The following is a 57,242-nucleotide window of genomic DNA, read 5'->3' on the forward strand; positions in this document are numbered from 1 at the left end:
TTGTTAAAGCAATTTTATATTGATGATTTTCTTTCGGTCCGGAATAAAATTCATACTGGTCCGGATAAAATTTTTCCAATATATGAATAATTGCTTCATTACCCAACCCGTGATAATTGGATTCAACCGGATGAATGCTATTTTTCCCTACAGAATTTATAATTTCAAAATACAGTTCAGAGCGCTCAATATGACAGAATAATTTTATAAAACCATGATCATCTTCTCCTATTGCCGAATGTTTTAAAGCATTTTCAAATAAAGTAAGCAATATCGCAGACGGAATTTCAGCAATATCAAACTCTTCCTGATCTTCAATATCCATGACAATATCGAGCTGATTATTGTATTTAAGCTGATACAAAGCGGCAAGCGCTTTCAGTGAAGAAAATTCCTGAGAAACTGTTACTTTTTCTTTTCCGCTGTCATAGATAATATACTTCAGAAGTTTACTCAGCTGCAAGATAGAATCCGATGTCTTCTCCGAATGGGTAACACTGTTGGCATAGATATTATTAAGCGTATTCAGCAAAAAATGAGGGTTCAGTTTAGACTTCAGCAAATCGAGATAAAGCTGGTCTTTCTCTTCTCCAAGGCTGATCACATCCTGTTCTATTAAAAATTTGTCTTTGGTAATTCCCAAAAAAGCACCCACAAGAATGATGATTCCCTGCGAAATGTACACATTATAAAGAAAACCAACATGGTAGCCCTTTTCTCCGAAGTCTATCTTAAAAACTGCAGGCTCCCACAAAATTCTGAAAAGACTGGACACCAAAAAGAGGATTAAAGCATAGAGGATAAACTCCGGATATTTATTAGACAAATAGAATCTGGGAACCAAATAATAGTACACCAGATAATAAATTCCAATATTGAAAATGGTATTCAAAATAATGCTTATCACCAACTGCGTTGAGTCCAGGAAGTAGTTTTCGGTGAAATAAGTCATCAAAATGAAGATAAAAAGGAAAAAAATATGCTGAAACCTCAATAAAAATTTCCAACGGTATTCCATAAGGCTTTCCAGAATCTTACCACTAAATAAAATTCTGATAATCAATAATATAATAATAAAATTAATGATTAAAAACATAGTCCATACCTTATTTTGAAACGCATCAAATATAAATATCTTTTTGTCTCAAAATGCAGTTCGTTGAGAAAAACTGTCATTGATTGAAAAAATCCAGGCCCGCTCTTTCGAATAAATATATTTGAGAAACCGCAATATTAATCAAATATTACATGAAACTTAATATACAATTAACGCTTATTTTATCATTTTGCATGCTCAGTGGCCTTTTGCACAGCCAGAGTAAAGATAACTACAATATGTGGTTTCAGTACCTGATGTCGGCAAAGCTAACCGACAAGAGTACATTAACTGCGCTTACTCAATACCGTTCCTTCGATCTGGCCTATGACACAAGACTTTTCCTAGTGAATGCCTATGTAGATTATGAAGTGGCAGAAAATATAAGACCTGCCGCAGGAGCCATGTTTCTGATCCTCGAATCCTATAATGCCGACGATTCTAAAAAAATACGGTATGAAAAAAGACCTTTCCAACAGGTAACTGCTGATTATTATATCGGGAGAACCTCCATCTCCAACCGCCTTAGAGTGGAAGAGCGTTTTATCAGCAATCCTGATGAATTTGAGGTAAGAATCCGGTATCTGATCTCTGTCCGCATTCCTTTCAATAAAAAAGGGGAAAAGGAAAAACTCTACGGTATTCTTAAAAATGAAATAAGAATGAATGTTGATAAGCTAGAACCCTTCGACAGCAATCGTATTACCGCAGGCCTTGGAATAAAATTAGGGAAAAATTCTGCTTTGGAACTTGCCTTTATCAATCAGCTGGAAACCCAAAAAACGAGTAATTACGGGTTTATAGGCTTCAGAAATAATTTTGACTGGAGAAAGAAGAAACAACAATAACCTCACTAATATTTATACAAAACAATGCTTACATTTCTTGGTTTTTTAATGATTTTCATCTTCATGATTCTCATCATGAACAAAAAGATGACTCCGCTTACCGCTTTAGTTCTAGTACCCGTTCTTATAGCCGTAGTGGCAGGATTCGGGCCTGAGCTTGGAGATATGATAAAAAATGGTGTCAAAGAAATAGCACTTACGGGGGTTATGCTGATTTTTGCCATCCTTTACTTCAGTCTGATGATTGATACCGGTCTTTTTGAGCCGCTCGTGAATGCAATATTAAAAGCTGTAGGAGATAATCCTGTAAAAACAACCGTAGGAACCGCCCTTCTCACCACTTTAGTTTCTTTGGATGGCGACGGCTCTTCCACTTACATTATTGTAGTGGCGGCACTGCTTCCGCTTTACAAAAAACAGGGAATGAACCCTTTGGTTCTGACCTGTATTATCATGCTGGCAGGCGGAATTATGAATATTTTGCCATGGGGAGGCCCTACTGCGAGAGTAATGAGTTCTCTAAAACTGGGACATACTGAAATATTTGTTCCTATGATTCCGGTTATGCTGATCGGGTTGGTATGGGTATTTTTTGTTGCCTATATTTTAGGAGTAAGGGAGAAAAAAAGAATCAGCAAACATGGAAAATATACAAAATACAGCGGGCAGGATATTGCTGGTGAAAATGATCCTGCACTAAGACGTCCGAAACTTATTGTTATCAATCTGATCCTGACTATTGTTCTGCTTTGTGTAATGATTCTTGATATTATTCCTTTGGGAATTGCCTTTATGATCGCCTTCTGTATCGCTTCATTGATCAATTATCCGAAACTGAAAGACCAGCAGAAAATCATTTCAAAACATGCAGGGAATGCATTATCTGTAGCGGGAATGATCTTCGGAGCAGGAATTTTTACAGGAATTATGAATGGTACAGGAATTATGAATGCTATGGGAAACAGTATTATCAGTATTGTTCCTAAAACATGGGGTGGCTATCTGAATGTTATTACTGCTATATTCAGTGTTCCGCTTACCTTTTTCCTTACCAATGATGCCTATTATTTTGGAATATTACCCGTAATCACAGCAACGGGCAGCCAGCTGAACATTCCTCCGGATATTTTGGGACGCGCAAGCCTTGTGGGACAGGCATCTCATTTATTAAGTCCTTTGGTTCCCTCTACTTATCTGCTGGTTTCTCTGGCGGGTGTTGAATTCTCTGACCACCTGAAATTCACCTTAAAATGGGCTATCGGATCATCCATTGTAATGTTGCTGAGTGCTTTGATTCTTGGTATTATATAAGGTTATATCTTTGAATATCGTAATCTTATCATCTATAAAATATGAATGATGAAAACTGTCAAGCAAAAAACATTTACCGATTCTTATCTAAGAAACCTTACGCTTTATGTGTTCACAGCCATTATCTGTGGAGCATTAACCGGTTATTATTTTCCGGAAGTCAGTAAACAGCTGGAAAAGGTAAGCAGTTACTTTTTTATGCTTCTTGAAGTTTTGATTATTCCTGTTATCTTCATTGCAGTAACGTATGGGGTAAGCTATATTTTCAGCACTAAAAATGCTTTTAAAATTGTAATCCAGATGGTTCTGTATTTTGTAATCATCACATCCATAAGTATTCTATTGGGAATCGGGTCAGGTCTTCTTTTAAAGCCGGGAGCCGATACGGGGATTATTATTTCTTCCCATAAAGCGCTTCCGGAAAGGTTTACAAATCCTTTACGTATTAGCAACTATATCCTTTTTCTTTTAATCTCAATAACTGCAGGTATCCTGATTGGTATTTCAAAGAAAAGAAATAATATCTTTAAGGCTTTAGACGCCGGAAGAAATCTGTTTTTCAGGCTCATCAAATATGTGTATCTGTTTCTTCCGGTCGTCATTTTCTCTAATATCGCCTACGGAATTTCCGTCTATGGAATTAATACCCTGCTGCCATTAAGTAAAATTGTCGCCACAGTATATCTTACCAGTGTATTTTTTATTTTCGGGATATTAGGGGTTATAACGGCTTACTTTAAAATTAATCTTTGGGATTTTTTAATCAGCATCAAAGAAGAAATTATTCTTGTGGTCGCCACTTCTTCTTCAAAAACGGCCTTCCCAATGATCTTTGACAAAATGGAATCACAAGGCTATGACCGGAAGGTTCTTCGTCTTATTATTCCTCTCGGATACAATTTTAATCTGGCAGGCGCCTGTATTTATCTTTCTATTTCATGTATTTTTCTCGTTCAGCTATATAATATTCCTCTTGTGCCAATGGATTATTTCTGGCTTTTTATCACCATTTCCATTGCTTCCAAAACAGCTTCCGGAGTACCAGGATCAGGCTTCCTTGCACTGATGTTTACCCTAAGCAGGTTTGGAAAAATTCCTACCACAGATCTTGCACTGTTGTACAGTATAGACCGTTTTATGAACGAAGCAAGATCGGTTACTAATTTCATAGGTATTTCAGTTTCTGCAGCCATTATTTCAAAACTAAATCAAAATTCTATTTCTTTAAAAAATGATGTTTCCTGATTTCACCTACCTTTTCAATGACCTATTAGAAAACCCGGCAAAATCCATCGCTATTATCGGCAATCTTATCCTGATCGAAAGCCTGCTATCCGTAGACAACGCTGCAGTACTGGCAACCATCGTCATGGATCTGCCCGAACATCAAAGAAAAAAAGCCCTGAAATACGGAATCCTTGGAGCTTATGTATTTCGTGGGCTGGCTCTTATTTTTGCATCTGTACTGATTTCCGTATGGTGGCTGAAACCATTGGGAGGATTGTACCTGATCTATATTTCTGCTGACTGGTTTATCAAAAAAATAAAAAACACAAATGATGAAGAAAATACAGAGGAAAATCCTGATAAAGAATCCAGCTGGCTGTATAAAAATTCGACCGGGCTGCTGGGACAATTCTGGGCAACGGTTGCCATTGTGGAAGTAATGGATCTTGCTTTTTCAATAGATAATGTTTTTGCGGCAGTCGCTTTTTCAGATAACTTACTTTTGATTACATTAGGAGTTTTTATAGGAATTTTAGCGATGAGATTTATCGCGCAGTGGTTTGTTCGTCTCATGCAGGTTTTTCCTTTCCTGGAAACGGCCGCTTTTATTGTGATTGCTATTTTAGGAATTAAACTAAGTTTGTCTTTATATGAGCACTTCTACCCTGCTACGGTATTTGCTCATTTTTTAGCCAGCCATACTATGGAAATTTTAGTTTCCGCTATTACCGTTCTTTTGTTTATAGTGCCCGTAGCAACGAGTTATTTTTTCGGATTCCCAGCCCGCAAGAAATAATTTTTCTGCCAAATTTTCACATTCACAAATAAAAATCTGCCATTTCAGCCAGCAGTGTCTTATGGCATACATTTAGACAATTAGAAGACAGAATAATTAAAAAATAAATAATATTATGTCAGTAAACTTTAAACCATTGGCAGACAGAGTTCTGGTAGAGCCAATCGCAGCAGAAACTAAAACAGCTTCAGGTATTATCATCCCGGATACTGCAAAGGAAAAGCCGCAAGAAGGTACTGTAGTGGCAGTAGGTCCCGGTAAAAAAGATGAGCCTACAACAGTTCAGGTAGGTGACAAAGTTCTTTATGGAAAATATTCAGGTTCCGAATTAAAATTGGAAGGGAAAGATTACTTAATTGTAAAGGAAGGAGATTTATTGGGAATCATTGGGTAAAATGCAGTAAGCATTAAGCTATAAGCAGTAGGCAATGAGAGACTACAAAAAATATGATACCTGGAAAATTTCTCATGAACTGGTAAAAGAAATTTATATTATTTCTGAAAATTTTCCTAAATCTGAGCTTTTGGGTCTTACTTCTCAAATAAGAAGAGCAGCAGTTTCTATTCCTACCAATATCGCAGAAGGTTGTGGAAGATCCACAGACAAAGAATTCGCAAGATTTTTAGAAATAAGTATAGGTTCCACAAATGAAACGGAATACCTTCTTTTACTTTCTTGTGATTTAGGATTCACTTCTGAAGATAAAATAGCAAATCTTAATGCAACACTGAATTTAATCAGACAAAAACTTATACAACTCAGAAAAAAATTATTAAATAATAATTAATTGCTAAAGGTAAAAAAGCTTATTGCTTAAAGCCTATAGCCTAAAGCTTAAAATTATGGCAAAAGAAATAAAATTCGATATTGAATCAAGAGACGCTCTAAAAAGAGGAGTTGATGCATTGGCTAATGCAGTAAAAGTAACTTTAGGTCCTAAGGGAAGAAACGTAGTAATCGAAAAATCTTTCGGTGCTCCACACGTAACTAAGGATGGTGTGTCTGTTGCAAAAGAAATCGAACTTGAAGACAGAGTAGAAAATATGGGAGCGCAGATGGTAAAAGAAGTGGCTTCCAAAACTAATGATATTGCAGGAGACGGTACTACTACCGCTACTGTATTGGCACAGGCTATCGTAAGAGAAGGTCTTAAGAACGTAGCTGCGGGTGCTAACCCAATGGATCTTAAAAGAGGAATCGACAAAGCAGTAACTGCTGTTGTTGAAAACCTTAAAACACAGTCTCAGGCTGTGGGAGATTCTACAGATAAAGTAAAGCAGGTAGCTTCCGTATCTGCTAACAATGACGAAACAATCGGTGCTTTAATCGCTGAAGCTTTCGGAAAAGTTGGAAAAGAAGGTGTAATCACTGTAGAAGAAGCTAAAGGTATCGATACAACAGTAGATGTTGTAGAAGGTATGCAGTTCGACAGAGGATACCAGTCACCTTACTTCGTGACGAACCCTGAGAAAATGTTAGCTGAACTGGAAAACCCATATATCCTTTTAGTAGAGAAGAAAATTTCTTCAATGAAAGAATTGTTACCGGTTCTTGAACCAATTGCACAAGGTGGTAAGTCTCTATTAATCATTTCTGAAGAAGTGGAAGGAGAAGCTTTAGCTACTTTGGTGGTCAACAAACTAAGAGGATCTCTTAAAATTGCTGCTGTAAAAGCTCCGGGATTCGGAGACAGAAGAAAAGCAATGTTGGAAGATATCGCAATCCTTACAGGCGGACAGGTGATTTCTGAAGAGCAAGGTTTCACAATGGAAAACATCTCTTTGGATATGCTTGGAACTGCTGAGAAAGTAACGATTGACAAAGACAACACTACAGTTGTAAACGGTGGTGGTGACGAAGCGAAAATCAAAGGAAGAGTAGCTCAGATCAAAGCTCAGATGGAAACTACAACTTCTGACTACGACAGAGAGAAACTTCAGGAAAGATTAGCTAAGTTAGCTGGTGGTGTTGCCGTACTTTACGTAGGTGCTGCTTCTGAAGTGGAAATGAAAGAGAAAAAAGACAGAGTAGATGATGCCCTACACGCTACAAGAGCAGCTGTAGAAGAAGGTATTGTTGCAGGTGGTGGTGTTGCTTTAGTAAGAGCAATTAAATCTCTGGAAAGCCTTTCTGGTGCTAACTCTGACGAAAATACAGGGATCAAAATCGTGAAAAGAGCGATTGAAGAGCCATTAAGACAAATCGTTGCCAATGCAGGTGGTGAAGGTTCTGTAATCGTTGCTAAAGTAGCAGAAGGTTCAGGAGACTTCGGATACAATGCAAAAACTGACGAGTATGTAAACATGCTTGAAGCAGGAATCATTGACCCAACTAAAGTAACAAGAGTTGCCCTTGAAAACGCAGCTTCTGTTTCCGGAATGCTTTTAACTACTGAATGTGTGATCACTGAAGTGAAAAAAGACGAACCAGCTATGCCAATGGGTGGTGGAATGCCAGGAATGATGTAACGGTCAGCTACTGAGGCAATTTAATATACTAACCGTTCTGCTTTTGTAGGACGGTTTTTTTATCTGTAAATTTTAAGGCAAAGGTACCTGGATTGGCATCCTTGTCAAGGCTTAAAACCTTGACAAGGATCTGCTGAAATATATTTGAAAACGCAGCTTCTGTATCTGGAATGCTTCTTACCACTGAATGTGTAATCACTGAAGTGAAGCGCGCTGAACCAGCTATGCCAATGGGTGAAATGCCAGGAATCATGTAACAGCGTGTCGCTGAGACAAATTAATATACTAACCGCTCTGCTTTTATAGGGCGGTTTTTTATGGTTTTCCGTAAGGAAGTGATTTTAAAATATTTTAATTTAGTAAAATGTAATTAAAACAGTAAATAATATATATAAACTAAAAATTAAATTTAAATTATTCAAATTTGAAAACACAACTTAAGTACCCTAGGTAAATTAAGATAATAGCCTCTCTGTTTTTTAGAGTGTTTTTTTGTTTGAATAAATTTAAATAATAAAAAACTCTATAAAGTTTGAAATTTAGGATATTTTAATTCTTAATTATGCATTTAACTCCTTATATTTTAATAATTTTAGTCCATAAAAAAACAGAGATCTTTTTAAAATCAAATTAAGGTCTATTTTTAAAGATCCTAGTAGAATGATTTATATATCATCTTATAAAAATTAAGAAACTATAATAGCTTATATTAAACATGAATAAAATTTCTTTTGAAAACTGGAAAAATAGTATGTCTTTTATGATAGATAATAATTTTGACAATAATTTTCTCCTATCTATTGAGCCTTTAACAAGATTTATTAATCAGAATTCGACACAATTTTCTAATGCAGACCAACTCACAGATTTTTTAACTACTAATACAGAATTTACCGCCTTAATAAAATTAAAAGCTTTAGTCTCGTTAATAGGCTTATCAGAAGAGCGACTAAAAAGAGTTGTTTCTTTAATAAGATATAGGTATTATAATGAAGAATTTAGATCCGAATGGGATATCAAAAAAATTAGTAGAAATATCATCTTAGACGCTACATTTAGAAATTTATTAATTGATTTTTTTATAAATGGGAGAAATTCAAGAGTTGGCCAAGAAATTCCATTATATTACATGAGGAATTTCAAGCTTTTAATCCCTGAATTTATCTTAGATTTAGGAGAATTTAGTTATGTAGAGCGTATTTTAAACGATAATGAGATACAAGGTAAATATTCGAATGAAGTCGGAGCTCATGTAGAAAGTATAATCAAGAATAAACTTGACAACTATAAGACTAATATTAATAACAGGCTCACATATGATATACAAAAAGAATTTCCTTTATTAAATAAAAACATTGACTTCCTTATTCCCTCTGTAGATTCACCAATTATACTCATTGAGTCTTCTTACAATATAACAACTGGTAGTGGCCAATCAAAACGTGCCGATCAGCTAGTCGAATTTTATAGCCAATTAATGAGACATAATGCCAATCATCGTAACAATAAAATTTTAATGCTAAATTATTGTGATGGTTTTGGTTGGGTAGGAAGACAAAATGATCTGCATAGAATTTATGATGCAAGTAACTTTGTATTTAATCAAAAAAATCTTAATGTTCTTGATGAAGTATTAAATCATTATTACCCTCAACTGTAAGGTAATTTAAATAAGGGTGAACCATTTGGCTTGCCACAAAGTCAACTACTGGAACAGCAACCGTGTTTCCTAATAAATCAAATGCATCATATTCTTTAGTAGGAATTTCATACCATTCAGGATAACCAAATAATCTCAAACCTTCACGAATTGTCAATCTACGTAAACCATTCCCATCAGGAACGGCTAATCTAGAAACATCTGTAGCTACCAAAGTTGGAGCAATATCATTTGGATCTAACACTTTATTTACTTCAAAGCTTAATTTCCCAGTTACAATATTATATCCTTTAGGCTTTGACGTATCATATTCACGATGAGTTGTAACCCCATTGGGAGCAACTGTCTTTACAAGTTTTTTGGGATGTTCTATTTTCAAATACCCTTTATTACTTAAATCATCTAATAAAGATTTTAATTCAGCAGCAGGTAATTTTATAAATGTATTTATTTGATTTAAAGTTAGTGGCATCCCATCCATCCAATCAATTCCGATCTCTTCAGCCCATTGTTTTTTCCTTCTTTGCTTGAATAGCTGATTAAGTATTTCAGCTTGTTCTTTAGACACAGATCCTTTGATTTCAATGTCCCAGCTATGAATATTATTATCTCCTCCTCTTTTATCTTTTATTGATTTCCCATATAAATCTTCAATTGAAAAATGGGATAATAATTTATCTATAAAATCAGATTTTAAGGTTGGCAACCCTGTTTCTAAAATATCCTTTAACAATTGAAATTTAGGCTCATTTCCTCTTAAATCAATCACTTCATCTTTAGTCCCAACAATAAAAATACGTTTTCTAGATTGAGGTAATCCAAACTCTAAACTATCAAAAACTTTCCAACTTGTTTTATATCCTAATTCTTTTTCTAAAGTATATAAGATTGTCTTTAAAGTTCGGCCTATTTTATCTGTCTTATCCTCTAAATCATGTTTTACTAAACCTTCAACATTTTCTAATATAAAACCATATGGTTTTTTTTCTCTCAATATTCGTTCGATTTCAAAGAATAAAGTCCCCCTTGTGTCCATAAATCCCTGACGTTTGCCTCCTGAGCTAAAAGGCTGACAAGGAAACCCACCCAATAAAAAATCAAAATCTGGAATAGAACTATTCTCGATATCAAAAATATCACCAGCAAAAAAATCGTGATTAAAATTATTTTTTAGAGTTTTAATAGCATAAGGTTTTATTTCAGAAGTCATCACACATTCTGTTTCAATACCATTCTTTTTAAATGCATTTTCAAACCCTAATCTTATACCTCCAAGGCCTGCAAACAAATCAATAAATTTTACTGTATTATTTTTCATTTTTGAGAATTTTATAGGGTTCACTAGGTTCGGCTATCATTAATAATTGACTTTCAAAATCATTAATTTCTATTTTATAACAACCAATAACGGTTAGACACTGCAAAAGAAAGCAAGCACTAAAAGTTCCTCTGCTTATTTTACTATCAATACTAGCTTTAGTTTCATCAATTCCAACCTCATTTAGCATTAAAGCCAAATCATTATTTGAAATACCACGCTTTACTAATTCCGACTTTAATAATCTCTTTGCTATGTCATTCCAATTTGTCATAAATACAAATTTTGATTTTGCAATATTCAACAAAAATTATCATATATGCAAATAATTGTTTAAAAATAATAAAAATACAATTCTAATAAAATTAATTATGTATAAATTAAAGGTTTTCAATTCTTTAATCTTCTCTAACTCCGCAAAGCCCCCTCATCTTTCCATAAAACAAGCTCCGAAGTCTTCATACTTCGGAGCTTGTTTTATTTATCTAATTCAGAATAATATTCTTCAAAATCAAAAACGATATCAAATAATTCCTTTGGATGTATTCTTAATCCGGTTGCAATTTCAATGAAAGTACTGAGTTGACAATCGATCTTGTTATTAGCAACATCACTGATTCTTGCAGCAGTAACATTACATCTTTCAGAAACCTTAGAATAAGGAGTTTCTCCTTTTATTTCTTTTATTTTTTCTGAGACCATTCTTTTGATTTCATCAGTCTTAAACTCGTTCATAATCGCACTGTTTAGTGCAAATTGTAATTATTGGCATAAATTACCATTACCGAATTCGGTAATATTTAAATATTTTTATTATATTTGTCTAAACATTACATCCGAAGATGTAATTTTGCGATACTTCAAAGAAATATAGAAGCTATTGCTTAGAATCTCAACTTGAAAACTGGTAATTTAAAAGTACACGAGAGGATAAGTAAACAGCTCACGACCTAGGCGTGGGCTCTCTTATCCGTGTACAGGTATACCAGTACCTCAAGTTGGATATTGTAGAGTCTCATGCCGTTTTTATTTTCATGCTGTTCTGCTTTTCTACAATCATCTTTTTCTAAGCCCGCTTTACCACATAAAGTATCATGATACGGTACAATGGAGTGTACAATCCATTGCGGCTTTCGGGCTTTCAGAAAAACACAAATTCTATCATATTACCCTTGGTTCGTATGGGCAGGAAGTTCAGGCATTGCCGGGGCTTCCTCCTTTACAACCAGTAAAAAAACACAAAAACATGACAAAAGCCAAAGCAGATATTCAACCTCAACCCCACCCCGGGAAAAGCCGAAAAAAGCATGGCGGCTTACAGCGGATGGAGACCTTCTTCCAGTTCAATGATCTGGAAACCTCCAAAAAGAAACTCAACAGCATTATGAATCATGCCATAAAAAGAAATAGCCGGATCAACGAAGATCCGTCCGTTATCTATCACTTTCACCAGTGTATGCAATCGTTTGTACAGGCAGGCTATCTCATGGCACTGAAAGAAAAGAAACAGACCTTCAATATTCATGTTGAAGAGGTCTATCCTCCATTTCTTGGCTTGCTGTCTGAGAAAGAATACCAAAATCCTCTGCTGGTCTTTAAAAAAGCATTCAGAGAATACAGCGTACAGGAATTTAATTATTTTTTGTCCGGGATGGTTTATTTCTCCCTCAGGGTTTACCACAACCTGCCGGAAAGGAATATCATCAGTCCGTACCTCCATCTGACCAAAATGCTGGATGCAGCATACCTTATTCTTGAAAGAAGAGGAAAACAGTAAAGCTTTAAAAATTAAATTGAAAATGGTTTTGACGGTATTCGGATCAGATCTGATTTAAACTCAACTTCTTAAGATATGCAGATTCTGTATGCGGAATACTTTTAACAACAGATGGGTAATCACTGAAGTGAAAAAGGACGAGCCAGCCATACCAATGGATGGCGGAATACAAGGAATGATGTAACGGTCAGCGACCGAGGCAAATTAATATACTACCCGTTCTACTTTGTAGGGCGGTTTTTTTGTTTTATGGTTACCGCACGATAATATCGTGCAGCTTTTTTTATATTAATAGAATCTTTAATGTATACTATTATAAACTATACGAAAGGAGTCATGCGGAAGCAGGATTTAAATTTTCGTAAAAGTAATCCGCAAAGAACCATTTTTGTTTTTGATTTTTTTATTAATTTCACCAAAAGAAAATGTTTTTTTGCTACGCCGTTTTTAATATAAAAATCTGGTTTTCAAAGCTCTAAAACTGCAAAGCCATTTTTATTTGTCTGTAATTTTACACAAAATTAGAAAATTGAAACAAAATTCATACAAAGAATATTTTGACACTTTAAAATATTATCTAACAATTCTTAATATTGATAAAGGTAAAGGACTTCTTGGTTGTACAGAGGAAGAAATAGAGAGTATAAAATCTAAAAAAGAGAACTTTCCACTTGCATATGAAGAATTTTTGCGAAGTATTGGCAAAAAATTTTTATTTGAATTTATGGATGCTGAAAATATGGCATTTGAAGATTTAGATTATATTAATGAATTTGCAAGTGAAGTATTTAGCAATAATTCTTTGAAATTAGAAAATGAATTTTTAGTAATTTCAGAAAGAAGAAATGATTATATATCTATAATTTTTACGGAAAATGAAAACCCTCCGGTTTGGATTATGAGTGAGTATTGGAACGAAAAAGATGGAGAGAATTTATCAATCAGAACAAAATCATTTACAGACTTAATGAATGTGTTTTTTAGACAGACATTACAAAATCACACAGCGTCTTTTCATTTTGTTTCAAGTAAAATAAAAGATACTGAAAAATACATTCGGAATAAATATATTTCCTGGGCCAAAGGTCTAAATCAAATAAAAGAAAAAATTGATGATAATAAAACTGAAAATTGTTTAGTTAATCAGCTAAACCAATATTTTCTTGATTATTATTTACCTAATAAAAATGCTTTTGCCGAAATATTGAATGATAATAAATCTAAACAAAGTAATAAACAAGAAGGAAAAACTATTATTGAAGGTAGTAAAGCAAAAGAGTACAATTCTGAAAAAAAACAAACACTGTTAGAGAAATTTTTTAATCTCTTTAAATAAAAACTACAGACAACATAGCATTGCCAAAAGCAGGGCTGGAGGAATTCTATTTAAGTTTTGTGCTAAAAATCCTCCACATCGCCAAACTGTGAACCGTTTGGCAATAATTTATACAAAATCTGTAAAAATTGAAAGCCTTTCTGTAATATTGAAAATCTATTGAAAACGGAAACATATAATTTTGCATTAAAAAAATTTTGAACAAAACGTATAACATAACAGAATTTCTTTCCTACTTGAATTTGGAACCACCCAAAAACAAGCATATCCACTTTACCCAATATGGAGCTGAACAGAAAATGCGTCAGCAGTCAAAACCAATCAATATCGATTTTTATTTGTTGGCAATAAAATGTGGTTACGACAAAAGCAAGAATGTAGGACAATCCAAATATGATAAAGCCGATTCGTATGTATACTTCGACCAACCGCAAAACACTCTGGAATGGAATATTGAAAGTCAAATAAACGGCTATCATATTTTACTGGATACAAAACTCTTTAAGCGTTTCGCTAAAGAATATTCCTTTCTAAATTATACAAATCACGAAGCACTTTTTCTTACAAAAGACGAGGAAAAAGAACTTTTAGACTTGTTCGCAAAGGCCTATAAAATCTATTCACAAGATTCATTTTCCCAAGACATCTTATTGTCCTATGCTTCGTTGATTCTATCTTACATCCATACCTTTTACAAACGGCAGTTTGAAACTCGTGGCAATATTTACAATAAAGTAGTTGCGGATTTTTACGAAAATCTGGAAAACTACTTTGAAAATGAGAATGAAATCAAATTGCCATCGGTTCAATATTTTGCTAATAAGGCCAATCTTTCTACCAATTATTTTGGCGACCTGATAAAACAGTTTACGAGCAATTCGCCACAGGAACACCTTAATCAACACATCCTTCAACTTGCGAAAAACCAACTGCGACAAACAACCAAATCTGTAAGCGAAATTGGTTATGAACTTGGTTTTGATTCGGCATCTTACTTTACCCGGTTTTTCAAAAAAGAAACAGGTATTACACCTTCAGTTTTCCGCAATCAGTAAAAAGTGAAACTGATTCCGTAAAACCTGAAAATACAATTGACTAAGCACCCCATATTTTTGTACTGTAATTTAAAAAGTTATATAATGAAAAAAGTAACATTTAAAAACAAAAATTGGAATGTAGCAGCAGTATTGCAATTCCCAAAAGATTTTGACGAAAACAAGAAATATCCAACGATTGTTTGCGCTCATCCAATAAGCAGTTGTAAAGAACAGACCGCCGGAAATATTTATGGAAAAGCTTTCGCAGAAGCTGGATTTGTAACTTTGGCTTTTGATGCTTCCAACCAAGGCGAAAGCGGAGGAAATTTACAATATATTGAAGACCCTGCTTTACGCTTTGAAGATTTCCGATGTGCAGCCGATTATTTGACTACTCTTGATTATGTTGATGAAAACAAAATTGGAGTGATGGGAGTTTGCGGAGGTGGAGCCTATTCTGCCAATGCAGCAATGACCGAACGTAGATTTAAAGCTGTTGGAACAGTTGTGGCAGCCAATTATGGCAGAGTAATGAGAGAAGGAGACTATACAGCAGATTCGGCGATAAAAACCCTGGAAGCGGTTGCCGCTCAGAGAACAGCCCAAGCTCGTGGAGGAGCAGACTTGATTACACAATATATTCCAAACTCTGAAGAAGAAAGAAAGCAGGCAGGAATGGAAGATATTGACATCATTGAAGCGGTTGATTATTATAAAACCCCAAGAGGACAGCAACCAGGTTCGCCAAACAAATTACGTTTTGACAGTTTTGATAAAATTATTGCATGGGATGCCTTTCATCTAGCGGATCATTTATTGACCCAACCATTGCAAATAATCGTAGGCGATAAAGTGGGGGCATTTGGTTCTTACAAAGACGGATTTGAACTTTTTGGAAAGGCAGCTTCTAAAAATAAGAACATCCACGTTGTTCAAGGTGCAAGTCATTATGATTTGTACGACCAACCCAAAGCAACAAGTGAAGCATTGGAAAAACTGATTCCGTTCTTCAAAGAAAACTTATAATAACGTTTAACGAATTTTAAATGCTGAAGCGATTTTAAGAATGGTATCAATCCTCGCTAGCACGACTGTATTATGCAATTTTAACTTTTAGATGTTATTAAAATGTTTAAACCATACGAAGGATTCGTACGGTTGCAGAGCATTAGTAAGACAATTTAATACTAACCGTTCTACTTTTTGTGGAGCGGTTTTTTATTTGGATTATAGTTTTCTGTAAGGAAATAGTATATTTAAATTTTAATTTAATGATTACCCAATCAAAACAACATTAGCGCAATTATATATATTGTATATTGGCAATGTGCAAATTTGGATGTTGTATGCAAGCTTAAACCGAAAAATCCTTAAATATCAAAACTATGAAACAAATATTATTTATTTTACTGACAATTTCAATTTTCTTAACTTCTTGTGATGAGAAGAAACAATCTAAAATGGAGAAGCAAATATTAAATAAAACAGAATTAAAAGACATAATTGGCAAAACATACGAATTCAATTATTCAGACAAATATGTGTATCATATAAAATTTGAATCGGATTCGACAGTTAACTGGAAATTAGTAAAAGGAGAATTTCCGGGAGCAAGAGAAGAAACTGACAAGTATATTTCTACTCAAATAAGTGAAAAAGTGCTTTTTGTTTCCTGGGTTGAAAAAAGTGGATTGGGATATTGTAATATAATGGACTTTAACACAAATAATTTGACAACTCACGCAAGACAAGATAATTCTGTTTTTGTTAATCCCGGTAAATTTAAGGAAGTCAAATAAAGCCTGCATACAACAAAGGTTTTGTGTCAGACGGACTGAAATGCAAAACTCAACGGCAGTTTTTCAATTGAACTTTAGTAATCATATCAGCTATTGTGCTTTGATTTCCCACCCGAACGCAAAGCCCAAACCGTTAGGCCAGTCAGGAAAGCAACCTGCCAACTCAATGTAACGAAAAATAAATTTAACTGAAAATTATAAAAAATAACAATCACAAATTTACATTCTCCACAAAATGATCTCAAATAAAAATTTAGCTAGAATTGCAGGCTTTTGTTACTTAATTGTAATAGCTACAGGGCTATTTTCAGAAGTTTTCGTAAGACAGGCATTAAGAGTGTCAAACGATGCATTAACAACGGCTCACAATATTCAGACTAATGAAATGCTTTTTCGTTGGGGTTTTGTGGCTGACCTAATCAATTTTGTAGTGGGCATACCCACAATATTGATAATCTATCATTTTTTTAAAAAGTCAAATAAAATTATACTGCAAATCGCTTTAGCATTGGTTATTATTCAAACGGCAATTATTGCAGTCAATCTATTAAATCAAATCACACCATTATTGCTATTAAGCAATGACACTTACTTGAATACTTTTCAGCAAAACCAACTCGCAACACTTGCTCTTTTGTCCTTAAATATTCAGGCACAAGGTTATGGAATTGGTTTAGTGTTTTTTGGATTTTACTGTATATTAATTGGATATGTGATTTTTAAAACAAATGCCATCCCAAAAATTATTGGATTAGCTTATGCAATAGCAGGAATATGCTACTTGATCAATAATTTTACAATGTTTCTGTCAAAAGGATTTGTAAATCCTTTGTTCATTTACCTTGCAATTCCGATTTTTTTTGGAGAACTATCTCTTTGTTTGTGGTTACTCATAAAAGGTATCGACATATCAAAACTAGAAAACAAAAGATGAAAATCAATACACTTGAAAATGCCCGAACCATTATACCAAAAATGAGAAGGGCTTGAAACCCGAAACAATACTTTTGAAGACATTTTGTAAGTTTCCCCACTTTCCACAATAAAATAAGTAATACGAAGTCTCCTGACTTCGTATTTTTATAATCTTCCCATCTAAAATACCTCACTCTCGCATTTTCTATCCCCCAACTTTTACCTATATTTGTTTCTATAACGTACACAAATATGCAAAACAAAAAAATACATCAGGGGAGAAATATCAAGCGCTTTCGGGAGATGCTGGGCATCAAGCAGGAGGTTTTGGCTTTTGATCTTGGTGAAGACTGGAATCAGAAGAAAATTTCTCTTTTGGAGCAGAAGGAAACTATTGAAGATCCTTTGTTGAAAAAGATTTCTGAGGTATTGAAAATTCCGGTGGAAGCTTTTCAGAATTTTGATGAAGAAGAGGCTGTAAATGTCATTGCAAATACTTTTGGGGATAACAGTATTGGATATCAGAAAAATGATAATCCTATTTTCAATCCTATTGAGCAGGTACTAAAATTACACGAAGAAAAAATTGCGCTGTACGAAAGAATGCTGAAAGAAAAAGATGAGATGATGGCCAGGCTGGAGCAGCTGATACAGAAATAAAAAACAAAACTAATAACCACCCGTTTATGAAACTCTATACTTTCATAGCAGTACTATTCTTGCTATCTTTCAGCTGTGCAAAAAAAGACAAATACAGTGTCGGCCAGGAATGGAATTACAAAACGCGTCCCACAGAAAAAAGCTCCACCCTTAAAATTTTAAAGATTGAAGAATATCCTGAAACCGGAAAAGTGATTCATATTTCCATCAGTGGTTTGAAGATGAAAAATCCTGCCAGCCCTACAGGGTATGCAGAAAACCTCAGCCATCTTCCCATATCGGAAGAAGCTTTGAACAAAAGTGTCACCAGTCTGAAAAAGGAGACTTACAAAAACCCTGACTCCCTTGAAATGGATGGATATTCTTACTGGAAAAAAGAGTTTGATAATGGAAATGCCGGGATATTTACCATTCAAGTTTCTGAGATTATAAGTACCATGGAAAAATCTATTGTTGCAGGGGATTATACTAAATAAAATTCGATACTTCAATACCTTTTTTCACCTATATAATCGCAACAACATATTAATGAAATCAAGAATTCTCTTTCTTCTTATGATTCTAATTTCTTATAGCTGCTCACTAAATAAATATGGCAATGTTCCTGTTAGAAATGAAATTAATCTTTCCTTTAAAAGCTTTAATGAAATTAAAAATGAAGAAGTTGATAAAGAATCAAAAGATATTACTCTTGGATATTTTTGGGGAATTGGAGAAGATATTTATCCCGCTTTTCAAAAATATAAGTTTGAAATCCCCAGATCATATCAACGAAACGAAAACAACTTCATTCTTAAAGTAGATTATTTTTTCACCAAAGATAAGCAAGTCAAATTCAAGTCTTATGAATGGAATGAAAATGAAAAAATTGAAACTTCGAATGAAATGTTTAACGAAAAATTCCACGAAATAAAAAAATATATAACTGAAAATCTTGGAAAACCATCCCTTGAAATATATGAAGATTTAGAAAAATCTAAAGAAGAAACGGTAAGAGATGATGTAAAATGGCAAAGTAAAAATTTGAACGCCTACTTATTTCGTTTCAGAGGAAAAGGTGGATTTGATCAAATACGTTTGGCAATTTATTGTGATTAAGAATATTGTTATGAACAGAAAAACATTAATAAAATAAAGCTATACATGAAAAAAAAATTACTATTAGGAATATTGTTCTCTGTTTCAATTTCTTTTCACATTAAAGCTCAGGATTTTCCACAAAAATTTGAAAAGGAATTTTGCACTTGTTTATCTGGTAAAACAAATTATACTGATGAAACATTTAAAACTTGTTCCTATGAAGTAATGTCAAAACTTCAGAAAGATTTTGAAAACTTCCATAACAGCACAGCTAACAAAAACAGAAATGATTTCATGAAAGACCTTATGATCAGATTAATAAATAATTGTGATCCTTTCTATATTCATATGGCTGATTTAAAGAAAACAGGAATGGACAAGTTTAGAAATGATTACAAAGAAATAAGTATCGATTCTCTAAAAAATAAATTTACTGAAACAAAGCTCTTAGCTGATTATTGGGAAATAGCCAACTGGTATTTTGCCCATAATGAAAATGAACAGGCTGAAAGGATGTATAAAGAAATTTTAAAAAATGAACCTGATCAAGTAGAAGCTGCTTATATGTTAGGTGCTCTTTATGATGAATTGGGAAAATACAAAGAGGCAAAGGTATTATATGACAAAGTGTATGAAAGTACAGGAAATATACAGTATAGATTATATTCGGAAATGGACTTGAAAAAGGTAAATAATAATTAAATTCATCAGAAATAAAACGCAGACCTTTTCATTTTTCTTATAAATTCGGATAGAATCATAATATATTACTGGATAATTTAAATGCTCTACAAGAATTTATATTAAATTCTTTTTTGATATTTTCGTAGCAATCAATACAATCACATCATATATGGGAATAACAATTCATTTTGAAGGACGACTTAAAAATGAAGAAAGCTACAATACATTAGTAAAAAAAGTAATTGAGTTTTCATCATTTCAAGAATGGGATCATTTTCAATTTGAAAATGAATCTGTAACTCTGAAAAGAGTAAAAGACGAAGAAAATGTAAACTATGAAGGTCCTACCAAAGGTGTTCATATACAACCTCACGAAAATTCAGAACCCTTAATTTTCGAGTTTGATAAAGATTTGTACATTCAGGAATTCTGCAAAACACAATTTGCATCCACTGAAATACACATAAAAATAATTGAATTACTTAAGATTTTAAAAGAATATTTCGAATGTCTCAATGTTGTTGATGAAGGAGAGTATTGGGAAACAAAAAATTATGATCAACTAGAAGAACATTGGGAAAACTTCTATATAGCCATGGATAGAACAATTCAGGAAAATAGCAGTTTGCAGGGGCCATTCAAACTTAAAAGTGGCAGAATCATTGATCTGATGTAACCCAATATTATAACCACACGAAAGAATTCTTGCAGCAACGGGGAACATTCAACAGTCTCTAAAAAAATAAGAAACCCGAAGTCCGGACTTCGGGTTTCTTATACCTATGCAATTTTCAATTACTCTGAATTTGGAAAATTTAAGGAACTCAGTATAACTGATCATTTAAAGTGAATACTGATCCATTTAATACTGCTGTAATAAATACTTTAAAATATCTGTAGTAGTCACAATACCTTTTAGGTCGCCATTTTCTACCACAGGAACAGAATGAAAACTATGTTCGGATAAAATCTCTGCTACCTCTTTTATGGTAGTATCAGGATTTACAGTGAGAGGAGCTTTTGTCATCACCTGCGAAATAGTAAATACGTCGTATACCACTGCTGACACAGGAACATCTTCCGCATCATCCGATTGTTCTACATCCGCATAGCTGATTTTTAATAGATCACTATAACTTAATACTCCTAATAACTTTTGATTTTCGACAACCGGAATATGCCTGATTTTATTTTTTTTAAATAAACTTTCAGCCTCATACAATGATTGTGTAAGATTAAGTGTAATCAGTTCTTTGGTCATAATTTGGGAAATCGGAACTCTTTGTTTCATACCATTTTTGTTTAAATTATTGTGAAAATTTACAATGAAAAACGAACCCTAAATCCCTTTTTCATACTCAAAGTTAGCGAAGAAACACCCGCCTTATCATACAATTACGGCTGATATTTATCAATTTTTTCCGTTGTATGATATGTTATATATCATGGTTGCATTTTTGTGATTTTTTAAAGGATTTTCTAACTTTAATGAATCATTTTCAATACCTTACCAAAAATCAACCAATTTTTTGCATGCAGGCAAAGCAGATCTTGATGCTGCAGGAAAATATCTCTGACTGACCAAAAGCATTTGGTAATTCTCTTCAACTTTTTCCTATCTTTAAACCACAAATATTCGCTTAAAACCGGTATTAAAAATAAACCTGAATCACTGAAAGAAAGTCAAACAGAACCCAACACTGAAACGCATGCCATTGAAAACAAAATTATTATTCCTGTTATTTTTAAGTTCACTGCTCGCCCATGCACAAACGCTTAACTTTAAAAGTCTCGCCAATATGTCTGTGGGCAGAGGTGCTGCAACCAGTGTTATTGTGGATGATAATATCTATGTGATCAATGGATATCAGGAAAGCGGAGGTACTGCCAATTATATTGAAAAGTATAATATTACCGATAATAAATGGAGTGTTCTCACTTCTACTCTCAGTCCCAAAAAATTTGCTAATTCGGAGACTTACAATAATAAAATTTATATTTTTAACGGTTGGGGAAACAGCCACCTGGAAATTGTAGACCTTGCCACGCATAAGGTAACGAAAGGAGCTGTTAACCGTTCCTATACAGGAAATGCAGGTTCTGCCATTCATAATGGCAAAATATATGTGTTCGGCGGAAGCGGACTCAACGGCGCTGCAACTACTGTATTTTCTGACAGATTCCAATATTACGATATTGCTTCCAATACATGGCATCCATTACCGGATATGCCCACCGCCAGAGAAGCAAAAGGCAAAATAGTGAACGATAAGCTTTATGTCATTGGTGGTTTCAACGGTACTTCATCCCGCCTGATCAATGTTTATGATCTCAACACCAATCTGTGGACCGATCAATTTACGATGCCTGCCGGGATATCCGGACATTCATTAGCGGTATCCGGTGATAAGATTTTTATTGCCGGGGGTTACAATAATCAAACTTTTCTGGCCTATTTCGATACGGCAACCAACAAATTCCATCAGTTGTCATCCAATATGGTTCCCCGAAGACATGCTGCAGCGGAAGTATATAACAATAAATTATACATCATCGGCGGAAGTACAACGTCTATAACGAAATCAGCTATTAAAAGTATACAAGCAGCCGATATTACTGAGAATGCCCTCTCTTCAAATACAGCCAGTGAAGATCATGAGACTAAAACAAGAGTGTATACCAATGCACAAAGAGACGGCTTTATCATCAGCAATAAAAATAACAGCAATCAATTTGAATTTACCGTTTACTCCTTAGATGGAGACGTGATCAGCAGGGGCTTTGCCTATTATAACAAAAATATAGATTTATCTAAAGTACAGAGAGGAACTTATATTTTTAGTTTTAAAGATGAGAAAGGGGTTTTGCAGAAGATTAAAATTTACAGATAATAATCAATATTTTTAAAGATGATCGGAAGTCTGAAGGTTTGGGACATCATCATAGATAGATTACATAAATAGATTAAATAAAAAAACAGACAATCAAATTATGATCGACACACAAATAGTAAAAGAAATTATTGAAAAAGAAATTAGCACTGATTTCGAAATGTCAAATTATTACGACACTGAGAAGTATATTATCATTTTTTGGAAGCATAAAAAGTACGATGCAGATGACGAACGAGGGATAATTGTTGGGCCTGGTCCTATACTTTTTGATAAACAAAGTAAAGAATACAGATTATTAGGATCTGCAGAATGGTTTTATGGAGATTATGTAGATGCTATCCCAAGGACTGAAGAAAGTGAAGAACATTGGAAAGATTATAACTATATCATGGGGCTGTTGGATGACGAGGAAGACAATGCTGGTTATACAGAATTATTAATTGAAAATATAAAACAAAAAATTGTAAAACGAAAGTTTGCAAACTATGAAGAAATTGATTTTCTTTCTATCCTAACAGGAGCAAGAAGATATAAAAGTCCTTTTGACCCACAAAATTTTGGTGAAAATTATCATGATGCAGTTATTCTGACTTTTGACAATACGATAGCTCAAAAAAAACTTGTTGAAATCTGGAAAAGTATTGATTTTAAATATGAAATCATTTCCCCAACAGAATTATTGTTATGGAAAATAAAAGCAGCTTAAAATGATTGAAAACATTAAAGATTTAATCCCAAAAGATAAAAATGATTTATCTACAGCTGAAAAATACAAAATATAAACAATGAGAAAATATATTATTTCAGGTATTTTAATTTTATTTTTTCAGGCATTCTCTGCACAGATAAACACTGAGCTTATTAAAAAGAATGTCACTGAAAATCCACAGGAAAATTTTTATAAACTTTTAGATGTATTCAAATTAAATCCTTCTGAATTGACGCAGGAGCAGTTGAATCAATTGTATTATGGAAGTAAATTCATAAAAATTGATTACACCATTGGAAATTATAACAGTGAATCCGGTACATTCTGGAAACCTGCTCAAAAAAGACTATCAAAAAGTAAAGCGGAAAAAATGCTTGCTGAGGCAGAATCAAAATACGCCATCAATCCTCTTAATAAAAATTTACTGGATGATATGATGAATATTTACCGCGCACTTGATGATCATAAAAAAAGAGAATTATGTGCTAAGCAAAAAGATGTAATCATTCAAACGATAGAAAAAAGTGGTGACGGGAAAAGTGAAGAGACTGCAATTTGTGTTTTAACCCCTGGTGAAGTTTTACAACAGCTTGAAAACCTTGCTACCTCAGGACCAAGAGCTGAATTCAGTCAGAAAATGAGACAACTTTCAGACGGAAGCATTCTAACCATTTATAAAATTGGAGACAGAGAAATATTTGTAAAATTAGTGGGCGGATATTTTTTTTAAATGGCATTCTACTAATAGTATAAAAACAATAACTTGCAACCGTAAAAAACACTATGATTAAAATGAATTTAAATTTTAGTCTTGCTAAAATTGATGAAGCTATCAGAAAAAACTCAAAAAGAAGTTCTATGATATTAGATTTAGCTAACACTTCTTCATACACGAGTGATGGAAAATTATTTTATGGAAGAGAGTTTAAAAATCGAATTGAGGTTACAAGAATAAAAACTCTTTTTTCAAAAGTTCTTCCCACCCTAATTATTGTTTTTAAAAAGAACGATTTTCAAAATCCTAATTTAAGATTAAGTTTTTTCGGATATATATGGTTTTCAATTCTCTTGTTTATATTTTTGTTTGCTTTTATCAAAAAAATTATCGATCCGGACTTTCAAGGAGATCTTGTATTAGTTGCACTTTTAACAGCCTTTTTTTACTCATTATTTGGGATAGAATTCTATCTCACTAAAAAAGTTTTTAATAGACTCAAATTAAGAATCCGAGACTAAAATATGATGTATATTATCAATAGAATAGTTAACAGCTGAGTTTATTTCTATCATTCAAATCCCAGAGTTTATAAATTACATTACAATAAACCAGAAGACTTTCAGAAATATTCAGGAGTAAAACATCCATACAACAACATGAAAAAAGCATTTGAATTTCTCACCCATTTAAAAGAAAACAACAACCGGGAATGGTTTGCCCAACATAAATCAGAGTACGATGTCATTGTAAAAGAAAACAAAGCTTTTTTTACTCAGATCTATCATGAACTTCAGGAGCATGACCAGCTTAAGGGAATTCATATTTTCAGGATTTACAATGATGTTCGTTTTTCCAAAGACAAGACACCCTATAAAACCAACTTCGGAGTGGGATATTCCCGTTCAAAACCTATGCTGAGAGGCGGATATTATATTCAGCTGGAACAGGGCAACAGTTTTGTAGGAGGCGGTTTTTGGGGTCCGGAAGCCAAAGATTTACTTCGTATCCGTAAAGAATTTGAAATCAGCAGTTCAGAAATTGAAAAAATTATCTCTGATAAGACTTTTATACAATATTTTGGAGAACTCAAAGGTGATGCTGTAAAAACAGCACCTCGTGGTTTTGATAAAAATCATCCGGCTATAGATTTAATCCGAAAAAAGCAATTCGTTGTGATGCGGAAATTTACAGACAAGGAGGTTTTATCAGACAATTTTCAAAAAGAAGCACTGCAAACCTTACTTGCCATGAGGCCTTTTTTTGATTATATGAGTGAAATTCTGACCACGGATTTGAACGGAGAACCTTTATTTTAAAATTTATTTATAATAGACTTTATAAAGCAAAACCGTGAAATTTCTCCTTTTAATATTTTTTTTTCTATCAATTACAGAATGTCATTCACCCCAGAAGGTTGAAGCTGTCAATCCGAAACATACATTTGAAATTGTTAAAGCAACAGATTCAACCTCCTTCATACATTGGACTGATGGAAGAAATACGTTCAGTTCTTCCATGCCGATAAACAACTATTATCTTGATCATAAAACATCTTTACAATGGAGCAATGATCAATACATGTGCCTTAGACATTCCAACGGAAGTGATACATGGACAGATTTACTTTTACCCTTTAACAGCAATAGAGTTCAATGGTATGAAAACGCTCTGGCTTATGACAAAGTGAACGGTATTGTTATTTACGAAACAGATTCTCTTCCTTACAAATTAGTTGCAGAAAATATTACAGGAAATAGAAAAGAGTTCCTGGGAGAAAACTGGGAAAACTGCTCCAGTATCTTCCCTCATTATTGTATTGACAGTATTCATATTGAAAACAAAGAACTTTATGTAAATTGGACTTTACCCAACAAAATAGATAAGCCCAACAAAGCTGAAGTACAAAAAATTAAGCTAAAACTTTAAAACCAGTCTATGAAAATAAAAATTCTTCTCATTTTTTTATTCTTCGCCAATGTTTTCAAAGCACAAATCACGGAGAAAATAACCATTCCCAATGGCGTAGTTTATCATTATACAGATGATAAAATCAACGAAAAAGTAAAAAAATTGCTCACCAAAAGCCTTACCAATACCAACAGTTATGATATTCTGGGGAATAATTTAATTATAGGACCAACTCTGTGGAAGAGATTTAAAAATATAGAAAACTTAAAAAGTATCCCTGATAGTTTGATTTTCTATATAGATGATGTGGAAATTGAGGGGAAAATGGCCAAGAAACCGGATGACTCAAAAAAGATATGGAATGAATTTAAGAAAGATGTTTCTGGAAATTATCAGATTAGAAAAGCCAATGAAGATGAATTAAAATATTATTGGTCTACCATTTCATTTGACATCGAAGAGCCTTTATTCATTCTGCAAACCGAAAACCAGCGTTATATTTTAAACTTTCTAAAAAAAAATCAGACATTATTCTGGCTTGATGAGTTCCCGTATAAAAACTCTTACAATAATCCTATTGATAACGGAACCTATACAACGGAAGGAACAATTAAAACCTATAAAAATGGTAATGAAGTGTATGTTACCGATAAAGGAAACAGAGAAACTAAACTGGAAAAGGTCATATTTTTGACCGGTGATTCTGAATTAAAAGCGAATTCTTCCATTGAGGATATTAAGTCTGTTATTGACAAAACCAACAAGATATTTGAGAATTTGTTTAAAAATTCCAAAAGTGAAGGAAAAATAATGGTACAATTTGAATTAGGAAAAAAGCAAAATGACATTCAGTTTGCAGTTAAAGATGATCTGGATCTGGAAATTATGAAAGAATTCGAAAAACAGGTAAATAAAGAAAAGTATCCCAATTCGAAAAAAGATACCATCAAGTTCCAGCTGCTTTATAAGGTTAATTCTTACAACGAAACCGAATAAACTTTCTTTTTATTCTATTTTCGCTATCTACTTATTTGTAATTTAGCCGCTGAGAAAAAACAAAACCCATGAAACTGTATATTTTATTTGCCTTTCTTTTTATTTCAAGCATAGTAACTGCACAAGAAAAAGAATATCCATCCATCAAAAAAGGAGATTTTCCGGAAGGTATTTATATGACTTTAGAAGATGTTTTAAATAAAAAGCCTTCTTCAACCGAAGAGGTCTATTTCAAAGCCTGTGAAAAGTGTGATTCTCTTGATATGCCGGAAAAAGCATTCTTTTATTTCAAACAAAAAAATAAAAGAGTAAAAATCCCATTAGCTGTTTCGCATAAAGGAGAAATGTATTTTCAGACTTATCGGAAATATACCAACAAGAAAGACAATGGATATGATCCTGACCAATATTCAAGATTTTGCAAAGTTTTAAACTATGGAAGATTCATTTATTTTGAAGAAAACATGAAAGGCTTATGGTCCAAGGCTTTTTTGGGAGCATTAAGTCCTCTTACCTACTCTATCAATGGGAAAACCAAAGGAATTGTTTTAGATTTAGACAATAAAGAATTTAATATTCTGCAAAATTGTGATGATTTAAATGATTTCCTATCCAAACACGATATTCCTGAATTCCAATGTAATTCAGAAACCTTTACCATTGGAGATTTGAGAACAAAAATTGAAGAAATCAATCTGCCTTATCGATAATATTAAGTATCCGTACATGTTTATAATTCCCATGAAATTCAAAGTTTTTTTACTCTCTCTTTTATTATTTTCCCTAAAAGTTTTAGCCTGCAAATGTAATGGCGAACCCACTTTAAAATCTTCGTTTGAAAATGCTGACTTTGTATTCATTGGTGAAGTATATGATATCTCAGAAGTGCCTTCAGGGTTTAAAACTGTCCAAAACATTCTAAGCAAAATCAAAATAAATAAAGTCTACAAATCAAATGACTATGGAGAATTCTATCAGCAGACAGCAACTCTTTTTGGATCTCCACTTCATTCATGTAATGTTCTTTTTACCCGGAAGGGAAAATATCTGATTTTCGCCTATGAGGAAAAAGATACCGGATTTCTCCTCTCCGATCATTGTTTCTTACAAAAAAGATTAGACGAACTTTCTTCTGCAGAATTACAAGAACTGGCATCTCTAAGTTCTCAGTATAAAAAATTATCTGAAAATTCCGATACATCCAATCATGCTGAACTTACAGATTTGATTGTGGACGACTCCAATCAATCCGACAGAGAAATTAAAGAACAAAAAAAAGAAATATCAACGCTCAATCAACAGAATAACAGGTACAAAACAATCATTTATATTTCCACTTTTGTGATTGTTATGCTTCTCACGGCTTTAATCATCTTACGCAAGAAATCCAAACGTTAAAATACCTCAGACCTGTCTTAATGAATAAGAAGAAAGCAATATATTTGTTCTGAAAACGATATCATGAACAAAGAAATTATTTCTCTATTGAGATGAAAAATCAAAGCTTTACACCGAAAATAATCTGTCATTTTCTTCTTTCCATCCTGCTTTTCTCTTGTATATGCTGCACAGAAAAAATAAAGGAGAACAACCGTTTTGTTACCTATCAGGTGAATCCTGAGAAACAAAATATACGGTTGTATTGGAAAAATAATAAAGGGGAAATTCTTAAAAGTCTTGATCATCTGAAGAATGATGTTCAAGCTAAACAAGAAAAATTAGTATTCGCTATGAACGGAGGTATGTTTGAGCCAGATAACTCTCCAAAAGGGCTGTATATTGATAATTCTAAAATTACAGAAAAGAAAATCCGTTATCAGTTCAAAGGGAAGTATTTTGAAAAAATATAACATGAAAAAAGTCATTGCAGCTACATCCCTGGTATTAGTTCTTACACTTTACAACTACCCTGTTTATGATGACAAAAAAATAACATTTGCTATTATTTTTCTTTGTTTTGTTGTTCTTGTATTTTCCATTGCTAAACTCTATTCTCCTGAAGAAAAAGGTTATGATACATTTGAAAAGGAAATGGATAGCCTGCATACATTTGATGGTATCTTTCAATACACAAAAGATGGATTTTATTTCAGGCAAAACAGCGGAACAGAATTTATAAAATGGAATGAAATAATCTCTGTGTACTCATTTACGATTCCTTCTCCATTTGATAAAAAACAATCCGGACTGGAAATAATCACCAATGAAAAATGTTATGAATTTGATCATAAGGTAACCTCAGGAATAGTAAAATTAACAGATCAACTTTCCTCGAATCTTCCTACCTGGGAACTGGATTCGCTATCGGTTAGTATTAATAATTTAGGACTTGAGAAAACGAAGCTATATGAAAAAAAGACTTGCTTAAAGATTGATAATTATGCCCATCACCATTAAAATAAAAAATAAAACCAACTGGCTTGTAACCATTATATTGGGCTTAGGATTGCTCCTACTTACTTTTATTATCCTGATTATTATTCCTCTTACAAGCCTTCAGGAGGAAGGTTTCTTTTTTATTTTACATTATATTTCATTTACAGCTCCCTTTGCAGCATTTTTTATACTATTCTTGTATATCTGGTTATGGAATACCTTTGGAAAAACAATACTTATTATTGAACCAGAACAAATAACAGTACGATATAAAAACAAGTTATTTGCAAGCCCAAAAACTTATGTAAAAAAAGAAATTGATCAGATTCAGATAAAAGATTTTCAGATAGAAAAATATAAATTCGGGGTTCGCTATCACTTTTCTCTGAGTGGCTCAACCTATTCTGTTGTTTTTATACAAAATGGCAACGAAATAAGAGTTGTAGATTGGATTACCGACACCAAAGCTTATGAAATAACAGATGAGATAAAAAAAATGTGGTATTAAAAAATGTATAATCCAACCCGAAGAAATAGAAATATTGGAACTAAAAATCAAGGACATGGTCAAAATAATAAATTGACAATTTCCTCTCCTTATGGTGATCTCAAGTCTTTTTATGAAAAGCTTACTGATTACCAAAAAGAAATACGACTTATCAACAATCATGAATTTGTATTTATAGTTGAAAGTACCCGTAAAAATTCAATTCATTCTTGTTCCATCAATGATATTCAAAAAATCATTGAGAACATACCTGCAAAAGATTATGGAGAATTAAAGTATATCATTTTAAGGCAGCCTAAGCGGAAGGAAGAAATACTTTCACCGGTTTGGGGAAGATTAATTTATAGTTACGACTTCGAAAATGAATACTTTCCTGCCATCATTCTGGATGCTATTGATTTGGAAAAACCATTATCATGGCCCAAAAAGCAGACGATAGAAAATCAACAGGAGTTTGAACGGTTAAAGACAGATGGTCATACTTTTACGGAAACAAAAAGAAATTTCATAGCAGAATTCCAACCTCAAAATATTAGAAATACTCAGCTTTATAGAACTCTGCCACATGAATTTGGACATTATGTTCATTATTTGGAAGTTGTTGAAAGGCCAGGATATAAGGATAATGAAGAAGATATAGATTATGATGCAAAGGACAAAAGAACGGATCTTTATTTCCTGATTCCCAAAAGTGAAAAAGAAAAATTTGCTCACACTTACGCTGAAAAATTAAAAAACAAACTTACTAAAGAAGATAAGATACCTTTTGATCCTATAATTGATGATAAAAACTATGATAAAAAAGACTGATCAATCCAAGCACCGTATCTGTGTTTCAAAGATAAAAAGAACTGCTATTAAGCCTTACGATGCCTTTGAATGGACAAAGCTGTATGAAGACAACCAATCATTTTTCAATACATATCCTGACATACCTATTGAACTTAATGATGAAGAACTTCTAATTTGTTCAACCATCATTGACTCCAATAATTATAGTATTCTGAGCACACAAAAACTCATCACATCCGAAAACGGTATCTTAGAATCCGGTCTTATTATGCATGCAAAAAATGAGTTGTACGGAAACTTTAAAGGACACGGAAATGAGAAACTCACTTTTGGAAAAATCATAGTGGAGCATGAAAAAGTTATAAAATATTTTATTGAGACAGGAAAAGCATCCATGATTATGATTTATGGTGTTACAACATTAATTCAAATTAAATAGAATCCTCTTCATCTAAACATTAATAAATAGTTTTCACATTCCAGATAGCATTATAACACCCAAAAATTGTCTTATAAAAAAAAATGAAATAAAACATATTTTAACCTGTATCGTTTTATTGCTTGCAGCACATTCTCTTCCTTCACTGAAAAAAACTGGAAAAGTTATTCTCCACTTATGAAAAAAATAATAAGTTTATCGAATGAATCACTCGGAAATTCAACTTCCAACAGTGAGCAAAAAAAATATTCCGTAACAGGCAGATTCTAAACTCCAATATATATTTTCTGAAAAATTATAAACTGAATAAAGGCAATCTGAGCTTCATATTCAGTAACAATGGTTTTTATTTTAACATCCATTGATATTTTTTATTACTTTTATCTCACACAAAATCAAACCACAAAATATAATCTATGCCTCATTTTATTATAGATTGTTCACAGGATATTCTTCAGCAGAGAATTCCCGATGAATTGATGGATGCCGTTTACGAAGCGGCTGACGCTACTGGTTTGTTTGCTCCCAATGATATCAAAATAAGAATCCAGCCTTATAAGTATTACAGATTAGGGGAAGGCAAAAAAAATTTTCTGCATGTATTCGGGTACATCATGCAGGGACGAAATACAGAACAAAAAGCCCATCTGTCAAAACAAATCAGTATCCGGCTTTCAGAATTGCTGCCTGATATTTCTTTTCTTTCTGTAAACATTAGTGATTTCGAAGCAGCAACCTACAGCAACAAAGCACTCATCAATCCTGAAAACATTAATAAAGACCGGCATTTCGGATTATAGCACCTTCTTAAAACCTACAAAATATTAATACTATGAGCCTAAAAACATTAGTCAACAAAAGCGTACAGTACAACAACTGGGTAGTCAATAAATACATTGACTGGTTATCCACAAAGTCTGACGAACAGCTGAATCAGGAGACAATCTCCAGTTTCCCGACTATCTTAAAAACCCTGCATCATATCTGGCAGACCCAGGAATACTGGTGGAGCCATATTTCAGAGAATAATGATTTTGATTTTACCCAAACGACAGAAACCAGTAGTAAAGAAGATATTTTTAATGCGATAAAAAACAATTCTCAAAAACTGGTGGATTATGTGGAAAGCTTATCTGAAGAAGATCTTGCAAAAAATGTAAAGATAGAATCCCAATGGTTTCAGTGCAATTTTTCAAAATACGAATATATCCAGCATGCTATTCTTCACGGAACATATCACAGAGGACAAATTGTAACAATGGGAAGAAATATCGGAATCACGGATGCACCCATGACCGATTTTAATTTCTGGAATATTTACAAAGATCAGCAATAAAACCAATCAATTTGTGGATAAGTCTGATAAAGAATTTCACATCATCAACTTAAACATTATTAAATTACTGATTTAAAACAATTTAAATTAAAAACAAACCGTTATCCACATTTCAAAATATCTGTGGATAACTTTTCACCATTCAACTTACTCCTGTGGATAAACTATGGATAACTTTTTAATTCATTAAAAATAATACCATAATCACCTGTATTTCTTTAATTTACAATAAATGTAAATTTTCGAAAAATTTCCACAATACAAGATCATGTTGATAAGTTTTGTGGATAACTTATCCGCATTTTTAGGGTGAGTCTCCATTTATCTGCGGTAACAATTCTTATATGATCACTGCGATTTGTAAATTTGATTTATAATAACCAATACTCACAATTTTAAATGGAAAAACACACAGTATCATCAGACGGTCAGAAAATCTGTTACAAAGAATCCGGAAGCGGAAAAACAACCCTAATCTTCATTCATGGATGGCTTGGGAATACTGAATGGTGGGACGCTCAGCAAAAATATTTAAACAGTCAGTATCACATTGTACAAATGGATCTCGCAGGGCACGGAAAATCCGATTCCTCAAGAAAGGAATGGACGAGCGCCGGATATGCTGATGACATTAAAGCAGTTGCCGATACTGTGAAATCAGATGCAATCATTCTTATAGGACATTCTATGTCCGGCGCCTATGTACTTGAAGCTTCTTTGAAAATACCAAAGGTAAAAGCTCTGATTCTGATTGATACCCTGAAAAATCTGGAAGAAGCTTTTACAGAACAACAGGCTGAAGAAATTTTATTCACACAGTATATGAAGGATTTTAAATATGCGGTGGAAAACTTTTTGCCGCAATACCTGTTTGTTGAGCAGACTCCTGCTGACGTAAAAGAAAGACTGCAGTACGAATTTCTTCAGAATAAGCCTGAACTAGCCATCAACCTTCTCAGACCTCTATATAAAACGGATTTCAATACCATTGCGAAACAAGTTCAAATACCAGTTATTGCCATCAATTCTGATGCTTCTCCTACTGATCTGGAAGCAAACCGTAAATATTTGAAAAACTGTGATTATGTTATTATCGAAGGAGTCGGACATTATCCTATGCTGGAAAAACCGGATGAATTCAATGTTATTTTAGATAATGTTCTGAAAAGACTCATTTGAATTATATGATAACTAAAAAATGGAAAACCATGGCTAAAGCAAATAAAACTACCGAAACAGAAGTAAACGTAACTGATTTCATTAACTCATTTGTAGAAAAAAATGAAAAAAAATCGGATAGCTTTCAATTAATACAATTGATGAGCGAATGGTCGGGATTTGAGCCTAAAATGTGGGGACCAACCATTATCGGATTTGGAAGTTATCATTATAAATATACAAGCGGACATGAAGGTGATATGCCGCTCATCGGCTTTTCACCACGTAAAGCAGAGTTTTCACTGTATGTTTATTCGCCTACCGAAGAAAGCAAGCGGTTATTGGATGACTTTGGAAAATTTAAAATGGGAAAATCCTGCATTTACATCAAGAAGCTTTCTGACATCAATATTGACACCTTAGAAAAAATATGTAGGGCAACCATTGCTTATTTAAATGAAAATCATGAATGTGCCTGTAAAGAAAATAATGTAAGCTGATTAGTCATAAAATTTCTTCTCCAATTCAAAAAACTTCCCGAAATTAGCGGTCTGTGCGTTAAATACTATTCAATGAAATAAAAATTTAAATTACAACATACAGCAAAACTTAGTATAAGTTTTCTTCGGGGCAGGGTGCAATTCCCTACCGGCGGTTACAGTCCGCGACTCCTTTCTTCTGAAAGGACTGATCTGGTGAAATTCCGGAACCGACAGTTAAAGTCTGGATGGGAGAAGAAAATGAGATGACCAATAAGATTCCTTATGGATTCTTGTTGCGTTGTATTTCATTTCCATGTACCGAAGAGTATTTTAACTTTTAAAAGTAAAATAACATGGAAAAATTATTAGAACAATTCGGAGCTAGCTCCAGAGAACGTGTAGAAAAAGCACTTCAAACATTACAAAAGGGAAAAGGTATTCTTTTAGTAGATGATGAAAACCGTGAAAACGAAGGTGACATCATCTTTCCCGCTTCCACGATTACAGAACAGGACATGGCACTTCTAATCCGCGAATGCAGCGGGATCGTCTGCTTATGCATTTCTGAAGAGAAAAGCCGCCACCTCAACCTTCGCCCTATGGTGGAAAACAACAATTCAAAAAATCAAACTGCCTTTACCATTTCCATTGAAGCCAAAGAAGGTGTGGAATCAGGGGTTTCAGCAAAAGATCGTGTAACCACAATCAAAACAGCGATAGCATCAGGCGCACAGGCAGAGCATATTGCAAGCCCCGGGCATGTTTTCCCACTGATTGCCAGAAAAGGTGGCGTATTTGAAAGACGTGGACATACTGAAGGAAGTGTAGACCTTGTAAAAATGGCCAACCTGGGTGACGATGCTGTACTTTGCGAACTGACTAATGAAGACGGTTCTATGGCAAGACTTCCGGAAATTACAGACTTCGCTCTCAAAAAAGGGATGAGTGTGGTGACCATCGAAGATATTTATGCTTACCGTAAATTGGTAATGAGCAACTAGATCTAACTATTTTTTTAACGCACAGACCGCCTGTTGAACCGATCAACAGGCGTTTTTATTAAAAATCCAACTAAAAACCAATTAATTTGATAATTGAATACCATTTTTTATTTACATTTAACAAAAAATTTTGACTATGAGAAAATCTTTACTCCTTTTACTAGGAGCATCTGCCATGTTTTCAGCGCAGATTACGCTTACAAAAGCAGCCAATGATCCTATTTCCGGAAATATTGTTAATTACAACAATACAACCGGCACCGTAAACAATTCTGCAACAGGAGCCAACGCTACATTCTCAAACGCAGGACTTACGATGGGGGCCGCATCACAAACAACCTATTCAACTCCTTCTTCTACTGAAATAGCAACTTTCCCGGGTTCTAATCTCAAAATGGTAGACGGCTCAACAACCGTTTATTACAAAAGTTCATCCACTAAACTGGAAATTACAGGAATTGTAAATACACAGGCAACTTTAAACTTTAATGTGGATAACGGTACTCACATTAATTATCCAACAACTTACGGACCAGCACAAAACGACACCGCCAAAGGAACTTTCTCCTCATCTTCTGCCAGCGGATTGTTCAGTGGTACAATGACTGCCATTGCTGATGCATATGGAACTTTAATTATAGGCAATCAAACATACAGTAATGTTCTCAGAGTAAAATTCACACAGAATTTAAATCTGTATTCATCTCTGGACGTTACTTATTCCAACCCTATCGGAGCAATAACCAATACAGCATATTCTTATTACGATGCTTCTCACAGGTATGCCCTGCTTAGTTCTACAAGCGGAAATATCAGCATTCCAGTGTTGAGTATCAACCAGAATGTAAAAACTACATTTGCATTAAGTGAGACATTCCTGGCCGTAAACAATGCAGCCAAAAAAGAAAACCTAGTGGTTTATCCTAATCCTGCACAGGATTTTATCGGTTTCAAAGGAGATACAGATCATTATTCCAAAGCAAATATTTACAGTCTGGATGGTAAACTGGTTAAAACTTCAGATGTAAAATCCGGAAATATACAGATCTCAGATCTTCCTCCAGCATCCTATTTCATTCAGGTCAGTGGAAAAAATGCTGCAGATACAAAGAATACGAAATTCATCAAGAAATAATAAAACAAAATCCCCGCTCCTACAAATGAGCGGGGATTTCTTATTAACATTCAAATTAGCATCTAAAAGGTAGCTGCAGGAGCTGTTTCGTTATTAAGCTTTCGCTGAATTTCTGTTTTTTTCCCTTTCGAGAAATCATAACTCAGCCCTAATACAAACATGGATTTATTGTTCATAATCTGTGTATGAACTTTATAATCTACCAGGCTTTCCGATAAACTTTTTGTTTTATACTCTGAAGGCATTCCTATCCAATACATACCTGTGGAAAACGTCCAGCTTTTGTGTTTATAGCCCACAAAAATATTATTTTGGTTTTCATTCGTATTCAGGAATGCTCCACTAAGGCTATACACCGGAATATTGAACTGGTACTGAACAGAGAAAGATTTATATTCTGAAGAAAGCGAAAAATAATTTCCCAAATAATCATTCTTTATCAAAACACCTTTACTTGTTTTCACAGTTTCGGAAGTGGGTGTAATCACAGCTTTTATAACCAAAAGGCTATTCCCGAAAGGTTTATAAGAACCTGTTAACTGAACCCCATATCTCTGAGCATTTTTCCCATTTTCATAAGTCAGGGCATATCCATTCAATACTTCATCCTGAACATAGTACTGATTGATCACCCTGTTGGTATATCGGTAAAATAAACCTGCATTAAAATCAAAATACTTATTATTAAAAGAATAGATAAGGTTATTAGAAAAGACCTGTTGGGATTTTAAAAAAGGATTCCCCCTCTGAACAATATTAGGTACCAATTGTACCACATTACTACTCAAAGCATTACTCCATGGGCTTACCGGATTATAACTTGCCGTAAAACGAAGGTTGTGATTTCCTTTAATCTGATAAGCTAAAATAACCTTTGGAGTAAAAGTCCATTCATCAAAAGTATTTTCTGCACTTTTATTGTGAATATTGGTAAGCCCGGCTCCGATACGATAACTAAATTGGTCCACTTTTCCGGCAAATTCACTATAAAAATACTGTTCCAGATAGTTGACACGGTATTGGGAATATCCGGCAAGATTATTCAAATCATTGGATATAGAAGACCTTGAAATACGGTATCCGGATGAAAGTTTTCCTGCCTTGAAATCATGTATATGCGCCAGCTCACCAACCCAACTCGTTTGCTTTGCTTTCAATACCATATCATTATCATACACAGACAATCCTGAACCTACAATCCATTCTTTGGCTGTTTCTGTAGTATTGGTAGTGTAATGAGAACCTACTATATTAATACTCAACTCATCTTTTTCACCAATTTTTTTAGAAAAATAAAGATCCAGCTTAGGAATCACATAATCCGAACCATTATTTTTGAACATATTATGTTCTTCCTTCAGATTATCTTCAGTAAAGACACTTTGTCCTACTCCTTTCGAAAATCTGCTGAAAATATCCATATTCAGCTTTGTCTGAAAAGCATAATCGTCAGGAACAAATCTCGTATAACGCAAAGCAATATTCTGGAAAGTATATCCAAAATGATCTTTGCGGTTTTCATCAGAGCGGTAATGCTTCCCGTTCAGCTGATAATCATAGATACTGTTGACTCTTCTGTCATTATAATCTCTGAGGTTGAGGGAATACTCAAGTCCGAAATTATTTTTTCCTTTTGTATAATTCGCATAAGCAGAACCATTCACAAATCCTGTATTCAAAGCCGCAGAAACATCTGCCCCGAACATATACCCTGTTTCTGTAGATTTTGTCAGAATATTCACCACTGTATCTGCTCTTGTTGCCCATCTTGCAGGAGGAATATCATAGTACTCTACTTTCAAAACCTCGTTGGGCGCAACACTACGGATCTGCATATCTGTAGCTTCAATCCCGTTGATAAGAAATAGTATGGTTCCTCCTTTAGTACTCGTAATGGTGTTTTCTACCGGATTCAGCTGCAATTCCGGAAGGGTACGAAGCAGATCTTTTGCATATCGGGTCTTTTCCAGTGCTTCTTTATCAAAAGTATAAACAGCTTTGTCTGCAAATTGCTTTTTACGCTGTGATTTCAAAATAACTTCCTGAATCTCTTTAGTGGCTGCTGCATCCATTGTATCATTCTTCTTCTCCTGTGAAAATATAAAAGCACTGCAAAGAAAGAAAATGGTATATATAGTTTTTTTCATGTCTGAAGATGAATTATACTATCAGGACAATCAATTAACGGTAAATATTACATTTATAACAGCAAACAAGTAAAGAATTGACCTATTTTTCTTTAAATTCAAATTATTATGTTAAATCCAGCCCGTTTTTTGCTGATACTTTTTTTACATCACAAAATATTGAGTCATGAAAAAAGCATTCCTATTAATTCCGTGCTTCCTGTTTTCTGTTCTGGGAGCTCAGGAAATTCAGAACAGCCCGACAGAGAAGATGAATATCATCAAGACCAATGTTACGGCTTATGCATTCAGAAATATCAATCTGTCTTATGAAAGAGCCATTAACCAATGGCTTTCTGTGAATATTGGTTTCGGGACTATGACTGAAGGGAAAGTACCTTTTATCAATGCTTTTCTGAAAGATAAAGATGAAGAAAGATTCCAGAATCTGAGAGTAAAAGCTACCAATTTCACCATAGAACCCAGGTTTTATATTGGAAAAGGCTATGGGAAAGGGTTCTATTTTGCACCGTATTACCGTTATTCAAGTGTTACCTCAAATACTTTTAATTTTTATTATGACTACAATGGTCCTGACGGGAATACCTATCAAATTCCACTAAGAGGCCAGGGAGACACCAAAGGAAACAGCGGTGGATTAATGGTAGGCGTACAGTTCTTTCTGACCAGAAGCCAGAATCTTGTCCTTGATTTCTGGATCGCAGGGGCTCATTATGGAAGCGGAAAAGGTGATTTTACCATGACCTCAGATTATGTACTGACACCTGATATGCAGGCTGAGCTTAAAAAAGAAATTGAAAATCTGGATATTCCATTTGTTAAGTATACCGTAGAAACCAATGCCAATGGTGCCAGAATAAAAGTAGACGGGCCGTGGGCGGGTTTCAGAAGCGGACTTTCCATTGGATATAGGTTTTAAAAAGATCATTCTTATACGAGATTAAGCCGCTCTTTTTAGGAACGGTTTATTTTTTTCTGAAATTTGTATCTTGGATGCCATTATTAAAAACTTTCTGGAAATACTTCTATGGACTCAAACTCAATCACTACAGGCCAAAGAATCAAAGCCATCATTGGCGGATCTATCGGAAATCTTGTTGAATGGTATGACTGGTATGCGTATGCAGCCTTTGCCATTTATTTCTCCCATTCATTTTTCCCGGATTCTGACCTGAATGCCCAACTGATGAATACCGCAGGAATATTTGCTGTCGGTTTTTTAATGCGCCCTATCGGCGGATGGATGTTCGGAAGTATTGCAGATAAAATCGGAAGAAAAAAAGCAATGACGCTTTCCGTTCTGCTGATGTCTTTTGGATCTCTGCTGATTGCCCTTACACCTACTTATCAGTCCATAGGTATTCTCGCTCCTTTATTACTTTTACTGGCAAGGTTACTTCAGGGATTAAGTGTTGGCGGTGAATATGGGGTTTCTGCAACTTACCTCAGCGAAATGGCCACGCAGGACAGAAGGGGATTTTATTCAAGTTTTCAATATGTCACTTTAATTGGTGGTCAGCTTATTGCTTTAGGTATTCAGCTTATTTTACAAAAACTATTACTCACTGAGGCTCAGCTTGAGGAATGGGGATGGAGAATTCCGTTTGTGATTGGAGCAATGCTTTCTATTATTGCATTATATCTTCGCGCCAACCTTCATGAAACCGAAGCTTTTGAGAATAAAAAAGAAGTCAGCGAAAAGAAAAAAGGAACAGTGAAAGAACTGATGAAACACCCAAGAGCATTACTTACCGTTGTAGGGCTGACATTAGGAGGAACACTGGCATTTTATACCTATACAACTTATATGCAGAAGTTCCTGGTGAATACCGTACACCTTACAAAGGAAGAATCTACATTAGTCTCTTTTATTTCACTCTTTATATTTGCATGCCTTCAGCCTGTATTTGGAGGTTTATCTGACAGGATCGGAAGAAGACCACTTCTTTTAGGCTTTGGTATTTTGGGAACTTTGTGTACCGTTCCGCTTCTTACAGCACTGAGTACAACCACTTCAATCTGGGGTGCATTTTTCCTGATTATAGCAGCTTTAATTATTGTAAGCGGCTACACATCCATCAATGCAGTAGTAAAGGCAGAACTTTTTCCTTCTGAAATCAGGGCACTTGGCGTTGGTTTGCCGTATGCAATAACAGTTGCGGTATTTGGTGGAACAGCAGAATATATCGCCCTCTGGTTTAAAAAGATGGGTTCTGAAGAATATTTTTATTGGTACATTACCGGATGTATTCTTTTTTCACTGGTTGTTTATATCGGAATGAAAGACACCAAAAAAACGTCAGCACTGGATAAAGATTAGTATCAGAAAATTATAAAAAGCGAGCGCCGCAGAAAATCTGCGGCGCTCTTTCTATTTTTAATGATAGGCCTGTTTAAATTTTTCAATCATACTATCCAGATTATGACGCTGGACGTATATGCTTTTTATCTCTTCATACCTCGGTGATTTGTAGAAAACCTCGTGGAAATCCATACTACCGTTTCCTACTTTTACCACTTTCTGTACTTCGATATTCAACTTTCTTAATTCGTCTTTGAAGACTTTAAATTCATCTTGGATACTACTGCTCATTAATATTTTTAGTTTTTTAGTTAAAAATTCCTTTTACCCCTTCAAATGTCAGGGGTAACATCTCAAATTCCGAATAAAGTTAGTAAATTTATCAACACGAAGTAACACTCTGGTAATATTTTATTGTTTTTTTTATAAATAGCTAACCGATATTATTCAATTGATGTATATTTCGTATTTTTAACCTTTCAGAAAATTGTCACAACCTTATACAAACCATGAATATTAAAGCATTTTTCTCTTTATTCTTTTTCACGCTGCTTACTTTCCTTCATGGTCAGAAAATGGAATTTAAAGCACCGGATTATGCTGTCATTCAAAAAAATATTGAAGATAAAAATTCAGAATTCTATTATCCGAAACTTTTAAAAAGATTAAAACAGAACGATACGCTCCTTACCTGGAATCAATATCGTCATCTTTATTTCGGATATACCTTTCAAAAAGCATATCAGCCTTATAAAATCGGGAAAAAGAGTGAAGAAGTTGCCAAGTATTACCGTGGAGAGGGTATTTCACAAAAAGATCTTTCGAAGGGAATCCAGCTGTTTATGGATGCGTTAGACGAAAACCCTCTGGATCTTCGTGCCATGAATTATCTTGCTTATCTCTATCATTTAAATAAAGACGATGCCACTGCTGAAAAAATTGCGGGAAATTTCCACGGATTATTAAATGCTATTCTTACCTCCGGTGACGGACTTACATGTGAAACAGGTTTTCATGTTATTTCCGTTACAGATGAATATGCCCTTTTAAACAGATTTCAAATGGAAACAAAATCACAAAGTCTGAAAGGAAAATGTGACTATCAGGAGTTCGAAAAGGACAAATACAAAGTTGAAGGATTTTATTTTGACATCAGCAGATTCTACGGAAGAATATTAGATTAATCATTTTCCGGGAATTTGTTTTTATATGTATGAATACACTTGAAGAATGACCTTTGGATCAGGTATTCTCACTTATGCTGTAACGTTGGTCTGGACTCGCTTCAATTGGTTTTATCTGAAACCACTAACCATAAAGAAACAGCAGGGGTAAACTTGACGAATTAATTAATAAATTTGAAGAGATCAATAATCAAATAAAAGAATCATGATATCTTCAGACAACAAAAATCATTGGGAAAATGTATATGAAAACAAAAATCCGGATCAGGTAAGCTGGACTCAGAAAAAGCCTCAGACATCACTTGATTTTATAAGATCTTCCGGATTGGGAAAAGAAGCCAGCATCATTGATATTGGTGGCGGAGACAGTAACCTTGTTGATTTTCTTCTTGAGGATGGTTATGAAAATATTACCGTACTTGATATTTCTGCCAAAGCTCTGGAAAAGGCACGGCAAAGACTGGGTGATTCTGCAGGTAAAGTAAAATGGATTGTCACTGATATTACGGCTTTCGAGCCTACAGAAACGTATGATATCTGGCATGACAGGGCTGCTTTTCATTTTCTCACAACCCCGGAACAGGTTTCCCAATATATTGATATTGCAGAAAAAAATGTGAACAATTTTATAATCGTCGGAACTTTTTCGAAAAACGGTCCAACGAAATGCAGTGGATTGGATATTCAACAGTATGACGAGGAATCATTATCAGAAAAATTTGAAAAAAGTTTCCGGAAACTAAAGTGTATTACCGAAGATCATATCACTCCCTTTGATACCGTTCAGAATTTTGTTTTCTGCAGTTTGAAAAAATTGTAATTGCCTATAAGTATTTTTTATTTATTTTAGATCCATAACTCTTAAATGAAAAATACTATGAAAAAATTATTATTTCTGCTTATTTCAGGAGCATTCTGCTCTAATTTTTATTCACAAAGTTTGGAATTCCAGGAATGCGGAACCGATGAACTAATGAAAAAACATTATGAAAGGTATCCGGAAGAGAAAGCGCAGGACGATGCTTTCAACCTGAAGCTATCAAAAATGATCAAAAGTGGAAAGCTCGCTTCCAAACTCAACAATCAGGTGTACGAAATTCCTATTGTCGTGCATGTAGTAGGAGACGGAAGCGCCTTAGGAACAACGAATAACAAATCTGATGCAGACATCATTGCATGGGTGAATTATACCAATGGTGTTTTCGCGGGAAGTAATACCAGCGGAATGTCAGGAACAAGTGCAATACTGCCTGTAAAATTTGTTTTTGCCACTAAAGATCCCAACTGTAATACGACCAACGGGATCAATAGAATCAATGCAGCTTCTCTGCCTAAATATGTAAGCGGAGGTGTTAATAATGACAACACAACCAATGCAGTAACCGCTTCTGAGATTACCGCTATGGGAATATGGGACACTTCAAAATATTACAATATTTATGTAGTAAAAAAACTGACTTCCAATTCCGGAGGACTGAATGGTTTCGCCTATTATCCTGGAGGAAGTAATGATTATGCTTTTATGGCAACAAGCGCTTCTGCTGTCAATGCTCAAACGTTAGCTCACGAATTCGGCCATGCTTTGGGTCTTAGACATACACATCAGGGATATAATGAAACTACAGGAGACTGCCCTATAAACAATGACTGTACATTAGATGGAGATCTTGTTTGTGATACAGAACCTATGAAAAGTCTTTATCATTCATCAGTTCCTCACACATGTCAAACCGGACAGACCAATCCTTGCACCAACCAGTTATATAATGGTGGTGAAAGAAATGTGATGGCCTATACCTACTGCTTCAGAAATTTATTTACACAAGGACAGACCAACAGAGCTACTGCTCAGCTTTTACAGTACAGACAGTCACTGATCAATTCTCCGGTTGCATCTACAACTACTATTAATAACAGTGCAACATTAACGAATGCCTGTACTCCTGCTACCATCACTAACCCTGGTGGATATAATATAGGAATTACTTCTGTAAAATTCGGAAGTATCAGTAATTATTCAAGTAATTATAAACAGGCTGCCAATAATTTTTATGAAAACTTTACAGGAACTTACTGCTCCGGAATATCTAAAACTACCATTCCTCAAAATACAGCAACAACCCTTACCGTAGCACCGGGAACAAGTAATTCTCACATCATCAAAGCTTATATTGATTATAATAATGACGGTCAGTTCAATGAATCTACAGAACTTGTACTTAACCAAAGTGGTGTAACCACCGGTTCATTTGCAACCGCCCAAGTAACTCCTCCTGCAAATGCTGTCACCAATACTCCACTAAGAATGAGAGTAATCGGTGAATTCAACGGAACAGCAGTAACAGCATGCTATACTCCAAAATACGGACAGGTGGAAGATTATTCAGTGATTATTGAAACACAAAGCTTATTAACTGTAGAAAACACTGGATTAAAAAATTCATCTGTTATTTTCAAAGATGAAAATGCTGTATCAGTGAGAAGTAATGTGAAAATTTCATCGGTGCATATTTATGATGCTTCAGGAAAATTACTGTTGAGAAAAACAGATGTAAAATCTTCAGACTTCAAATATCTGGTTGATCAGAAAAATATCATCATCACGGCAACAGCAGTACTGGAAGACGGAAAAGTGATTACCAAGAAATTAAAATTTTAAAATTTATTCATAAAAGCAGTCTACACTTTACAAAACCACAAAAGTCACAAAAGCTTTCATTTTAAAATACTTTACTCCACTTAAGTAAGTTCAAAATAATGGTACAGAAAAGCTCACATAAGATGAAAATAAAAGATTTTTACAAAACTTAGGTGTACTTATTATACATAAAGCTTAGTTCTAAAAAACTTAAGTGCCTTTTGTGGTTAAAGTAATCAATGCAATGGTTAAACTTCTTCATAAAAAAGAGAGTCATTACTGGCTCTCTTTTTTGTTTATCTCATTTCAAAGGAATGATTTCTTCCTGATTATGATTCTTTTTCTTCTTCCACTTCTACTTCATGGCGCAGCTGTGCTTTGTAAAGAGTGGCATAGTAACCGTTCTTATCCAGAAGTTCAAGGTGCTTGCCTTCTTCCACAATTTTACCATGCTCCATTACAATAATCTTATCTGCTTTTTCAATAGTGGAAAGCCTGTGGGCAATAATAATGGAGGTTCTGTTTTTGGTAATTTTCTCTGTTGCTCTCTGAATCAGTTTTTCACTTTCGTGGTCAATAGAAGATGTGGCTTCATCCAGAATTAAAATTTTCGGATCTGACAGATAAGCTCTCAGGAAAGACAGCAATTGTCTTTGTCCCAAAGAGATGGATGAACCTCTCTCACTTACTACATAATCATATCCGCCGGGAAGCTGCTGGATGAATTCGTCTACTTCAATTTCCCGTGCACCTGCTTTTATTTTATCCAGTGTTATACTATCATCCCCGAAGGCAAGATTTTCAAAAATACTTCCATGGAAAAGGAATACATCCTGCAATACCACTCCGATATGGCTTCTCAGGTTATACAATTCATAATCCTTTAAATCCACATCATCAATGAGAATATTTCCGGAATTGATATCATATAATCTTGTAATCAGGCTGATGATGGTAGATTTTCCTGCACCAGTTGCACCTACAATCGCTACCGTTTCTCCCGGGTTTACTTTAAAATCTATTCCTTTCAGTACTTCCTGCTTTTCATCGTAAGCAAAGTGTACTTTCCGGAATTCAATTTTTCCGTCAAAATGATCTTTCTTCACGGTGCCGTTATTCGGCATTGAGTTTTCTTCATCCATTAATCCCAGTACTCTTTCCGCTCCTACAATTCCTCGCTGGATATTATTAAAGCGGTCTGCAATCTGTCTTAATGGACGGATCAGCATTGAAATATACTGGATAAAGGCAATCACAACTCCTGCACTGATGGTAATATATCCACCGTAGAAAAGGATAAATCCTATAAATAATGAAGAAATGAGTTCCACTACAGGAAAGAACAGTGAGAAAATAAATACCGTTCTCAGCAATGCTCCTTTCAGCGTAATATTGATATCATCAAATTTCTTGAACTCAGATTCCTGTCTGTTGAAGACCTGAATGATCGACATTCCTGCCAGTCTTTCCTGAACAAAAGAATTCTGATTAGCCGTCCAGTTTCTCTCATCCCCGAAAGCTTTTTTCAGTCTTTTCTGGAAGAATCTTGTAATCACAACCATCAAAGGTAAAATAGCCAATGTAATATAACTCAGGTGAACATTGGTACTGAACATCATAATCAGTACAAACAAAATTCTCAGAATATCCCCAAATACCATCAGAAAACCATCTGTGTATACCGTTGCAATGGTCTCCACATCTCCTACAGCACGCGTTACCAGCTGCCCAATAGGTGTTTTATCAAAAAAAGAGGTCTTAAAATAAATCAGCTTGGCATATAAACGCTCTCTGATATCCCTGATTACATTCTGCGAAATGAAATTTGAAAAATAAACCAGGAAAAAGTTTAAAACTGTTTCAGCAAAGACCAATCCAACAAGAATATAGATATGTTTCATCATCAAAGCCTTATCATGCAGCTTTGTGATATCATTATCCACCACCTGCATGGTAAGATAAGGCCTGTAAGTAGAAACGATAGAAAGGAATATGGAAATGATAAGGGTAAGGATGAACCATGAACGAAATTTCATTCCGATAAAGAACAGCCTTTTTATAATTCCCCAGGTATCTTGTTTTTTCATTGTACGAATCGAAAGAAAGAATTAAAATAAAATTCTATGCAAAAATAAGACATTATAACCGGACTGCCTTTACAACTTCTGCAAATCGTCATAGAAAATATCAGATACTTACCATTTACAATATGAATAGATTAAGTATCATTTTGTATCCAATCTGCTACATATTCTGCTTTGTTTCTTGGTTTCTGACTGCTGAAATAGAAACGATATGACACTTACTGATCAATAGCCTTCCCTATCTCTTCAATTTCGATGGTCTTTGCCGGTCTTTCTTTTATAAATTTATTTTCAAGGAATTTATAAACTCCCCAAACCGCAACGATAGAGATTAACCAGCCAACGATATTCACTGCGGAAAATCCTGTATAATTAACATTTTCTGCGGATTCAGGATCTGTTAATCCCATATACATACCATAACCGAAACCTAATAAAAGCTGAGTGCCCAGATAAATACCGATAGCCAGAATACCATACTGCCACTTTGTTTTTCCAAACCTTTCTGCTAATTGCGCATAATATCGGTAAGCGCCTATAAGAATAAAAATTGATAACATGATTATTGTTTTGTTTTTAGTTTTTTATTTAAAATCATATCCCACATCTACAAGATACAGCCCGTGTCCCGGTGCTGAAGTTCCTGCAGCGTTCCGGTTTTTATCTTCAATTACTTTACGGAGATCTTCAGGTTTCAGTTTTCCTGTTCCAATTTCCACCATTGTTCCGACAATAGCACGAACCATATTTCTCAGAAAACGATTAGCAGAAACGGTGAATTTCAGCTCTGAACCGTTCTGTTCCCACTCTGCTTTGTAAATTTTACAAATATTGGTTTTGTTGTCGGTTTTTAATTTGGCAAAGCTGGTGAAATCTTCATATTCAAAAAGAATTTTGCAGGCTTCATTCATCGCATCCATATCCAGATCTCTTTTCCAGTGCTGCCATGCAGATTCCTGAGTGAACGGATTTTTTTCAAGGGAGATATAATATTCGTAGGTTCTGTAAGTTGCATCAAAACGGGCATGGAAATCATCTTTTACCGGAAAAATCCTTTTAATGGAAATATCGGGTGGAAGAAAACTGTTCAGTCTGCGTGTAAGCTGATCATCCAACTCTTTTCCGGTATCAAAATGGGCAAATATTTTTTTGGCGTGAACCCCTGTATCTGTTCTTCCTGCTCCTGTTGTTTTAATCTCTTCGCGCAAAATTGTAGACAGCGCTTTTTCAAGTTCTTCCTGTACAGAAATAGCGTCCGGCTGTATCTGGTAGCCGAAGTAATTCTTTCCGTTGTAAGAAAATTCAATAAAGTATCTCAATGTATTGTAATAACTCCACAAAAATACTTTAATTTAACGAAATATTTGTTGAAAAGTCTTCGAGAATATTACATCAATGCGTATGAAAATTCCTATTTTTGCAATCGTATGAAAAGATGGTACCTTTATCCTTTTTCCCTTGGTTATCATTTGGTAACGGGTATCCGGAACACAATGTATGATCTGGGAATTTTTAAATCGACAAAATTCAAAACACCGATAATCAATGTCGGAAACCTTTCTGTGGGCGGAAGCGGAAAGTCACCCATGGTGATGTATCTTGCTCAGCTCCTATCCAAACATTACAGAACCGGAGTGCTTTCACGTGGCTACGGAAGGCTTACCAAAGGCTATGAAGTAACGAATTATGAAAGCAACTACAAAATGGTAGGCGATGAAGCAATGCAGCTTTTTGAACGCTTTAAAAACCGTTTCGTAATTGCCGTTTCCGAAGAACGTGTTCCCGGAGCCAAAAAAGTGATTGATGACATGGATCTTGAAGTCCTTGTACTGGATGATGCTATGCAGCACAGATCCATTAAGGCCGGATTCAATATTCTGATGACCGATTTTAATGATCCTTTTTTCAAGGATTACCTTCTTCCTGCCGGAGACCTGAGAGAATCAAGAGCCGGATATAAAAGGGTCGACATTATTATGGTCAGTAAATGTCCTGATGAACTCACAGAAGAAACAAAAAGGTATTATATCTCAAGAATAAGACCTTCTTACGGACAAAAAGTATTCTTTTCATCCATCGGTTATGACGAAAATGTATACGGAAAAGATAAAATGCTTCCGGATAACAACCTGAATTATTATGATATTTTACTGATCACCGGAATTGCAAATCCTAAACCGCTTCTGGAACATCTGGCAAAATTTTCAAAAAGGGTGAAACATTTAAAGTTCAGAGACCATCATAATTTCACAGATGATGATATTAAAAAAATTATTGCTGAATACAAAAAAATGGGAGAATATAAACTGATATTAACCACTGAGAAAGATTATGTACGTCTGAAAACTTTTGACTATCTTAGAGATATTGTTTACTACTGGCCTATCAATGTATTGATTGATAAGAAAGAAGAATTCAACCAAATCATCTTAGATTATGTTAGAAAAAATTAAAGAGACTGCAGATTTTATTAAAAATAGTATTCAGGAAACTCCTGATTTTGCAGTTGTTTTAGGATCCGGGCTTGGAAAGTTACAAAATGAAGTAGAACCCATCCACGTTTTAGAGTACAAAGACATTCCCCATTTCCCACAAACTACCGTTGCCGGGCACACCGGAAAACTGATTTATGGACTTCTGGAAGGGAAAAAAGTACTGATGATGAGCGGACGTTTCCATTATTACGAAGGACATTCAATGGAAACCGTTACTTTCCCGATAAGAGTTTTTCATCTGCTGGGAATTCAAAATCTTATTCTTTCCAATGCCTGCGGTGGGGTAAACCCTGCCTACAGCGTGGCAGATATTGTTATTCTGAAAGATCATATCAATATGATGCCCGAGCATCCGCTACGCGGAAAAAACATGGATGAGCTTGGACCACGTTTTGTGGATATGAGCGAGCCTTACAACAAAAAAATGATTGCCACTGCGGAACAGGCAGCTGCAGATCACCAGATTAAAATCCATCAGGGAGTTTACGTGGCATTACAAGGTCCAACCTTCGAAACTCCTGCCGAATACGGAATGATCAAAGCCATTGGTGGTGATATGGTAGGAATGAGTACTGTTCCCGAAGTCATCGTTGCCCGACATATGGGAATGGATGTATTCTGTATTTCTGTCATCACAGATCTTGGCGGGCCAGATGTGGCTTTTGCCGTTTCTCACGAAGAAGTTCTGAATGCAGCCAACAAAGCAATGCCGAATGTAATTGCCGTTGTCAAAGGTTTGATTAAAAACTATCGGTAAAAATAACCTAATACTACAACTGAAGACGTAACATTCCCATCCTCTGGAGGGGTGGCAAAAATTCAAAGAATTTTTGACGGGGTGGTTTTCACACTCCCACTCTCCCATCCCATAGAATCCATCAATATTATAAATTTTTACTAATTCCAAAGAAATCAATCTCAGATTGCGATTCATTGTTTAGATTTGTACAAATGAAATTGTTTGAGATGAAAAAGTTAATTTTACTATTTATAATGGGTATTTTTGGAGTAAGCTATTCACAAAAAGCGCCTTCAGTCCTTAAAACAGGATTTTCAAAAGAAGCTTTACAACAGAAACTGGAAGATGAAGAAGGAAAAGCCATTACCATTCAGCAGATTCTGGATCAGCATAAAGGAAAAGTTTTAGTCATTGATTTTTGGGCAGGATGGTGCCGAGATTGTTTAAATGCTCTTCCAAAAGCCAAGGAATTAGAAGAACACAACAAAAATATTGATTTTGTATTTCTATCATTAGACCGTTCAAAAGAAGGGTTTGAAAAAAGTCTTGAAAGATTTGATATGAAACACAAAGAAAATTATTGGTTTTCTACAGGTTGGAAAAATGATTTTAATAATTACGTAGACCTTAACTGGATCCCAAGATATATGGTGATTGATCAGAAATCTTCTATTGCCAAATATTATGCAATCTCCCCTGACGATCCTGAAATTCAGCAAACCATAGACAGACTTTTAAAATAGTTGCCATTTATTTTTAATTCGAAAAACATAAAACTCATTGGAAATCATCTGCTTTCAATGAGTTTTTTTAAATTTTATTAAACACCATGATCACAAGACAAGCCACAGAACAGGATTTAGAAATTCTTTTAGAATTTGAACAGGGAGTTGTTACTGCAGAAAGACCTTTCAACAGTACATTGATTGACAGAGAGATTCATTATTATGATTTAAAATCTCTGATACAATCTCCGGAAGCAACCTTAATTGTTACCGAAGAAAATAATGAAATCATTGCATCAGGCTATGCCCTGATCAAAAAAGCAGAGAAGAACTATTACCGGTTTAAAGAATATGCCTATCTCGGTTTTATGTATGTAAAGCCTGAGCACAGAGGAAAAGGAATCAATAAAGTGATTACCGATGAACTCATTGCCTGGGCAAAATCAAGAGGGATCACTGAGGTAAGACTAGAGGTATATGCTCAAAATGAATCCGCTATAAAAGCTTATGAAAAAGCAGGTTTTGAACCTCATATTCTTCTGATGAGATTAAAACCGTAAAAGGCTGGAAGCAGGAAGATGGGAGATGGAAGTAATCTTAATGTGTTAAATAATCCGTTATTTTTTTAATTCATTTTCAATAAACAGGTTATCAATTTCCATATCATCCTCATTACCTTCCAGCCTCCAGCTTCAAACTTCCCTTCTATAAAAATTTACCGTAAATAAAGGAATCCATATCTTTGTATATGGATTTTTCTTTGCCTCTTCGTAAAATTATTCATGTGGATATGGATGCATTCTATGCTTCTGTGGAGCAGCATGATAATCCTGAGTTGAAAGGAAAACCAATAGCCGTAGGAGGGCAGCACCGGGGTGTAGTGGCAGCCGCAAGTTATGAAGCCAGAAAATACGGTGTACGTTCTGCAATGCCCAGTAAGACGGCCAAAGAAAAGTGTCCTCAGCTTATTTTTGTTCCCCCCCGATTTAGCAGATATAAAGAAATTTCCAAAAAAATCCGGGAAATTTTCTATGAATATACCGATCTGGTAGAACCCCTATCACTCGATGAAGCTTATCTGGATGTTACTGAAAATAAAAAAGGAATGGAATCGGCTAACCTCATCGCCAAAGAAATACGTCAGAAAATTTTTGAACAGACCGGACTGACGGCTTCTGCAGGTATTTCAGTTAATAAGTTTCTGGCTAAAGTAGCTTCTGATATTAATAAACCGAATGGCCAGAAAACCATTCATCCTGATAAAATGGAGCATTTTCTGGAAGAACTGCCTGTGGAAAAATTTTATGGTGTTGGAAAGGTAACAGCCAACAAAATGTTTAGTTTAGGAATTTATAAAGGAAAAGATCTAAAGAAAAGATCGCTTGAAGATCTGGTAAAGCTTTTTGGAAAGTCCGGTCAGCATTATTACAATGTGGTGCGCGGGATTCATACTTCTGAAGTAAAGCCTCATCGTATTCAGAAAAGTGTGGCTGTGGAAAGAACATTTTTTGAGGATCTTCTGGATGAACAGCAGATCAATGAAAAGCTGGAAAGCCTTGCAGAGGAAATCCACCAAAGATTACAGAAGAATAATATTCTCGGAAGAACTTTAACTTTAAAGATAAAATATAAAGATTTCTCTCTTTTCACAAGAAGTATAACCAGGGAAGATTATTTTTCGTCTCCTGAGCAGTATTATAATACCGGAAAAAAACTTTGGGAACTTCGTCCTTTTGATAAAGCAGTACGTCTGCTCGGATTATCCCTCTCTCAGCTGAATACGGAAGAAAAAAAGCAGGTTTCAGTTCAACTAAAAATTCCGTTTGAAGAATTCGAAAATGAATAGGTCATATTTTTTCGCTATCTTGTATCAACCAAATCAGCAAATTTATGAACCCAACCATGATTCAGTTTTTCCATTGGTATTCTGAAGGCGACGGAAAATTGTGGAAAGAAGCCGAAAAACAGGCCGGATACCTTGCAAAACTTGGAATTACTTCTGTATGGTTTCCTCCTGCCTATAAAGGAACAAATGGCGGTTATTCTACCGGATATGATGCTTACGATCTTTATGATCTGGGAGAGTTTGATCAAAAAGGCACGCTTCCTACCAAATACGGCACGAAAAACGAGTATACAAAAGCCATTAAAGCCTTAAAGAAAAAAAACATACAAGTCATTGTAGATATTGTTCTCGGGCATAAAGCCGGTGGTGACGAACTGGAAAAATTTAAAGTCGTAAAAGTAGATGAAGAGAACAGGGAAAAAATAATTTCCGATGTCATCGAAATAGAATCTTATACAAAATTCACTTTTCCCGGAAGAGGAAAAAAATATTCTGATTTTGAATGGAATTTCACCTGTTTCAGCGGTGTGGATTATGCAGAAGGGATGGATTCCCATATCTTTAAAATACAGTCAGAATACGGAAATGACTGGGAGGAAATGATAGATGATGAAAAAGGAAATTATGATTACCTGATGTATAATGATATTGAGCACCGGAATCCTTTTGTACGGGAAGAACTCAACAATTGGGCAAAATGGTATTTTGACGAGACCGATTTTGATGGAGTGAGACTGGATGCTTTAAAACATATTTCTTTTGATTTTTATAAAGAATGGCTTATGCTGCTCCGTTCTAATTCCGGAAAAGACATTTTCGCCGTTGGAGAATACTGGGCTCCCGGATATCTCCATCTTCTCCAAAAATATATTGAAGTGACGGAAGGATGCATGAGTCTTTTTGACAGTTCCCTGCAGAATAATTTTCATACAGCTTCCAGGGAAGGAGCTTCTTATGATCTCAGACGAATTTTTGATGAAACACTTACCCAGGCAGATCCTATACACTCTGTTAGTTTAGTAGCCAATCATGATACACAGCCTTTACAGGATCTTGAAGCTCCTGTTGAGCCATGGTTCAAACCTATTGCTTATGCCCTTATTTTATTGAGAAAAGATGGCTACCCATGTATATTTTATCCTGATCTCTATGGAGCTCATTATGTGGATAAAGACAGAGAAGGCAATGATCAGGAAATATTCATGCCCAAAGTAGACGGCATTGAAGAGTTATTAAAAGCAAGGAAAGATCATGCCTATGGTGACCAGCATGATTATTTTGAGGATGCGAACTGCCTCGGCTGGGTACGTATGGGAGATGATCAACATAGCGGATGTGCTGTTGTTCTGAGCAATAAAGATTCTTACAACAAGCCCATGGAAATGGGAACATTGTATGCAGGAAAAAAATTCAAAGATGTGTTGAAAAGATTCAAAGAAAAAGTAACCATTGATGAAAACGGGTGGGGAGATTTTCCTGCTCCGGCAGGAAACGTGAGTGTCTGGATTCCTGAATAAGATTAAATTTCAGCAAAACAAAAGGCATACCTGGCCAGACGATCAGTTATGCCTTGTCTTTTTTATCAGAAGTATATTTTAGCAATAGATATACTGGCAGTACCAAATATCTTTAGCCCATTCACAGCATTGACCGTCTTCGTTGGAAGTACAGCACACCTTACCTCTGTTAATATCTCCGGCTTTTAAACTCTTTAATTCCTGTCGATTCAGTTTTCTCACTTTGAAATCTTTGTTTGTTTTCATAATTACTATTTTTTATGGTTTAATTATTAAATATACATTAAAAAATACAATTATGGATAAACATTAAATATTATTTATTGATTTAACATACACAATTTATATAATAAAAATATAAATATTGGAAATATGATGAACCACCCCGTTTAAGGATGTGAATGTTTGCGTCTTCAGTTGGAATATTGATTAAGGTAAAAGGTTTTAAAATTTTGATGACCAGCTATATCTTTCGGAGTTCCAGATTTAGTATCACCTTTACAACGGTGAAAACTTTTAATTATTTAAACACCAATCTCACCAATGAGCATACAAATACCCACTAATTGTCTTTGTGTTATTCATGAAAAAATTAGTGTTACTCGTGTAAAAAAATATAAACACAGATTCCACAAATACAGGCACACATATTCACTAATTATATTGGTGCTGTTAGTGAAAAGATTAGTGTTATTTGTGTTGAAAAACTAGTTCAGGATTTTATACTCACTTGGAGAAACACCTACTTTGGTTTTAAACAGTCTTGTAAAATGCTGCGGATATTTAAAGCCTAAATCATAGGAAATTTCACTGATTGTCTTTCCCTGATCCAGAATCTGTTCTTTAGCTATATCAATAAGCTTATTGTGGATAAATTCCTGAGCAGAAATTCCCAGTTCTTTTTTGATAAGGTCTCCAAAATAATTGGCAGACAGGTTCAGCTTCTCTGCAAAATAATTAACCATGGGAAACCCTATATTCTTGGGATTTTCAGATTTCAGATAATCATCTACCAGATTTTCAAATTTCCCGATGACACCTTGGTTAATATGATCTCTTGTAATAAACTGACGGTCATAAAAACGCATACAGTAATTCAAAAACAGTTCAATATTATTAACAATTAAAGACTTGCTGTGCTTATCTATAGCCTGCTCCAGCTCGAGTTTAATATTTTTAAAGCAATCCAACACTACTTCTCTTTCTTTTTCGGAAAGATGGAGCGCTTCATGTACATCATAAGAGAAAAATGAATAGTCTTTCATATTCTTCCCTAAATTGGTTCCTTTTATTAAATCCGGATGAAAAATTAAAGCAAAACCTGCAGGTTGAACAAACCGGTCTCTATTATAAATTCCATACGTCTGTCCGGGAGCAATAAAAACCAAAGTTCCTTCCTGATAATCGTAGCTGTGTTTCCCGTATTGCATGTCTCCACACATCACATCTTTCAGGAAAACGGTATAAAACCCAAATTTCCTTCTATACTGGCAAATAGGATCAGATTTGGAAAAATCAATAATACTCACCAGCGGGTGCAAGGTTTCATGATTCGCCATTTTATTATATTCCGAGACCGTGTTATAGATTTCAACCTCCTGATTTTCCATGAAGTATATTTTTATTGCTATTCAAAATTACCACTTTCATTTGTAACTGAAATGATGTCTGTAAAATTGGTAAGTAATTCGGTAATCTGTATAAGCACGATTTACAATAAAGTATCGATTTTTGTAATGTTTTGGAAACCATTATCAAAAACACAATCATTAAAAACCTAAATAAACTAAATATATAAAAAAATGAGTACAATTACAGTAAAAGCTTATGGTGCAGAGTCTACCACAGCAGATCTGAAAGAAATGAATATTGAAAGAAGAGAGGTAACCACAAAGGATGTAGAAATTGAAATCCTCTACTGCGGGGTATGCCACTCTGACCTTCATACAGCAAGAAACGACTGGGGAGGATCTTTATATCCTGTAGTTCCGGGACATGAAATTGTAGGAAGAATTACAAAGGTAGGAAGCGAAGTTTCCAAATTTAAAGTAGGAGATCTTGCAGCAGTAGGATGTATGGTAGATTCTTGCGGACATTGCGACAGCTGCAAACACGATTTGGAGCAATATTGTGAAAATGGATTTACAGGAACTTATAACGGAAAAGATAAGCACCTTGGAGGCCACACTTTCGGAGGATATTCTCAAAAAGTAGTCGTTGATGAGCATTTTGTTCTAAGTGTTCCTGAAAATTTAGATCTGGCAGCAGTAGCACCCCTTCTATGTGCAGGAATTACCACTTGGTCACCATTAAGACACTGGAATGCCGGGCCGGGTTCAAAAGTGGCAGTTGTAGGATTAGGTGGATTAGGGCACATGGCTATTAAACTGGCAAAAGGACTGGGAGCTGAAGTTACTTTATTCTCAAGAACTCCGGGAAAGACTGATGATGCCAAACAACTTGGAGCAGATCATGTAGTGATCTCTACGGATGATTCACAGATGGATGCTGTAAGGGGTAAATTTGATCTTATCATTGATACAGTACCTTATGAGCATGACATCAATCCTTATATGCAAACTCTTTCTTTGAACGGAACTTTGGTTCTTGTAGGATTTGTAGGTGAGTTTCAGGAAACCGAAGTAAGTACAAGACCAATGATCTTCCAACGCCGTTCTGTAGCAGGATCTTTAATCGGAGGTATTGCAGAAACACAGGAATTGTTAGATTTCTGTGGAAAACATAATATTGTTTCTGATATTGAACTGATTAAAATGCAGGATATCAACAGCGCGTATGAAAGAATGCTGAAAAGTGATGTAAAATATCGTTTTGTAATTGATATGCAGTCTTTGTAATTCTTCTATAGAATATTAACAGAAACAGGTTCTTCGGATTGAAGAGCCTGTTTTTATTTTTTCAGGTTTTGGCTAAAAGTATCTTGATCCTGATTCAGCATATATCTGTTTGCTTCGGCATATTTGTTATCCTTTCCATATCCTGAAAAGCCCATGCTGCCATTGCATCAATCACAGGAGCCAATTCATTACCTGCTTCACTCAGTTTATAAGTCACATGAGGCGGTACAACAGGTTTTGCT

Annotated in this window: 65 protein-coding genes and 1 riboswitch (2 of these 66 cut by a window edge); of the genes, 51 read left to right on the top strand and 14 right to left on the bottom strand. The window is 34.7% G+C overall.

What is annotated here, in order from left to right; all coding sequences use genetic code 11:
* A protein-coding gene (locus ACODR7_RS05680; protein WP_488837925.1) for a sensor histidine kinase crosses the window boundary here: on the bottom strand, positions 1 to 1,096 show its 5' portion. The gene continues 17 nt to the left of window position 1, outside the view; only the first 1,096 of its 1,113 coding nucleotides appear in the window; it begins with the start codon at positions 1,094 to 1,096; the stop codon falls past the left edge of the window.
* Positions 1,097 to 1,248: 152 nt separating this feature from the next.
* Between ACODR7_RS05680 and ACODR7_RS05685 the strand changes: the two genes are divergently transcribed.
* The 7 genes from ACODR7_RS05685 (at position 1,249) to groL (ending at position 7,747) form a co-directional block, all read left to right on the top strand.
* Complete coding sequence (locus ACODR7_RS05685) at positions 1,249 to 1,944, top strand: DUF2490 domain-containing protein (protein ID WP_488837926.1); 696 nt, start codon at positions 1,249 to 1,251, stop codon at positions 1,942 to 1,944.
* Positions 1,945 to 1,968: 24 nt separating this feature from the next.
* Positions 1,969 to 3,255, top strand: coding sequence for a CitMHS family transporter (locus tag ACODR7_RS05690; protein WP_488837927.1), 1,287 nt, complete (start codon positions 1,969 to 1,971; stop codon positions 3,253 to 3,255).
* A 45-nt stretch (positions 3,256 to 3,300) separates the two neighbouring features.
* On the top strand, positions 3,301 to 4,500 hold the full coding sequence (locus tag ACODR7_RS05695; RefSeq protein WP_488837928.1) for a cation:dicarboxylate symporter family transporter: 1,200 nt from the start codon (positions 3,301 to 3,303) through the stop codon (positions 4,498 to 4,500).
* Entirely contained in the window at positions 4,487 to 5,278 is a 792-nt protein-coding gene (locus ACODR7_RS05700; RefSeq protein WP_488837929.1) for a TerC family protein, read from the top strand. Before ACODR7_RS05695 ends, ACODR7_RS05700 begins: the two co-directional genes overlap by 14 nt.
* Positions 5,279 to 5,393: 115 nt before the next feature.
* Positions 5,394 to 5,672: a co-chaperone GroES gene (locus ACODR7_RS05705; RefSeq protein ID WP_076597733.1), complete on the top strand. Its 279-nt coding sequence runs from the start codon at positions 5,394 to 5,396 to the stop codon at positions 5,670 to 5,672.
* A 34-nt stretch (positions 5,673 to 5,706) separates the two neighbouring features.
* Positions 5,707 to 6,066 carry a four helix bundle protein gene (locus ACODR7_RS05710; RefSeq protein WP_488837930.1) on the top strand — a complete coding sequence of 120 codons (360 nt, stop codon included), beginning with the start codon at positions 5,707 to 5,709 and terminating at the stop codon, positions 6,064 to 6,066.
* A 55-nt stretch (positions 6,067 to 6,121) separates the two neighbouring features.
* Positions 6,122 to 7,747 (top strand): chaperonin GroEL, encoded by a 1,626-nt coding sequence (gene groL / locus ACODR7_RS05715; protein ID WP_076597731.1) that lies wholly within the window; start codon positions 6,122 to 6,124, stop codon positions 7,745 to 7,747.
* Positions 7,748 to 7,775: 28 nt separating this feature from the next.
* Here groL and ACODR7_RS05720 read toward each other — a convergent pair whose 3' ends face one another.
* Positions 7,776 to 8,000, bottom strand: a complete 225-nt coding sequence (locus ACODR7_RS05720; RefSeq protein ID WP_488837931.1) for a hypothetical protein — start codon at positions 7,998 to 8,000, stop codon at positions 7,776 to 7,778.
* 462 nt (positions 8,001 to 8,462) lie between these two features.
* Between ACODR7_RS05720 and ACODR7_RS05725 the strand changes: the two genes are divergently transcribed.
* A complete protein-coding gene (locus tag ACODR7_RS05725) occupies positions 8,463 to 9,407 on the top strand; it encodes a DpnII family type II restriction endonuclease (RefSeq protein WP_488837932.1) in 945 nt (314 codons plus the stop codon).
* On the opposite strand, the gene dcm is transcribed toward ACODR7_RS05725, so the two are convergent.
* From dcm to ACODR7_RS05740, 3 genes are all read right to left on the bottom strand, one after another.
* Complete coding sequence (dcm, locus tag ACODR7_RS05730; RefSeq protein WP_488837933.1) at positions 9,361 to 10,725, bottom strand: DNA (cytosine-5-)-methyltransferase; 1,365 nt, start codon at positions 10,723 to 10,725, stop codon at positions 9,361 to 9,363. The genes ACODR7_RS05725 and dcm overlap by 47 nt on opposite strands.
* The gene (locus ACODR7_RS05735) at positions 10,715 to 10,999 is read right to left on the bottom strand and encodes a DUF6471 domain-containing protein (protein WP_488837934.1); all 285 of its coding nucleotides are present in this window, start codon (positions 10,997 to 10,999) and stop codon (positions 10,715 to 10,717) included. Before ACODR7_RS05735 ends, dcm begins: the two co-directional genes overlap by 11 nt.
* A gap of 203 nt (positions 11,000 to 11,202) precedes the next feature.
* Complete coding sequence (locus tag ACODR7_RS05740; protein ID WP_110367960.1) at positions 11,203 to 11,460, bottom strand: XRE family transcriptional regulator; 258 nt, start codon at positions 11,458 to 11,460, stop codon at positions 11,203 to 11,205.
* 511 nt (positions 11,461 to 11,971) lie between these two features.
* Between ACODR7_RS05740 and ACODR7_RS05745 the strand changes: the two genes are divergently transcribed.
* The 11 genes from ACODR7_RS05745 to ACODR7_RS05795 all read left to right on the top strand — a co-directional run bounded on the left by ACODR7_RS05745 (position 11,972) and on the right by ACODR7_RS05795 (position 20,689).
* Complete coding sequence (locus tag ACODR7_RS05745; RefSeq protein WP_488837935.1) at positions 11,972 to 12,502, top strand: hypothetical protein; 531 nt, start codon at positions 11,972 to 11,974, stop codon at positions 12,500 to 12,502.
* Positions 12,503 to 13,031: 529 nt separating this feature from the next.
* Complete coding sequence (locus ACODR7_RS05750) at positions 13,032 to 13,838, top strand: SMI1/KNR4 family protein (protein WP_488837936.1); 807 nt, start codon at positions 13,032 to 13,034, stop codon at positions 13,836 to 13,838.
* 197 nt (positions 13,839 to 14,035) lie between these two features.
* On the top strand, positions 14,036 to 14,893 hold the full coding sequence (locus ACODR7_RS05755; RefSeq protein WP_488837937.1) for a helix-turn-helix domain-containing protein: 858 nt from the start codon (positions 14,036 to 14,038) through the stop codon (positions 14,891 to 14,893).
* Positions 14,894 to 14,977: 84 nt separating this feature from the next.
* Positions 14,978 to 15,901 (top strand): alpha/beta hydrolase, encoded by a 924-nt coding sequence (locus ACODR7_RS05760; protein WP_488837938.1) that lies wholly within the window; start codon positions 14,978 to 14,980, stop codon positions 15,899 to 15,901.
* A gap of 359 nt (positions 15,902 to 16,260) precedes the next feature.
* Complete coding sequence (locus ACODR7_RS05765; protein ID WP_488837939.1) at positions 16,261 to 16,674, top strand: phenolic acid decarboxylase; 414 nt, start codon at positions 16,261 to 16,263, stop codon at positions 16,672 to 16,674.
* Between the two features lie 235 nt (positions 16,675 to 16,909).
* On the top strand, positions 16,910 to 17,608 hold the full coding sequence (locus ACODR7_RS05770) for a DUF4386 domain-containing protein (RefSeq protein ID WP_488837940.1): 699 nt from the start codon (positions 16,910 to 16,912) through the stop codon (positions 17,606 to 17,608).
* A 233-nt stretch (positions 17,609 to 17,841) separates the two neighbouring features.
* On the top strand, positions 17,842 to 18,249 hold the full coding sequence (locus ACODR7_RS05775) for a helix-turn-helix domain-containing protein (RefSeq protein ID WP_488837941.1): 408 nt from the start codon (positions 17,842 to 17,844) through the stop codon (positions 18,247 to 18,249).
* A gap of 26 nt (positions 18,250 to 18,275) precedes the next feature.
* Positions 18,276 to 18,725: a hypothetical protein gene (locus tag ACODR7_RS05780; RefSeq protein ID WP_488837943.1), complete on the top strand. Its 450-nt coding sequence runs from the start codon at positions 18,276 to 18,278 to the stop codon at positions 18,723 to 18,725.
* 52 nt (positions 18,726 to 18,777) lie between these two features.
* Positions 18,778 to 19,347, top strand: a complete 570-nt coding sequence (locus tag ACODR7_RS05785; RefSeq protein ID WP_488837945.1) for a hypothetical protein — start codon at positions 18,778 to 18,780, stop codon at positions 19,345 to 19,347.
* Positions 19,348 to 19,392: 45 nt separating this feature from the next.
* Positions 19,393 to 20,031 carry a tetratricopeptide repeat protein gene (locus ACODR7_RS05790; RefSeq protein ID WP_488837947.1) on the top strand — a complete coding sequence of 213 codons (639 nt, stop codon included), beginning with the start codon at positions 19,393 to 19,395 and terminating at the stop codon, positions 20,029 to 20,031.
* 151 nt (positions 20,032 to 20,182) lie between these two features.
* A complete protein-coding gene (locus tag ACODR7_RS05795) occupies positions 20,183 to 20,689 on the top strand; it encodes a hypothetical protein (protein WP_488837949.1) in 507 nt (168 codons plus the stop codon).
* Between the two features lie 186 nt (positions 20,690 to 20,875).
* On the opposite strand, the gene ACODR7_RS05800 is transcribed toward ACODR7_RS05795, so the two are convergent.
* On the bottom strand, positions 20,876 to 21,304 hold the full coding sequence (locus ACODR7_RS05800; protein WP_076595046.1) for a CBS domain-containing protein: 429 nt from the start codon (positions 21,302 to 21,304) through the stop codon (positions 20,876 to 20,878).
* A gap of 424 nt (positions 21,305 to 21,728) precedes the next feature.
* Between ACODR7_RS05800 and ACODR7_RS05805 the strand changes: the two genes are divergently transcribed.
* The 20 genes from ACODR7_RS05805 to ACODR7_RS05900 all read left to right on the top strand — a co-directional run bounded on the left by ACODR7_RS05805 (position 21,729) and on the right by ACODR7_RS05900 (position 36,465).
* Entirely contained in the window at positions 21,729 to 22,904 is a 1,176-nt protein-coding gene (locus ACODR7_RS05805; protein WP_488837952.1) for a Kelch repeat-containing protein, read from the top strand.
* Between the two features lie 100 nt (positions 22,905 to 23,004).
* Positions 23,005 to 23,613: a hypothetical protein gene (locus ACODR7_RS05810; protein WP_488837954.1), complete on the top strand. Its 609-nt coding sequence runs from the start codon at positions 23,005 to 23,007 to the stop codon at positions 23,611 to 23,613.
* Positions 23,614 to 23,692: 79 nt separating this feature from the next.
* Positions 23,693 to 24,346, top strand: coding sequence for a DUF4919 domain-containing protein (locus ACODR7_RS05815; protein WP_488837956.1), 654 nt, complete (start codon positions 23,693 to 23,695; stop codon positions 24,344 to 24,346).
* A gap of 62 nt (positions 24,347 to 24,408) precedes the next feature.
* Positions 24,409 to 24,852: a hypothetical protein gene (locus ACODR7_RS05820; protein WP_488837958.1), complete on the top strand. Its 444-nt coding sequence runs from the start codon at positions 24,409 to 24,411 to the stop codon at positions 24,850 to 24,852.
* 138 nt (positions 24,853 to 24,990) lie between these two features.
* The gene (locus tag ACODR7_RS05825; protein ID WP_488837960.1) at positions 24,991 to 25,650 is read left to right on the top strand and encodes a DUF2461 domain-containing protein; all 660 of its coding nucleotides are present in this window, start codon (positions 24,991 to 24,993) and stop codon (positions 25,648 to 25,650) included.
* A gap of 199 nt (positions 25,651 to 25,849) precedes the next feature.
* The gene (locus tag ACODR7_RS05830; RefSeq protein ID WP_488837962.1) at positions 25,850 to 26,260 is read left to right on the top strand and encodes a hypothetical protein; all 411 of its coding nucleotides are present in this window, start codon (positions 25,850 to 25,852) and stop codon (positions 26,258 to 26,260) included.
* Between the two features lie 9 nt (positions 26,261 to 26,269).
* Complete coding sequence (locus ACODR7_RS05835) at positions 26,270 to 27,238, top strand: hypothetical protein (protein WP_488837963.1); 969 nt, start codon at positions 26,270 to 26,272, stop codon at positions 27,236 to 27,238.
* A 68-nt stretch (positions 27,239 to 27,306) separates the two neighbouring features.
* Entirely contained in the window at positions 27,307 to 27,948 is a 642-nt protein-coding gene (locus ACODR7_RS05840; RefSeq protein ID WP_488837965.1) for a hypothetical protein, read from the top strand.
* Positions 27,949 to 27,979: 31 nt separating this feature from the next.
* On the top strand, positions 27,980 to 28,636 hold the full coding sequence (locus tag ACODR7_RS05845) for a hypothetical protein (RefSeq protein ID WP_488837967.1): 657 nt from the start codon (positions 27,980 to 27,982) through the stop codon (positions 28,634 to 28,636).
* Positions 28,637 to 28,728: 92 nt separating this feature from the next.
* Positions 28,729 to 29,088, top strand: a complete 360-nt coding sequence (locus ACODR7_RS05850) for a hypothetical protein (RefSeq protein ID WP_488837969.1) — start codon at positions 28,729 to 28,731, stop codon at positions 29,086 to 29,088.
* Between the two features lies 1 nt (position 29,089).
* Entirely contained in the window at positions 29,090 to 29,635 is a 546-nt protein-coding gene (locus tag ACODR7_RS05855) for a hypothetical protein (protein WP_488837971.1), read from the top strand.
* Positions 29,619 to 30,122: a hypothetical protein gene (locus ACODR7_RS05860; protein ID WP_488837973.1), complete on the top strand. Its 504-nt coding sequence runs from the start codon at positions 29,619 to 29,621 to the stop codon at positions 30,120 to 30,122. The genes ACODR7_RS05855 and ACODR7_RS05860 overlap by 17 nt, the downstream gene beginning before the upstream one ends.
* A gap of 3 nt (positions 30,123 to 30,125) precedes the next feature.
* Positions 30,126 to 30,932 carry a hypothetical protein gene (locus tag ACODR7_RS05865; RefSeq protein WP_488837975.1) on the top strand — a complete coding sequence of 269 codons (807 nt, stop codon included), beginning with the start codon at positions 30,126 to 30,128 and terminating at the stop codon, positions 30,930 to 30,932.
* A complete protein-coding gene (locus ACODR7_RS05870; RefSeq protein WP_488837977.1) occupies positions 30,916 to 31,353 on the top strand; it encodes a hypothetical protein in 438 nt (145 codons plus the stop codon). Before ACODR7_RS05865 ends, ACODR7_RS05870 begins: the two co-directional genes overlap by 17 nt.
* Positions 31,354 to 31,769: 416 nt before the next feature.
* Complete coding sequence (locus ACODR7_RS05875) at positions 31,770 to 32,153, top strand: 5-carboxymethyl-2-hydroxymuconate Delta-isomerase (RefSeq protein WP_488837979.1); 384 nt, start codon at positions 31,770 to 31,772, stop codon at positions 32,151 to 32,153.
* A gap of 32 nt (positions 32,154 to 32,185) precedes the next feature.
* Positions 32,186 to 32,689 (top strand): DinB family protein, encoded by a 504-nt coding sequence (locus ACODR7_RS05880; protein WP_488837981.1) that lies wholly within the window; start codon positions 32,186 to 32,188, stop codon positions 32,687 to 32,689.
* Between the two features lie 399 nt (positions 32,690 to 33,088).
* Complete coding sequence (locus ACODR7_RS05885) at positions 33,089 to 33,868, top strand: alpha/beta fold hydrolase (protein WP_488837983.1); 780 nt, start codon at positions 33,089 to 33,091, stop codon at positions 33,866 to 33,868.
* 29 nt (positions 33,869 to 33,897) lie between these two features.
* Complete coding sequence (locus tag ACODR7_RS05890) at positions 33,898 to 34,347, top strand: DUF1801 domain-containing protein (protein WP_488837985.1); 450 nt, start codon at positions 33,898 to 33,900, stop codon at positions 34,345 to 34,347.
* Positions 34,348 to 34,464: 117 nt separating this feature from the next.
* Positions 34,465 to 34,590, top strand: a riboswitch (FMN riboswitch).
* Positions 34,591 to 34,682: 92 nt separating this feature from the next.
* Positions 34,683 to 35,330 (top strand): 3,4-dihydroxy-2-butanone-4-phosphate synthase, encoded by a 648-nt coding sequence (ribB, locus tag ACODR7_RS05895; RefSeq protein WP_488837987.1) that lies wholly within the window; start codon positions 34,683 to 34,685, stop codon positions 35,328 to 35,330.
* 136 nt (positions 35,331 to 35,466) lie between these two features.
* The gene (locus ACODR7_RS05900; RefSeq protein WP_488837989.1) at positions 35,467 to 36,465 is read left to right on the top strand and encodes a T9SS type A sorting domain-containing protein; all 999 of its coding nucleotides are present in this window, start codon (positions 35,467 to 35,469) and stop codon (positions 36,463 to 36,465) included.
* Between the two features lie 62 nt (positions 36,466 to 36,527).
* Here ACODR7_RS05900 and ACODR7_RS05905 read toward each other — a convergent pair whose 3' ends face one another.
* Entirely contained in the window at positions 36,528 to 38,612 is a 2,085-nt protein-coding gene (locus ACODR7_RS05905) for an outer membrane beta-barrel protein (protein WP_488837991.1), read from the bottom strand.
* A gap of 166 nt (positions 38,613 to 38,778) precedes the next feature.
* Between ACODR7_RS05905 and ACODR7_RS05910 the strand changes: the two genes are divergently transcribed.
* Positions 38,779 to 39,531, top strand: a complete 753-nt coding sequence (locus ACODR7_RS05910) for a DUF3575 domain-containing protein (protein ID WP_488837993.1) — start codon at positions 38,779 to 38,781, stop codon at positions 39,529 to 39,531.
* 108 nt (positions 39,532 to 39,639) lie between these two features.
* On the top strand, positions 39,640 to 40,932 hold the full coding sequence (locus ACODR7_RS05915; RefSeq protein WP_488837995.1) for an MFS transporter: 1,293 nt from the start codon (positions 39,640 to 39,642) through the stop codon (positions 40,930 to 40,932).
* A 57-nt stretch (positions 40,933 to 40,989) separates the two neighbouring features.
* Here the strand turns inward: ACODR7_RS05915 and ACODR7_RS05920 are convergent, their stop codons facing one another.
* The gene (locus ACODR7_RS05920) at positions 40,990 to 41,205 is read right to left on the bottom strand and encodes a hypothetical protein (RefSeq protein ID WP_076595024.1); all 216 of its coding nucleotides are present in this window, start codon (positions 41,203 to 41,205) and stop codon (positions 40,990 to 40,992) included.
* 218 nt (positions 41,206 to 41,423) lie between these two features.
* Here ACODR7_RS05920 and ACODR7_RS05925 point away from each other — a divergent pair, with 218 nt between their 5' ends.
* From ACODR7_RS05925 to ACODR7_RS05935, 3 genes are all read left to right on the top strand, one after another.
* Positions 41,424 to 42,098, top strand: a complete 675-nt coding sequence (locus tag ACODR7_RS05925; protein WP_488837996.1) for a DUF4919 domain-containing protein — start codon at positions 41,424 to 41,426, stop codon at positions 42,096 to 42,098.
* Between the two features lie 205 nt (positions 42,099 to 42,303).
* On the top strand, positions 42,304 to 42,918 hold the full coding sequence (locus ACODR7_RS05930) for a class I SAM-dependent methyltransferase (RefSeq protein WP_488837997.1): 615 nt from the start codon (positions 42,304 to 42,306) through the stop codon (positions 42,916 to 42,918).
* A 57-nt stretch (positions 42,919 to 42,975) separates the two neighbouring features.
* Entirely contained in the window at positions 42,976 to 44,757 is a 1,782-nt protein-coding gene (locus ACODR7_RS05935) for a GEVED domain-containing protein (protein WP_488837999.1), read from the top strand.
* A gap of 308 nt (positions 44,758 to 45,065) precedes the next feature.
* Here the strand turns inward: ACODR7_RS05935 and ACODR7_RS05940 are convergent, their stop codons facing one another.
* The 3 genes from ACODR7_RS05940 to truA all read right to left on the bottom strand — a co-directional run bounded on the left by ACODR7_RS05940 (position 45,066) and on the right by truA (position 48,160).
* Positions 45,066 to 46,823 carry an ABC transporter ATP-binding protein gene (locus ACODR7_RS05940; protein ID WP_488838001.1) on the bottom strand — a complete coding sequence of 586 codons (1,758 nt, stop codon included), beginning with the start codon at positions 46,821 to 46,823 and terminating at the stop codon, positions 45,066 to 45,068.
* Between the two features lie 215 nt (positions 46,824 to 47,038).
* Positions 47,039 to 47,380, bottom strand: coding sequence for a hypothetical protein (locus tag ACODR7_RS05945; protein WP_488838003.1), 342 nt, complete (start codon positions 47,378 to 47,380; stop codon positions 47,039 to 47,041).
* A gap of 24 nt (positions 47,381 to 47,404) precedes the next feature.
* Positions 47,405 to 48,160 (bottom strand): tRNA pseudouridine(38-40) synthase TruA, encoded by a 756-nt coding sequence (gene truA, locus ACODR7_RS05950; RefSeq protein WP_488838004.1) that lies wholly within the window; start codon positions 48,158 to 48,160, stop codon positions 47,405 to 47,407.
* Positions 48,161 to 48,247: 87 nt separating this feature from the next.
* Here truA and lpxK point away from each other — a divergent pair, with 87 nt between their 5' ends.
* The 6 genes from lpxK (at position 48,248) to ACODR7_RS05980 (ending at position 54,142) form a co-directional block, all read left to right on the top strand.
* The gene (gene lpxK, locus ACODR7_RS05955) at positions 48,248 to 49,273 is read left to right on the top strand and encodes a tetraacyldisaccharide 4'-kinase (RefSeq protein WP_488838006.1); all 1,026 of its coding nucleotides are present in this window, start codon (positions 48,248 to 48,250) and stop codon (positions 49,271 to 49,273) included.
* Positions 49,257 to 50,072 (top strand): purine-nucleoside phosphorylase, encoded by an 816-nt coding sequence (locus ACODR7_RS05960; protein WP_488838008.1) that lies wholly within the window; start codon positions 49,257 to 49,259, stop codon positions 50,070 to 50,072. Before lpxK ends, ACODR7_RS05960 begins: the two co-directional genes overlap by 17 nt.
* Before the next feature lie 209 nt (positions 50,073 to 50,281).
* Entirely contained in the window at positions 50,282 to 50,797 is a 516-nt protein-coding gene (locus ACODR7_RS05965) for a TlpA family protein disulfide reductase (protein WP_488838010.1), read from the top strand.
* 86 nt (positions 50,798 to 50,883) lie between these two features.
* Entirely contained in the window at positions 50,884 to 51,339 is a 456-nt protein-coding gene (locus ACODR7_RS05970) for a GNAT family N-acetyltransferase (RefSeq protein WP_488838011.1), read from the top strand.
* A 188-nt stretch (positions 51,340 to 51,527) separates the two neighbouring features.
* Entirely contained in the window at positions 51,528 to 52,625 is a 1,098-nt protein-coding gene (gene dinB / locus ACODR7_RS05975) for a DNA polymerase IV (RefSeq protein WP_488838012.1), read from the top strand.
* Between the two features lie 44 nt (positions 52,626 to 52,669).
* A complete protein-coding gene (locus ACODR7_RS05980) occupies positions 52,670 to 54,142 on the top strand; it encodes an alpha-amylase (RefSeq protein ID WP_488838014.1) in 1,473 nt (490 codons plus the stop codon).
* 78 nt (positions 54,143 to 54,220) lie between these two features.
* On the opposite strand, the gene ACODR7_RS05985 is transcribed toward ACODR7_RS05980, so the two are convergent.
* Positions 54,221 to 54,388, bottom strand: a complete 168-nt coding sequence (locus ACODR7_RS05985; RefSeq protein ID WP_181416145.1) for a hypothetical protein — start codon at positions 54,386 to 54,388, stop codon at positions 54,221 to 54,223.
* A gap of 461 nt (positions 54,389 to 54,849) precedes the next feature.
* The gene (locus ACODR7_RS05990) at positions 54,850 to 55,752 is read right to left on the bottom strand and encodes a helix-turn-helix domain-containing protein (RefSeq protein WP_488838015.1); all 903 of its coding nucleotides are present in this window, start codon (positions 55,750 to 55,752) and stop codon (positions 54,850 to 54,852) included.
* A gap of 192 nt (positions 55,753 to 55,944) precedes the next feature.
* Here ACODR7_RS05990 and ACODR7_RS05995 point away from each other — a divergent pair, with 192 nt between their 5' ends.
* On the top strand, positions 55,945 to 57,000 hold the full coding sequence (locus ACODR7_RS05995) for an NAD(P)-dependent alcohol dehydrogenase (protein WP_488838017.1): 1,056 nt from the start codon (positions 55,945 to 55,947) through the stop codon (positions 56,998 to 57,000).
* 94 nt (positions 57,001 to 57,094) lie between these two features.
* Here the strand turns inward: ACODR7_RS05995 and ACODR7_RS06000 are convergent, their stop codons facing one another.
* On the bottom strand, positions 57,095 to 57,242 hold the 3' end of the coding sequence (locus ACODR7_RS06000) for a winged helix-turn-helix transcriptional regulator (RefSeq protein WP_488838018.1). The gene runs 236 nt beyond the window's last position; the window shows 148 of its 384 coding nt (coding positions 237-384); its start codon lies beyond the right edge, outside the window; it ends in the stop codon at positions 57,095 to 57,097.

It is taken from the genome of Chryseobacterium sp. FG46 (genome assembly GCF_057809135.1).

Excerpts from the sequence above, each read along its gene's own strand:
- ACODR7_RS05710 (WP_488837930.1), top strand. The coding sequence starts at position 5,707 with ATGAGAGACTACAAAAAATATGATACCTGGAAAATTTCTCATGAACTG.
- ACODR7_RS05995 (WP_488838017.1), top strand. The coding sequence starts at position 55,945 with ATGAGTACAATTACAGTAAAAGCTTATGGTGCAGAGTCTACCACAGCA.
- ACODR7_RS05825 (WP_488837960.1), top strand. The coding sequence starts at position 24,991 with ATGAAAAAAGCATTTGAATTTCTCACCCATTTAAAAGAAAACAACAAC.
- ACODR7_RS05875 (WP_488837979.1), top strand. The coding sequence starts at position 31,770 with ATGCCTCATTTTATTATAGATTGTTCACAGGATATTCTTCAGCAGAGA.
- ACODR7_RS05855 (WP_488837971.1), top strand. The coding sequence starts at position 29,090 with ATGAAAAAAGTCATTGCAGCTACATCCCTGGTATTAGTTCTTACACTT.
- ACODR7_RS05945 (WP_488838003.1), bottom strand. The coding sequence starts at position 47,380 with ATGTTATCAATTTTTATTCTTATAGGCGCTTACCGATATTATGCGCAA.
- ACODR7_RS05820 (WP_488837958.1), top strand. The coding sequence starts at position 24,409 with ATGAATTTAAATTTTAGTCTTGCTAAAATTGATGAAGCTATCAGAAAA.
- ACODR7_RS05985 (WP_181416145.1), bottom strand. The coding sequence starts at position 54,388 with ATGAAAACAAACAAAGATTTCAAAGTGAGAAAACTGAATCGACAGGAA.
- ACODR7_RS05725 (WP_488837932.1), top strand. The coding sequence starts at position 8,463 with ATGAATAAAATTTCTTTTGAAAACTGGAAAAATAGTATGTCTTTTATG.
- lpxK (WP_488838006.1), top strand. The coding sequence starts at position 48,248 with ATGAAAAGATGGTACCTTTATCCTTTTTCCCTTGGTTATCATTTGGTA.
- ACODR7_RS05840 (WP_488837965.1), top strand. The coding sequence starts at position 27,307 with ATGAAACTGTATATTTTATTTGCCTTTCTTTTTATTTCAAGCATAGTA.
- ACODR7_RS05765 (WP_488837939.1), top strand. The coding sequence starts at position 16,261 with ATGAAACAAATATTATTTATTTTACTGACAATTTCAATTTTCTTAACT.
- ACODR7_RS05990 (WP_488838015.1), bottom strand. The coding sequence starts at position 55,752 with ATGGAAAATCAGGAGGTTGAAATCTATAACACGGTCTCGGAATATAAT.
- ACODR7_RS05970 (WP_488838011.1), top strand. The coding sequence starts at position 50,884 with ATGATCACAAGACAAGCCACAGAACAGGATTTAGAAATTCTTTTAGAA.
- ACODR7_RS05780 (WP_488837943.1), top strand. The coding sequence starts at position 18,276 with ATGAAACTCTATACTTTCATAGCAGTACTATTCTTGCTATCTTTCAGC.
- ACODR7_RS05705 (WP_076597733.1), top strand. The coding sequence starts at position 5,394 with ATGTCAGTAAACTTTAAACCATTGGCAGACAGAGTTCTGGTAGAGCCA.
- ACODR7_RS05860 (WP_488837973.1), top strand. The coding sequence starts at position 29,619 with ATGCCCATCACCATTAAAATAAAAAATAAAACCAACTGGCTTGTAACC.
- ACODR7_RS05810 (WP_488837954.1), top strand. The coding sequence starts at position 23,005 with ATGATCGACACACAAATAGTAAAAGAAATTATTGAAAAAGAAATTAGC.
- ACODR7_RS05880 (WP_488837981.1), top strand. The coding sequence starts at position 32,186 with ATGAGCCTAAAAACATTAGTCAACAAAAGCGTACAGTACAACAACTGG.
- ACODR7_RS05690 (WP_488837927.1), top strand. The coding sequence starts at position 1,969 with ATGCTTACATTTCTTGGTTTTTTAATGATTTTCATCTTCATGATTCTC.
- ACODR7_RS05775 (WP_488837941.1), top strand. The coding sequence starts at position 17,842 with ATGCAAAACAAAAAAATACATCAGGGGAGAAATATCAAGCGCTTTCGG.
- ACODR7_RS05900 (WP_488837989.1), top strand. The coding sequence starts at position 35,467 with ATGAGAAAATCTTTACTCCTTTTACTAGGAGCATCTGCCATGTTTTCA.
- ACODR7_RS05720 (WP_488837931.1), bottom strand. The coding sequence starts at position 8,000 with ATGATTCCTGGCATTTCACCCATTGGCATAGCTGGTTCAGCGCGCTTC.
- ACODR7_RS05795 (WP_488837949.1), top strand. The coding sequence starts at position 20,183 with ATGGGAATAACAATTCATTTTGAAGGACGACTTAAAAATGAAGAAAGC.
- ACODR7_RS05960 (WP_488838008.1), top strand. The coding sequence starts at position 49,257 with ATGTTAGAAAAAATTAAAGAGACTGCAGATTTTATTAAAAATAGTATT.
- ACODR7_RS05685 (WP_488837926.1), top strand. The coding sequence starts at position 1,249 with ATGAAACTTAATATACAATTAACGCTTATTTTATCATTTTGCATGCTC.
- ACODR7_RS05835 (WP_488837963.1), top strand. The coding sequence starts at position 26,270 with ATGAAAATAAAAATTCTTCTCATTTTTTTATTCTTCGCCAATGTTTTC.
- groL (WP_076597731.1), top strand. The coding sequence starts at position 6,122 with ATGGCAAAAGAAATAAAATTCGATATTGAATCAAGAGACGCTCTAAAA.
- ACODR7_RS05940 (WP_488838001.1), bottom strand. The coding sequence starts at position 46,823 with ATGAAAAAACAAGATACCTGGGGAATTATAAAAAGGCTGTTCTTTATC.
- ACODR7_RS05910 (WP_488837993.1), top strand. The coding sequence starts at position 38,779 with ATGAAAAAAGCATTCCTATTAATTCCGTGCTTCCTGTTTTCTGTTCTG.
- ACODR7_RS05915 (WP_488837995.1), top strand. The coding sequence starts at position 39,640 with ATGGACTCAAACTCAATCACTACAGGCCAAAGAATCAAAGCCATCATT.
- ACODR7_RS05930 (WP_488837997.1), top strand. The coding sequence starts at position 42,304 with ATGATATCTTCAGACAACAAAAATCATTGGGAAAATGTATATGAAAAC.
- ACODR7_RS05790 (WP_488837947.1), top strand. The coding sequence starts at position 19,393 with ATGAAAAAAAAATTACTATTAGGAATATTGTTCTCTGTTTCAATTTCT.
- ACODR7_RS05800 (WP_076595046.1), bottom strand. The coding sequence starts at position 21,304 with ATGAAACAAAGAGTTCCGATTTCCCAAATTATGACCAAAGAACTGATT.
- ACODR7_RS05850 (WP_488837969.1), top strand. The coding sequence starts at position 28,729 with ATGAAAAATCAAAGCTTTACACCGAAAATAATCTGTCATTTTCTTCTT.
- ACODR7_RS05745 (WP_488837935.1), top strand. The coding sequence starts at position 11,972 with ATGACAAAAGCCAAAGCAGATATTCAACCTCAACCCCACCCCGGGAAA.
- ACODR7_RS05770 (WP_488837940.1), top strand. The coding sequence starts at position 16,910 with ATGATCTCAAATAAAAATTTAGCTAGAATTGCAGGCTTTTGTTACTTA.
- ACODR7_RS05870 (WP_488837977.1), top strand. The coding sequence starts at position 30,916 with ATGATAAAAAAGACTGATCAATCCAAGCACCGTATCTGTGTTTCAAAG.
- ACODR7_RS05890 (WP_488837985.1), top strand. The coding sequence starts at position 33,898 with ATGGCTAAAGCAAATAAAACTACCGAAACAGAAGTAAACGTAACTGAT.
- ACODR7_RS05760 (WP_488837938.1), top strand. The coding sequence starts at position 14,978 with ATGAAAAAAGTAACATTTAAAAACAAAAATTGGAATGTAGCAGCAGTA.
- ACODR7_RS05830 (WP_488837962.1), top strand. The coding sequence starts at position 25,850 with ATGCCGATAAACAACTATTATCTTGATCATAAAACATCTTTACAATGG.
- ACODR7_RS05785 (WP_488837945.1), top strand. The coding sequence starts at position 18,778 with ATGAAATCAAGAATTCTCTTTCTTCTTATGATTCTAATTTCTTATAGC.
- ACODR7_RS05935 (WP_488837999.1), top strand. The coding sequence starts at position 42,976 with ATGAAAAAATTATTATTTCTGCTTATTTCAGGAGCATTCTGCTCTAAT.
- ACODR7_RS05740 (WP_110367960.1), bottom strand. The coding sequence starts at position 11,460 with ATGAACGAGTTTAAGACTGATGAAATCAAAAGAATGGTCTCAGAAAAA.
- ACODR7_RS05885 (WP_488837983.1), top strand. The coding sequence starts at position 33,089 with ATGGAAAAACACACAGTATCATCAGACGGTCAGAAAATCTGTTACAAA.
- ACODR7_RS05965 (WP_488838010.1), top strand. The coding sequence starts at position 50,282 with ATGAAAAAGTTAATTTTACTATTTATAATGGGTATTTTTGGAGTAAGC.
- dcm (WP_488837933.1), bottom strand. The coding sequence starts at position 10,725 with ATGAAAAATAATACAGTAAAATTTATTGATTTGTTTGCAGGCCTTGGA.
- ACODR7_RS05905 (WP_488837991.1), bottom strand. The coding sequence starts at position 38,612 with ATGAAAAAAACTATATATACCATTTTCTTTCTTTGCAGTGCTTTTATA.
- ribB (WP_488837987.1), top strand. The coding sequence starts at position 34,683 with ATGGAAAAATTATTAGAACAATTCGGAGCTAGCTCCAGAGAACGTGTA.
- ACODR7_RS05865 (WP_488837975.1), top strand. The coding sequence starts at position 30,126 with ATGTATAATCCAACCCGAAGAAATAGAAATATTGGAACTAAAAATCAA.
- ACODR7_RS05695 (WP_488837928.1), top strand. The coding sequence starts at position 3,301 with ATGATGAAAACTGTCAAGCAAAAAACATTTACCGATTCTTATCTAAGA.
- ACODR7_RS05845 (WP_488837967.1), top strand. The coding sequence starts at position 27,980 with ATGAAATTCAAAGTTTTTTTACTCTCTCTTTTATTATTTTCCCTAAAA.
- ACODR7_RS05980 (WP_488838014.1), top strand. The coding sequence starts at position 52,670 with ATGAACCCAACCATGATTCAGTTTTTCCATTGGTATTCTGAAGGCGAC.
- ACODR7_RS05700 (WP_488837929.1), top strand. The coding sequence starts at position 4,487 with ATGATGTTTCCTGATTTCACCTACCTTTTCAATGACCTATTAGAAAAC.
- ACODR7_RS05920 (WP_076595024.1), bottom strand. The coding sequence starts at position 41,205 with ATGAGCAGTAGTATCCAAGATGAATTTAAAGTCTTCAAAGACGAATTA.
- ACODR7_RS05735 (WP_488837934.1), bottom strand. The coding sequence starts at position 10,999 with ATGACAAATTGGAATGACATAGCAAAGAGATTATTAAAGTCGGAATTA.
- ACODR7_RS05925 (WP_488837996.1), top strand. The coding sequence starts at position 41,424 with ATGAATATTAAAGCATTTTTCTCTTTATTCTTTTTCACGCTGCTTACT.
- ACODR7_RS05815 (WP_488837956.1), top strand. The coding sequence starts at position 23,693 with ATGAGAAAATATATTATTTCAGGTATTTTAATTTTATTTTTTCAGGCA.
- dinB (WP_488838012.1), top strand. The coding sequence starts at position 51,528 with ATGGATTTTTCTTTGCCTCTTCGTAAAATTATTCATGTGGATATGGAT.